This is a genomic window from Parageobacillus sp. VR-IP, assembly GCF_013357975.1.
In the GTDB taxonomy this organism is placed as follows: Bacteria; Bacillota; Bacilli; order Bacillales; family Anoxybacillaceae; genus Saccharococcus; species Saccharococcus caldoxylosilyticus.
Window position 1 is genome coordinate 54901 of record NZ_JABVYQ010000002.1, and the last position, 56751, is coordinate 111651.

At 44.2% G+C, this 56751-nt stretch carries 63 protein-coding genes, 4 pseudogenes and 1 riboswitch (2 of these 68 cut by a window edge); of the genes and pseudogenes, 12 read left to right on the forward strand and 55 right to left on the reverse strand.

Annotated features, from left to right (window positions below; translation table 11 throughout):
• The 11 genes from HT574_RS05775 to HT574_RS19805 form a co-directional block, all read right to left on the reverse strand.
• Positions 1–59 carry the 5' end (the start) of a YunC family protein gene (locus HT574_RS05775; RefSeq protein ID WP_017434780.1) on the reverse strand. It extends 244 nt beyond the left edge of the window, so the window shows 59 of its 303 coding nt (coding positions 1–59); it begins with the start codon at positions 57–59; the stop codon falls past the left edge of the window.
• A gap of 56 nt (positions 60–115) precedes the next feature.
• Entirely contained in the window at positions 116–1507 is a 1392-nt protein-coding gene (locus HT574_RS05780) for a bifunctional metallophosphatase/5'-nucleotidase (RefSeq protein WP_175243856.1), read from the reverse strand.
• 14 nt (positions 1508–1521) lie between these two features.
• Complete coding sequence (locus tag HT574_RS05785) at positions 1522–2340, reverse strand: sulfite exporter TauE/SafE family protein (RefSeq protein WP_175243857.1); 819 nt, start codon at positions 2338–2340, stop codon at positions 1522–1524.
• A gap of 17 nt (positions 2341–2357) precedes the next feature.
• Entirely contained in the window at positions 2358–3206 is an 849-nt protein-coding gene (locus tag HT574_RS05790; RefSeq protein WP_175243858.1) for a DUF72 domain-containing protein, read from the reverse strand.
• A gap of 181 nt (positions 3207–3387) precedes the next feature.
• On the reverse strand, positions 3388–4785 hold the full coding sequence (gene sufB / locus HT574_RS05795) for a Fe-S cluster assembly protein SufB (RefSeq protein ID WP_175243859.1): 1398 nt from the start codon (positions 4783–4785) through the stop codon (positions 3388–3390).
• 31 nt (positions 4786–4816) lie between these two features.
• The gene (gene sufU / locus HT574_RS05800; RefSeq protein WP_175243860.1) at positions 4817–5254 is read right to left on the reverse strand and encodes a Fe-S cluster assembly sulfur transfer protein SufU; all 438 of its coding nucleotides are present in this window, start codon (positions 5252–5254) and stop codon (positions 4817–4819) included.
• The gene (locus HT574_RS05805) at positions 5244–6464 is read right to left on the reverse strand and encodes a cysteine desulfurase (RefSeq protein WP_175243861.1); all 1221 of its coding nucleotides are present in this window, start codon (positions 6462–6464) and stop codon (positions 5244–5246) included. The genes sufU and HT574_RS05805 overlap by 11 nt, the downstream gene beginning before the upstream one ends.
• Positions 6461–7774, reverse strand: a complete 1314-nt coding sequence (sufD, locus tag HT574_RS05810) for a Fe-S cluster assembly protein SufD (RefSeq protein WP_175243862.1) — start codon at positions 7772–7774, stop codon at positions 6461–6463. Before sufD ends, HT574_RS05805 begins: the two co-directional genes overlap by 4 nt.
• 17 nt (positions 7775–7791) lie before the next feature.
• Positions 7792–8571: a Fe-S cluster assembly ATPase SufC gene (sufC, locus tag HT574_RS05815; protein ID WP_017434772.1), complete on the reverse strand. Its 780-nt coding sequence runs from the start codon at positions 8569–8571 to the stop codon at positions 7792–7794.
• Positions 8572–8856: 285 nt separating this feature from the next.
• Positions 8857–9219 (reverse strand): carboxymuconolactone decarboxylase family protein, encoded by a 363-nt coding sequence (locus HT574_RS05820; protein ID WP_175243863.1) that lies wholly within the window; start codon positions 9217–9219, stop codon positions 8857–8859.
• 83 nt (positions 9220–9302) lie between these two features.
• Positions 9303–9491, reverse strand: coding sequence for a zinc ribbon domain-containing protein (locus tag HT574_RS19805; RefSeq protein WP_309138284.1), 189 nt, complete (start codon positions 9489–9491; stop codon positions 9303–9305).
• A gap of 418 nt (positions 9492–9909) precedes the next feature.
• Here HT574_RS19805 and HT574_RS05830 point away from each other — a divergent pair, with 418 nt between their 5' ends.
• Positions 9910–10095 (forward strand): hypothetical protein, encoded by a 186-nt coding sequence (locus HT574_RS05830; protein ID WP_175243864.1) that lies wholly within the window; start codon positions 9910–9912, stop codon positions 10093–10095.
• A 25-nt stretch (positions 10096–10120) separates the two neighbouring features.
• On the opposite strand, the gene HT574_RS05835 is transcribed toward HT574_RS05830, so the two are convergent.
• From HT574_RS05835 to HT574_RS05890, 12 genes are all read right to left on the reverse strand, one after another.
• The gene (locus HT574_RS05835; RefSeq protein ID WP_175243865.1) at positions 10121–10960 is read right to left on the reverse strand and encodes a MetQ/NlpA family ABC transporter substrate-binding protein; all 840 of its coding nucleotides are present in this window, start codon (positions 10958–10960) and stop codon (positions 10121–10123) included.
• 16 nt (positions 10961–10976) lie between these two features.
• Complete coding sequence (locus tag HT574_RS05840; RefSeq protein ID WP_017434766.1) at positions 10977–11645, reverse strand: methionine ABC transporter permease; 669 nt, start codon at positions 11643–11645, stop codon at positions 10977–10979.
• On the reverse strand, positions 11635–12663 hold the full coding sequence (locus HT574_RS05845) for a methionine ABC transporter ATP-binding protein (protein ID WP_175243866.1): 1029 nt from the start codon (positions 12661–12663) through the stop codon (positions 11635–11637). Before HT574_RS05845 ends, HT574_RS05840 begins: the two co-directional genes overlap by 11 nt.
• A gap of 96 nt (positions 12664–12759) precedes the next feature.
• Positions 12760–12868, reverse strand: a riboswitch (SAM riboswitch).
• 479 nt (positions 12869–13347) lie between these two features.
• Positions 13348–13695: an SCP2 sterol-binding domain-containing protein gene (locus tag HT574_RS05850; RefSeq protein ID WP_017434764.1), complete on the reverse strand. Its 348-nt coding sequence runs from the start codon at positions 13693–13695 to the stop codon at positions 13348–13350.
• 231 nt (positions 13696–13926) lie between these two features.
• Complete coding sequence (locus tag HT574_RS05855) at positions 13927–14247, reverse strand: thioredoxin family protein (protein WP_175243867.1); 321 nt, start codon at positions 14245–14247, stop codon at positions 13927–13929.
• Between the two features lie 7 nt (positions 14248–14254).
• The gene (locus tag HT574_RS05860; RefSeq protein ID WP_017434762.1) at positions 14255–14605 is read right to left on the reverse strand and encodes a toprim domain-containing protein; all 351 of its coding nucleotides are present in this window, start codon (positions 14603–14605) and stop codon (positions 14255–14257) included.
• 152 nt (positions 14606–14757) lie between these two features.
• Entirely contained in the window at positions 14758–15003 is a 246-nt protein-coding gene (locus tag HT574_RS05865) for a YusG family protein (protein WP_061580102.1), read from the reverse strand.
• 72 nt (positions 15004–15075) lie between these two features.
• Positions 15076–15459 carry a glycine cleavage system protein GcvH gene (gene gcvH, locus HT574_RS05870; protein ID WP_017434760.1) on the reverse strand — a complete coding sequence of 128 codons (384 nt, stop codon included), beginning with the start codon at positions 15457–15459 and terminating at the stop codon, positions 15076–15078.
• A gap of 80 nt (positions 15460–15539) precedes the next feature.
• A complete protein-coding gene (locus tag HT574_RS05875) occupies positions 15540–15899 on the reverse strand; it encodes an arsenate reductase family protein (protein ID WP_017434759.1) in 360 nt (119 codons plus the stop codon).
• Between the two features lie 54 nt (positions 15900–15953).
• A complete protein-coding gene (locus HT574_RS05880; RefSeq protein WP_175243868.1) occupies positions 15954–17738 on the reverse strand; it encodes an acyl-CoA dehydrogenase family protein in 1785 nt (594 codons plus the stop codon).
• 64 nt (positions 17739–17802) lie between these two features.
• Positions 17803–18975 carry an acetyl-CoA C-acetyltransferase gene (locus tag HT574_RS05885; RefSeq protein WP_175243869.1) on the reverse strand — a complete coding sequence of 391 codons (1173 nt, stop codon included), beginning with the start codon at positions 18973–18975 and terminating at the stop codon, positions 17803–17805.
• A 114-nt stretch (positions 18976–19089) separates the two neighbouring features.
• Positions 19090–21474, reverse strand: coding sequence for a 3-hydroxyacyl-CoA dehydrogenase/enoyl-CoA hydratase family protein (locus tag HT574_RS05890; RefSeq protein ID WP_175243870.1), 2385 nt, complete (start codon positions 21472–21474; stop codon positions 19090–19092).
• Between the two features lie 186 nt (positions 21475–21660).
• Here HT574_RS05890 and HT574_RS05895 point away from each other — a divergent pair, with 186 nt between their 5' ends.
• Positions 21661–21810 carry a YuzL family protein gene (locus tag HT574_RS05895; RefSeq protein WP_017434755.1) on the forward strand — a complete coding sequence of 50 codons (150 nt, stop codon included), beginning with the start codon at positions 21661–21663 and terminating at the stop codon, positions 21808–21810.
• Positions 21811–21923: 113 nt separating this feature from the next.
• Here the strand turns inward: HT574_RS05895 and HT574_RS05900 are convergent, their stop codons facing one another.
• A complete protein-coding gene (locus HT574_RS05900) occupies positions 21924–22841 on the reverse strand; it encodes a proline dehydrogenase family protein (RefSeq protein WP_175244185.1) in 918 nt (305 codons plus the stop codon).
• A gap of 158 nt (positions 22842–22999) precedes the next feature.
• Here HT574_RS05900 and HT574_RS05905 point away from each other — a divergent pair, with 158 nt between their 5' ends.
• Both HT574_RS05905 and HT574_RS05910 read left to right on the forward strand, forming a co-directional pair.
• Positions 23000–23263: a hypothetical protein gene (locus HT574_RS05905; RefSeq protein ID WP_175243871.1), complete on the forward strand. Its 264-nt coding sequence runs from the start codon at positions 23000–23002 to the stop codon at positions 23261–23263.
• An 18-nt stretch (positions 23264–23281) separates the two neighbouring features.
• Positions 23282–23614, forward strand: a complete 333-nt coding sequence (locus tag HT574_RS05910) for a spore coat protein (protein WP_042409069.1) — start codon at positions 23282–23284, stop codon at positions 23612–23614.
• A 44-nt stretch (positions 23615–23658) separates the two neighbouring features.
• On the opposite strand, the gene HT574_RS05915 is transcribed toward HT574_RS05910, so the two are convergent.
• From HT574_RS05915 to HT574_RS05940, 6 genes are all read right to left on the reverse strand, one after another.
• On the reverse strand, positions 23659–23913 hold the full coding sequence (locus tag HT574_RS05915; RefSeq protein WP_175243872.1) for a DUF2573 family protein: 255 nt from the start codon (positions 23911–23913) through the stop codon (positions 23659–23661).
• Positions 23914–24329: 416 nt separating this feature from the next.
• On the reverse strand, positions 24330–24473 hold the full coding sequence (locus HT574_RS05920; RefSeq protein WP_175243873.1) for a hypothetical protein: 144 nt from the start codon (positions 24471–24473) through the stop codon (positions 24330–24332).
• Positions 24474–24651: 178 nt separating this feature from the next.
• Complete coding sequence (locus HT574_RS05925) at positions 24652–24936, reverse strand: hypothetical protein (protein ID WP_175243874.1); 285 nt, start codon at positions 24934–24936, stop codon at positions 24652–24654.
• 136 nt (positions 24937–25072) lie between these two features.
• Positions 25073–26440, reverse strand: coding sequence for an adenosylmethionine--8-amino-7-oxononanoate transaminase (gene bioA, locus HT574_RS05930; RefSeq protein WP_175243875.1), 1368 nt, complete (start codon positions 26438–26440; stop codon positions 25073–25075).
• On the reverse strand, positions 26430–27149 hold the full coding sequence (gene bioD, locus HT574_RS05935) for a dethiobiotin synthase (protein WP_175243876.1): 720 nt from the start codon (positions 27147–27149) through the stop codon (positions 26430–26432). The genes bioA and bioD overlap by 11 nt, the downstream gene beginning before the upstream one ends.
• Positions 27149–27712 (reverse strand): biotin transporter BioY, encoded by a 564-nt coding sequence (locus tag HT574_RS05940; protein ID WP_175243877.1) that lies wholly within the window; start codon positions 27710–27712, stop codon positions 27149–27151. The genes bioD and HT574_RS05940 overlap by 1 nt, the downstream gene beginning before the upstream one ends.
• 584 nt (positions 27713–28296) lie before the next feature.
• Between HT574_RS05940 and HT574_RS05945 the strand changes: the two genes are divergently transcribed.
• The gene (locus tag HT574_RS05945; protein ID WP_175243878.1) at positions 28297–28602 is read left to right on the forward strand and encodes a hypothetical protein; all 306 of its coding nucleotides are present in this window, start codon (positions 28297–28299) and stop codon (positions 28600–28602) included.
• The gene (locus HT574_RS05950) at positions 28515–29081 is read left to right on the forward strand and encodes an FAD-dependent oxidoreductase (RefSeq protein ID WP_017434744.1); all 567 of its coding nucleotides are present in this window, start codon (positions 28515–28517) and stop codon (positions 29079–29081) included. The genes HT574_RS05945 and HT574_RS05950 overlap by 88 nt, the downstream gene beginning before the upstream one ends.
• Positions 29082–29365: 284 nt before the next feature.
• Here HT574_RS05950 and HT574_RS05955 read toward each other — a convergent pair whose 3' ends face one another.
• The 15 genes from HT574_RS05955 to hpaB all read right to left on the reverse strand — a co-directional run bounded on the left by HT574_RS05955 (position 29366) and on the right by hpaB (position 44732).
• Positions 29366–31201 carry a pyruvate kinase gene (locus tag HT574_RS05955; protein ID WP_175243879.1) on the reverse strand — a complete coding sequence of 612 codons (1836 nt, stop codon included), beginning with the start codon at positions 31199–31201 and terminating at the stop codon, positions 29366–29368.
• 142 nt (positions 31202–31343) lie between these two features.
• Positions 31344–31814 (reverse strand): flavin reductase family protein, encoded by a 471-nt coding sequence (locus tag HT574_RS05960; RefSeq protein ID WP_042409083.1) that lies wholly within the window; start codon positions 31812–31814, stop codon positions 31344–31346.
• A 217-nt stretch (positions 31815–32031) separates the two neighbouring features.
• Positions 32032–32775 (reverse strand): ABC transporter ATP-binding protein, encoded by a 744-nt coding sequence (locus HT574_RS05965; RefSeq protein WP_175243880.1) that lies wholly within the window; start codon positions 32773–32775, stop codon positions 32032–32034.
• Entirely contained in the window at positions 32769–33551 is a 783-nt protein-coding gene (locus HT574_RS05970) for an ABC transporter ATP-binding protein (protein ID WP_175243881.1), read from the reverse strand. Before HT574_RS05970 ends, HT574_RS05965 begins: the two co-directional genes overlap by 7 nt.
• The gene (locus tag HT574_RS05975) at positions 33551–34612 is read right to left on the reverse strand and encodes a branched-chain amino acid ABC transporter permease (RefSeq protein WP_175243882.1); all 1062 of its coding nucleotides are present in this window, start codon (positions 34610–34612) and stop codon (positions 33551–33553) included. Before HT574_RS05975 ends, HT574_RS05970 begins: the two co-directional genes overlap by 1 nt.
• Positions 34613–34624: 12 nt before the next feature.
• The gene (locus HT574_RS05980) at positions 34625–35506 is read right to left on the reverse strand and encodes a branched-chain amino acid ABC transporter permease (protein WP_175243883.1); all 882 of its coding nucleotides are present in this window, start codon (positions 35504–35506) and stop codon (positions 34625–34627) included.
• A 76-nt stretch (positions 35507–35582) separates the two neighbouring features.
• A complete protein-coding gene (locus HT574_RS05985; protein ID WP_175243884.1) occupies positions 35583–36752 on the reverse strand; it encodes an ABC transporter substrate-binding protein in 1170 nt (389 codons plus the stop codon).
• Positions 36753–36972: 220 nt separating this feature from the next.
• Positions 36973–37617, reverse strand: a complete 645-nt coding sequence (locus HT574_RS05990; protein WP_017434736.1) for a GntR family transcriptional regulator — start codon at positions 37615–37617, stop codon at positions 36973–36975.
• A 46-nt stretch (positions 37618–37663) separates the two neighbouring features.
• Positions 37664–39178 carry a 5-carboxymethyl-2-hydroxymuconate semialdehyde dehydrogenase gene (hpaE, locus tag HT574_RS05995; protein WP_175243885.1) on the reverse strand — a complete coding sequence of 505 codons (1515 nt, stop codon included), beginning with the start codon at positions 39176–39178 and terminating at the stop codon, positions 37664–37666.
• Positions 39179–39196: 18 nt separating this feature from the next.
• Entirely contained in the window at positions 39197–39586 is a 390-nt protein-coding gene (locus tag HT574_RS06000) for a 5-carboxymethyl-2-hydroxymuconate Delta-isomerase (RefSeq protein ID WP_017434734.1), read from the reverse strand.
• A gap of 16 nt (positions 39587–39602) precedes the next feature.
• A complete protein-coding gene (locus HT574_RS06005; RefSeq protein WP_175244186.1) occupies positions 39603–40340 on the reverse strand; it encodes a fumarylacetoacetate hydrolase family protein in 738 nt (245 codons plus the stop codon).
• Positions 40315–41130 (reverse strand): fumarylacetoacetate hydrolase family protein, encoded by an 816-nt coding sequence (locus HT574_RS06010; protein ID WP_175243886.1) that lies wholly within the window; start codon positions 41128–41130, stop codon positions 40315–40317. Before HT574_RS06010 ends, HT574_RS06005 begins: the two co-directional genes overlap by 26 nt.
• A gap of 23 nt (positions 41131–41153) precedes the next feature.
• Entirely contained in the window at positions 41154–42071 is a 918-nt protein-coding gene (hpaI, locus tag HT574_RS06015) for a 2,4-dihydroxyhept-2-ene-1,7-dioic acid aldolase (RefSeq protein WP_175243887.1), read from the reverse strand.
• Positions 42072–42242: 171 nt separating this feature from the next.
• The gene (gene hpaD, locus HT574_RS06020; protein WP_175243888.1) at positions 42243–43226 is read right to left on the reverse strand and encodes a 3,4-dihydroxyphenylacetate 2,3-dioxygenase; all 984 of its coding nucleotides are present in this window, start codon (positions 43224–43226) and stop codon (positions 42243–42245) included.
• A gap of 21 nt (positions 43227–43247) precedes the next feature.
• Positions 43248–44732 (reverse strand): 4-hydroxyphenylacetate 3-monooxygenase, oxygenase component, encoded by a 1485-nt coding sequence (hpaB, locus tag HT574_RS06025; protein ID WP_017434729.1) that lies wholly within the window; start codon positions 44730–44732, stop codon positions 43248–43250.
• 205 nt (positions 44733–44937) lie between these two features.
• Between hpaB and HT574_RS06030 the strand changes: the two genes are divergently transcribed.
• Both HT574_RS06030 and katA read left to right on the forward strand, forming a co-directional pair.
• Positions 44938–45837, forward strand: coding sequence for a LysR family transcriptional regulator (locus HT574_RS06030; protein ID WP_175243889.1), 900 nt, complete (start codon positions 44938–44940; stop codon positions 45835–45837).
• A 131-nt stretch (positions 45838–45968) separates the two neighbouring features.
• On the forward strand, positions 45969–47435 hold the full coding sequence (gene katA, locus HT574_RS06035; protein ID WP_017434727.1) for a catalase KatA: 1467 nt from the start codon (positions 45969–45971) through the stop codon (positions 47433–47435).
• 236 nt (positions 47436–47671) lie between these two features.
• Here the strand turns inward: katA and HT574_RS06040 are convergent, their stop codons facing one another.
• The 8 genes and pseudogenes from HT574_RS06040 to HT574_RS06075 form a co-directional block, all read right to left on the reverse strand.
• A complete protein-coding gene (locus tag HT574_RS06040; protein ID WP_175243812.1) occupies positions 47672–48127 on the reverse strand; it encodes an RNase A-like domain-containing protein in 456 nt (151 codons plus the stop codon).
• A gap of 57 nt (positions 48128–48184) precedes the next feature.
• Positions 48185–48873, reverse strand: a pseudogene (locus tag HT574_RS06045) (pre-toxin TG domain-containing protein); the annotation flags it as partial.
• Positions 48874–49210: 337 nt separating this feature from the next.
• Positions 49211–49537, reverse strand: a pseudogene (locus HT574_RS06050) (T6SS immunity protein Tdi1 domain-containing protein); the annotation flags it as partial.
• Positions 49538–49891: 354 nt separating this feature from the next.
• Positions 49892–50290, reverse strand: coding sequence for a hypothetical protein (locus tag HT574_RS06055; RefSeq protein WP_061580119.1), 399 nt, complete (start codon positions 50288–50290; stop codon positions 49892–49894).
• Positions 50291–50314: 24 nt separating this feature from the next.
• Positions 50315–51373: a pre-toxin TG domain-containing protein gene (locus HT574_RS06060; RefSeq protein ID WP_175243890.1), complete on the reverse strand. Its 1059-nt coding sequence runs from the start codon at positions 51371–51373 to the stop codon at positions 50315–50317.
• A complete protein-coding gene (locus HT574_RS06065; RefSeq protein ID WP_175243891.1) occupies positions 51370–51684 on the reverse strand; it encodes a DUF5082 domain-containing protein in 315 nt (104 codons plus the stop codon). Before HT574_RS06065 ends, HT574_RS06060 begins: the two co-directional genes overlap by 4 nt.
• Positions 51685–51980: 296 nt before the next feature.
• Positions 51981–52223: a sortase gene (locus HT574_RS20450; protein WP_175244187.1), complete on the reverse strand. Its 243-nt coding sequence runs from the start codon at positions 52221–52223 to the stop codon at positions 51981–51983.
• Positions 52224–52328: 105 nt separating this feature from the next.
• Positions 52329–53480 (reverse strand): annotated as a pseudogene (locus HT574_RS06075) (IS256 family transposase).
• Positions 53481–53837: 357 nt separating this feature from the next.
• Between HT574_RS06075 and HT574_RS06080 the strand changes: the two are divergent.
• The 4 genes and pseudogenes from HT574_RS06080 to HT574_RS06095 form a co-directional block, all read left to right on the forward strand.
• Positions 53838–54066 (forward strand): annotated as a pseudogene (locus HT574_RS06080) (helix-turn-helix domain-containing protein); the annotation flags it as partial.
• A 129-nt stretch (positions 54067–54195) separates the two neighbouring features.
• Positions 54196–54465, forward strand: a complete 270-nt coding sequence (locus tag HT574_RS06085; RefSeq protein WP_175243892.1) for an IS3 family transposase — start codon at positions 54196–54198, stop codon at positions 54463–54465.
• Between the two features lie 77 nt (positions 54466–54542).
• Complete coding sequence (locus HT574_RS20455) at positions 54543–54935, forward strand: IS3 family transposase (protein WP_175243893.1); 393 nt, start codon at positions 54543–54545, stop codon at positions 54933–54935.
• Between the two features lie 82 nt (positions 54936–55017).
• A complete protein-coding gene (locus HT574_RS06095; RefSeq protein ID WP_175243894.1) occupies positions 55018–55410 on the forward strand; it encodes a helix-turn-helix domain-containing protein in 393 nt (130 codons plus the stop codon).
• A gap of 132 nt (positions 55411–55542) precedes the next feature.
• Here HT574_RS06095 and HT574_RS06100 read toward each other — a convergent pair whose 3' ends face one another.
• Positions 55543–56676, reverse strand: coding sequence for a Ger(x)C family spore germination protein (locus HT574_RS06100; RefSeq protein ID WP_175243895.1), 1134 nt, complete (start codon positions 56674–56676; stop codon positions 55543–55545).
• Positions 56673–56751 carry the 3' end of a spore germination protein gene (locus tag HT574_RS06105; protein WP_175243896.1) on the reverse strand. Its footprint extends 1358 nt past the window's final position, so 79 of the gene's 1437 nt are visible here — the last part of the coding sequence; the start codon falls outside the window, past its right edge — the gene reads right to left on this strand; its stop codon occupies positions 56673–56675. The genes HT574_RS06100 and HT574_RS06105 overlap by 4 nt, the downstream gene beginning before the upstream one ends.

Consider the following 56751-nt stretch of genomic DNA (forward strand, 5'->3'; position numbering starts at 1 on the left):
TGGACAGAAATAGCGATAAATGGATAACCGTCGATCATCATCGGTGTTACGTGAATCATGATAACATCACGCTCCTTTCCCTACTTCAATGTATGAAGCAGAGAAAGATGTGTGCCTATTTCTCTTTCGCCAATTTCCATGCCAACACGTCCCGTAAAAACTCGGGCATGTAATATTTCTTTTTCGGAGCGTGCCGGATTTGCGGATAAAAATGGCCGATCGTAAACATATCGATCGTGGCCACCTCATATAATTGTTCCGGATTTAACGGCTCGCCATTAATCGTAATGCGACGGATATGTTCCGCACCATCTTCTTTTCTTTCCGTCTCGAGCTCAACCCCGTCATAAACCATTTGCCCCATCACTTTGCCGCGAAAACCAAATCCTTTAAATTGTAAGTATTTCATTCTTTCGGTATTTGCTTGTAAAATAATCTCCTTTAATTCCGCGCCACGCAGCTGAACTTTGCAAGGGTTGATCGGATGTGGGCAAATGCGGTGCAAATCTTTTCTAGTGACTATTCCTTTCGGAAGCGGCTCTAACAGAACTCCCGCATTCACCATGCCAATTTCCGCATCGCACCATTCTTTTAATGCTGAAGCGAGCAATTTTGCAAACGGAGACGGCGAAAACCATTGCAACGGCAAGTCTTCCTTTAGCTCAGCAATTTGTTCTGCTTCCAGCTTTTCTAGACTTTGCTGCTCTAGTATGGATAAAGTGCGCTGCATTTGCTCCCAATCCGGCAAATCCCCCACATCTACTACGGTCGCTAACGTTTCATATGTATGGCCGTTTTCCTCGATTTCCAGCTTTACTATCCCAATATATTTCCCATATTTTCCAGCTGCACATAGCAACGTATTATTAATTCTTTTTCCTTCTGGAAACAAGTGATGCGTATGGCCACCCAGAATAATGTCAATGTCCGGCATGGTCTTTGCAATTTTTTCATCCTCATGGATGCCTAAATGCGATAATAAAATGACAAGATCGGCTTGTTTTTTGACTTCTGCCGCAATGTTCTCGAGCATTTCAAGCGGCGGTGCCACTTTCCAGCCAAGCAGCTCATAAGATTCGGCGAAACAAGCCGTGACACCAATAACGCCGATGCGAAATGCATCGGAAATCGGAATGATCGAATAGGGGCGCACCCATGAAGGGCGGGTGCCGTCTTTGTGAAATAAATTGGCGACAAGCACGGAGAAACGAGCGTTTTCATACAGCGTGTTTAAATCTTCGTAATCAAGGGTAATTCCTTCATTATTTCCGATTGTTACCGCATCATACTGAAGTGCATTAAGTAAATCGACATTCGCTTTTCCCCTTGTCGCCTCGGTAATCGGGTGGAAACGGTCGATAAAATCGCCGATGTCAAACAACAACATCGTCTCATTCCGTTGCTGATGTTTCCGTCTTTGCTCAGCCAAAAAATAGGAAATTTGCGGCCAATGCTCAAAATGGCTATGCACATCATTCGTATGATATACATATACTGTCCGTTTCAATGGGCGTCCTCCTCTTATGAAAAGCTTTCGTAAATAAGTCGAATTCCTAAAAGAACAAGCACAATCCGCAAAACGATAACGACAGTTTTGCTGCGCAGCCGCTTATTAATAAATGCACCCGTTTTCGCTCCAAACCAAACCCCCGGAATTAAGGCGAGCGCAAATAACCATTGTACGTTTCCCATAAACACATGTGTAAGCGAGCTAACCAATGAAGATAAAAAGATCATAAACATCGAAGTCGCAACGGCAACGTGAGGCGGGAAGAGAAACAATATCATCATTGCCGGCACCATTAGCGAACCGCCGCCAATACCAAACATGCCGCCGAAAAAGCCAACGACAAAGGAGATGGCAATAGCGACAAACGGATGATACCCATACGTCACCGTTTCTCCTTCATTCGTTACATACGTGCGGGTAATGGGAAACGCCTTCCGCTCTGAACTCCTCGCATTATTTTTGTTAAAAGATAAAAAGAACGATACAGCCACTAAAAAAAGGCCAAAATATAAAGAAAAGTGCTGCAAGCTTAATATATTATTTACCCATGCGCCAATGATCGCCCCCGGACCGCTTCCAATAAAAAATAAAAGCCCGCTTTGATAATCGACCATTTTTTCCTTCATATACGACAAGGTCGACGACAGCCCATTGAAAATAATAACAACGAGTGAAGTGCCGACCGCCAACTGCGGAGTCACGTGCGGCAGCCAATGTATCGCGCTTAAAAACAACAGAGATGGCACAATAATCACGCCGCCGCCTAAACCGACTAAGCTACCGATCGTTCCTGCTAAAAAACCGACAATGACTAACAGCGCATATTCCATATCGTTCATCCCCAATATTAAAATAAATCAAGCTGTCGTGGTGCTAAATCCGTATATTCAATGCCAAGCAAACGGATCAATTGTTTCGCATTATCCGCCGCATCTCCGCCAGAGTTGTTGTTAAACAGCACATAAATATTTTTCGTCTTCGTTTTTAACATTTCGATGTGGCTGACCCACTCGCGCAGCTCTTCTTCACGATATCGGTACAAATATCGAACCGCGCGCCAGTTTTCCCCGCCTGTCGCCTTATTCCACCCATGGATGTTGCGGCCATGGAAACGAATGAGCGTTTTTTCCGCATCCGTCGGATAGAGAACGGTCGGAATCGATCCTTCCCCCGCCTGCGGTTCGTCACAAATGCTATGAATCCATCCTTCCTCTTTCATAAATTGCAACGTCTTTGCATAATAACGGGGAGAAAACCAGGAACGGTGGCGAAACTCCAGTGCTGCCGGGATGTTTTTCATTTTCGCCTTGCACCAGCGTAAATACGCGACATGCTCGCGGCGGCAATCAAACCAAGGCGGGAATTGAAACAACACCATCGCTAGTTTTCCCGACTGAATAAACGGTTCAATCGAATCCAAAAACGCGGCAAACATCTCTTCTTTGTCGGCATATGGAATCGGGCCGCGTTCATGCCCTGTCATCCCCTGATACGCCTTTACAACAAATTGGAACGAAGAAGGTGTTTCGCGAATCCACTTTTCGACATTTTGCCGTGGCTGAATCGCATAAAAGTAAGAATCGACTTCTACCGTTGGGAAATGCGCCGCATATTCCTGCAGCTTATCTTTTGCGGCAAGTCCAGGAGGATATAGGCTGTCATGATCTCCCCAGCCTGTCAATCCTATATAAATCATATGTATCACCTTAGATCATACGCTACTGTCAAGACCGATTATTTTTTGGCTTTAACACTTATTTTTATTTTAACTATATCACAATGGCAAAAAATTTGAGAACAACGGAATATTATTACAGCAAGAAATAGAGAAAACCATCCATTCGCCATAGGCAAATGGATGGTTTCGCTAAACGGCATTAACCGATAGAACCTTCCATTTCGAACTTAATGAGTCGGTTCATTTCGACCGCATATTCCATCGGAAGCTCTCTTGTAAACGGCTCAATGAAGCCCATGACAATCATTTCTGTCGCTTCCTGTTCAGAAATGCCGCGGCTCATGAGATAGAACAGTTGCTCCTCCGATACTTTCGATACTTTCGCTTCATGCTCGAGCGAAATATTGTCATTTAAAATTTCATTATACGGAATCGTATCCGATGTCGATTGGTTATCAAGAATCAGCGTATCGCACTCAATGTTCGAGCGCGCCCCCGACGCTTTGCGGCCAAAGTGCACCATTCCGCGATATGTTACTTTTCCGCCTTGTTTCGAAATCGATTTTGATACGATTGTCGACGAGGTGTTTGGAGCAAGGTGAATCATTTTCGCCCCTGCGTCTTGGTGCTGTCCTTTTCCGGCAATTGCGATCGATAGCGTTAAACCACGGGCGCCTTCTCCTTTTAGGATGACAGCTGGATATTTCATTGTTAATTTCGAGCCGATATTGCCGTCAATCCATTCCATCGTCGCGTTTTCCTCACAGACAGCCCGTTTGGTAACCAGATTAAATACGTTGTTTGCCCAGTTTTGAATCGTCGTATAACGACAATATGCGCCTTTTTTAACAATAATTTCAACGACCGCGCTATGAAGCGAGTTTGTGGTATAAATTGGCGCCGTACATCCTTCGACGTAGTGAACGTGCGCCCCTTCATCGACGATAATCAGCGTGCGTTCAAATTGCCCCATATTTTCCGAATTAATGCGGAAGTACGCTTGCAGCGGCGTTTCCACTTTGACTCCTTTCGGGACGTAAATGAACGAGCCACCCGACCATACGGCTGAGTTTAACGCAGCAAATTTATTATCGGTAGGAGGCACAACTTTGGCAAAATATTCACGGAATAAATCTTCATTTTCTTTCAATGCCGAGTCCGTATCTTTAAAGATGACTCCCAGTTTTTCCAAATCTTCTTTCATATTGTGGTATACCACTTCTGATTCGTATTGCGCCGATACGCCGGCTAAATATTTTTGTTCAGCTTCAGGAATCCCCAGCTTATCGAACGTTGCTTTAATTTCCGCCGGCACTTCATCCCAAGAACGGCCCGATTTTTCTGTTGGTTTTACGTAATACGTAATTTCGTCAAAATCTAAGCTCGATAAATCGCCACCCCATTGCGGCATCGGTTTGCTATAGAAAATATCTAACGCTTTTAAGCGGAATTCCAGCATCCATTGCGGTTCATTTTTCATGCGGGAGATTTCTTCGACCACTTCCCGTGTCAATCCGCGCTCCGCGCGGAATACCGATACGTCTTTATCGACGAACCCATACTTATATTCGCCGATTTCTGGCGCTTTCTTTGCCATGCGCTTTCACTCTCCTTTTTTCTCCTTGCCATTAATGATGCTGATGCAACCCTTTCTCCATTGCCTTCCACGCCAACGTAGCGCATTTAATGCGGGCAGGAAACTTGGAAACGCCTTGCAACGCTTCGATATCGCCCAAATCGACCGAGCTATCATATTTTTTCCCCTGTATCATCTCGGAAAAGATATTGGCTAGCTTTAATGCTTCTTCCACTGTTTTTCCTTTAATCGCCTGTGTCATCATCGACGCTGATGACATCGAAATCGAACAGCCTTCTCCCTCAAATTTCACATCGGCAATTTTCCCGTCTTCTACTTTCATCGTTAAATGAATACGGTCACCGCAGGTCGGGTTATTCATATTGATATCGACACTGTTTCCTTCTAGAACACCGCGATTTCTCGGATTTTTATAATGATCCATAATAACTTGTCGATAAAGCTGATCTAAAGGATTATTAAAAGACATGGCCAAAATACTCCTTCGTTTTCTGTAATGCAACGACAAGCTGATCAATTTCTTCTTTTGTATTGTAGAGATAAAAACTTGCCCGCGCTGTCGCGGTTACATTCAGCCATTTCATCAACGGCTGCGCGCAATGGTGGCCGGCGCGGATAGCGATGCCTTCCGCATCAAGAACGGTTGCTACATCGTGCGGATGAACGCCGTCTATATTAAACGTAACCAATCCGCCCCGTTGTTTCGGACCATAAATGGTCAGCCCGTCTATAGCAGACATTCGTTCTAACGCATATTGCGCCAGTTCATGCTCATGGGCGGCAATATGATCTAATCCGACATCTTCAAGGAAATCAATCGCCGCGCCTAAGCCGATTGCTCCGGCAATAATCGGCGTGCCTCCTTCGAATTTCCAAGGAAGCTCTTTCCATGTCGAATCATACAATTCAACAAAATCAATCATTTCCCCGCCAAATTCTACCGGCTCCATCCGCTCTAATAAATCTCTTTTACCATATAATACGCCAATTCCGGTCGGACCGCACATTTTATGCCCAGAAAGCGCTAGAAAATCACAATCAAGATCTTGAACGTCAATTTTCATATGCGGGGCGCTTTGCGCGGCGTCCACCACAACAACCGCCCCATGTTGATGGGCGATTCGTGCAATATCTTTGATTGGGTTAATCGTTCCTAACACGTTGGACACGTGGGCAACAGCAACGATTTTCGTGTTTGCCGTCACCGTTGCTTCTACATCTTTTATATCGATGGTTCCATCCGCTTGAAGCGGAATATATTTTAATGTGGCCCCTGTCTGTTTGGCTGCCTGCTGCCACGGAATCAAATTGCTATGATGCTCCATATACGTAATGACAATTTCATCGCCTTCCTGCAAATTGGCGCGGCCATAGCTGGCGGCAACGATATTTAACGCTGCTGTCGTCCCTCTTGTAAAGATCACTTCCTGAGCAGACTTAGCGTTAATAAATCGCCGCACTTTTTCCCGGGCCCCTTCGTACGCATCTGTCGCCTTTGTGCCAAGCGTATGCACGCCGCGATGGACATTGGAATTGTATTGACGGTAATATTGATCGAGCGCCTCAATGACAGGAAGCGGTTTTTGCGACGTCGCTGCATTATCAAGGTATACGAGCGGCTTGCCGTTCACTTCTTGGTCTAAAATAGGAAACAGTTTCCGTATCTCTTTTACATTCATGATTGAACTTTCCTTTCAATAACTTCAATCAATTGTTTTTTCACGCTTTCAATTGGAATCGCCTCAACAACCGGAGCTAAAAATCCGTGAATAATGAGGTGCTCCGCTTCACGTCTTGGAATACCGCGGCTCATTAAATAGTATAACTGTATTGGGTCCACTCGTCCGACTGATGCCGCGTGACCTGCCATCACATCATTTTCATCGATCAATAAAATCGGGTTGGCATCGCCGCGCGCTTTTTCACTTAGCATCAAGACGCGCGATTCTTGCTGGGCGTTCGATTTCGAAGCTCCGTGTTCAATTTTGCCGATCCCGTTAAAAATCGATGTCGCGCTGTCTCTCACCACGCCGTGTTTTAAAATGTAGCCTTCCGTATGTTTTCCGTAGTGTACGACGCTCGTCGTAAAGTTTTGCACTTGCTCCCCGCGGCTGACAACAACCGTTTTCGTATCGCCAAACGAACCATCGCCAATTAAGCGGGTGACGTTTTCGGAAACTGTATTGCCGTCGTTCATTAAGCCGAGCGCCCATTCGATGCGGCCATCGCGTGCCGCAATGCCACGGCGATTGACGTACGTTGTAACCCCTTTTGCCAAGTTATCGACAGCGGCGAAAAATACGCGGGCGTTTGTATTGGCAAACACTTCGGCGACAATATTGACAACTGCTTTGCTCGTTTCTTTCGTGGAAATATAGTTTTCCACATAAATAACACGGCTATTATCTTCCACAACGACAATGACATGATTAAATAACGCGATATCATCGTTTTCTTGAATATATACCGCTTGCAGTGGAACATCGACTTCGACGTTTTTCGGCACGTAGACAAACACGCCACCATTTAACAACGCGGCATGCAATGCTGTTAAACGATGCTCGTCTACCTTGACGCCGTCTTTCATCAAATATTTTTGCAGCAGCTCTCCATGTTCGCGCGCCGCGGTGAAAATATCGGTGAAAATGACGCCTTTTGCTCTCAAGTCATCCGATAAAGATAGATACGCAGGAGTATGGTCGCGCTGCACATATAAGTTTTTCGTTTCCTCTCCTGCTTCAATCAGCGCTTTTACCGGCTCAGGCAATTCGTCTAACGAAGCATATGGCGCGCTTTCAACAACATGATTGGCAAATTGGGTGAAGTTCCATTTGTCGATTTTCGTTTTATCCGGATTCGGCAGCGGCAGCTCTTCTGCTTTGGTAAGAGCTTGTAAGCGAAGCTGTAACAGCCAGTCCGGTTCACCGCGCCCGCTAGAGAACGCGCGCACATATTGTTGGTCGAATGGTATTTTTGTTTCCGTCGTCATAATATTCCTCCTAACGCTTACGCTTCTTGCTCAACCGTTTCGTCTTCGATGCCAAGTTCCTTTTTAATCCAGTCGTATCCTTCCGCCTCTAGACGTTGCGCCAATTCCGGGCCGCCGGATTTCACAATGCGCCCTTGCATCATGACATGCACATAATCCGGTGTAATGTAGTTTAATAAGCGCTGATAGTGCGTAATGATCAGACAGCCAAATTCGCTGCTGCGCATTTCATTAATGCCTTTGGCAACAATTTTTAACGCGTCAATGTCAAGACCGGAGTCAATCTCGTCCAAAATCGCGATTTTTGGCTCGAGCATCATTAACTGTAAAATTTCGTTGCGTTTTTTCTCCCCGCCCGAGAATCCTTCGTTCAAATAACGATGCGCCATATCTGGATTCATTTCCAGGAACGCCATTTTTTCATCCAACTTGCGGATAAATTTCATTAACGAAATTTCATTGCCTTCGCCAAGACGGGCATTAATGGCGGCACGCAGGAAATCAGCGTTTGTTACCCCGCTAATTTCGCTTGGATATTGCATCGCCAAAAACAAACCAGCGCGCGCTCTTTCGTCCACTTCCATTTCTAGCACGTTTTGCCCGTCTAATGTAATGCTGCCTTGTGTCACTTCATATTTTGGATGCCCCATAATCGCGGACGATAACGTCGATTTTCCTGTCCCGTTCGGACCCATGATTGCGTGAATTTCTCCGCCTTTTACTTCCAGATTCACGCCTTTTAAAATTTCTTTTCCTTCTACCGATACGTGAAGATCTTTAATTGTCAACACTGCCATGCAGAATACCTCCAATTTTCGCTGAAAATGTATGTAATCAGTATACCACTGATTTTCTTGCCTTCCATTCTCATTTTATTCTCATTACAATCTTATAACAAATGAAAAGTATTAGCAACCTTTTGAACACAATCTCACTATGTTCATAGTGAAAATTATTATAATTGCTGATTACGTTTTACGCGAACGGCATATTGTTTGCGTTCAATCAACTTAGATTAAAAAAATTGGCATCGCTAACGAATTTTTCAGACGCTATAAAAAAGACTCCTATGTCGGAGTCTTTTAATGGGTTTGGGATAATTCGCGAATGCATTCTTGCACTAGCGTTACCGCTTGGCTCATCGCCGCGCCGCCGGCAAATGCCGCCGCTACCCCACACGCTTCTAAAATTTCTTGTTCCGAAGCCCCTTCGTCTAAACAGCCTTTCGTATGGTAAATCGTGCAATATTCATCTTGCGTAGCAAGGCTGATTCCCAAAGCAATAAGCTGTTTTTCTTTTTTTGATAACGCGCCGGCTTCAAAACAAGCTTCGGTGAAAGCATTGAAGCTGCTAGCAATTTCGGGGAGCTTTTGCGTAAACACGCCAATTCCCTCTTTATAATGGCGAAGAGCCGTTTCAACCGACGTATGTTGTTGCTGGTTCACTCCTTAACACCTCTCTCAATAAATTATATCGGTGTTAGTATGTGTCAATTGCCCAACGGCTAAACCGTGGGCGTGCAACTAGCCTAATTGGCTGCCGCGTTCGGCTGGTTGACCGCAGCCCTGTGGATATTTTCCACAGCCACGTTGTCGACAGGGGCAGCGTGCCCACAAGCGCGACAATAAAATTGTCCTCTTGACGGCCTGTTTTCTTTGGCAACATGTCCGCAAATCGGACAGGTGCGGGAAGTATTCTTCGGATGAACCAATACCACCCGAACGCCAGCGATCGCTGCTTTAACTCCATAAACTTTCTCAACTGATAAAAAGACCGAGAAGAGTGTTGACGATGCTGTTGCTAGTAGCAAAGCCGATGGATTTTCGTTTTGGAAAAGGTTCTAAAGCGAAAAGCAATCTCGCTAATATAGTTGCAAGCTTGGTTAAACCGTTTCATCGTTTCCAGCAACGCATGGAATTGTTCAGGGGTTGACGCTAATTTTATCTTGAGAGTGCAGTGCATTCTTCATTCACCTGTTTTTCTAAATTCATTATACTTATATTGAATAAATAATTCAGTATATATTGAAAATAGGAAAAATCCACCTTCCTCCCACAGCTAAAGCCGTGGGCTTCCGGCGGGTGTTCTCGTGAAGGAAAAAGGAATTAAAATATAGACGAATGGAAGGGAAACAAATGGGAAAATGGATTTCCATATTCCTCATGATGATTATTATCTCTACCTTGTTATTTTTCTTGGTAGGGGCATTGTTGGAAGACGCGCAACCAACCGATATTGTTACCATCGTTATTTCGCTTCAATGCTCTTTGATCATTACGCTGCTGATCGCCATTCTCGAAAAGCTGCCAAAAAAGAAATAACGGAAGCGAATCGCTTCCGTTATTTTTATTGTGCCGCTGGAATGACAGCACCTTTATATTCTTTTTTAATAAAGTCTTGAATTTCTTTCGACTGCAGCACTTCGACAAGCGTTTTAATTTCTTTGCGGTTTTCATCGCCTTTACGTACAGCGATAATATTGACATATGGGTTGTTTTTCGGCGACTCGATAGCAATCGGGTCTTTTGCAGGGTCCAAGCCAGCATCTAGCGCGTAGTTCGCGTTAATCACGACTGCATCGCCTTCGCCGTTTTTATAAATTTGCGGCAGCATTCCCGCATCAACATCTGTTTTAAATTTTAAATGTTTCGGATTCTCGACAATGTCTTTCACCGTAGCTTTTGTTTTGTCCACGCCGTCTTTTAACTTAATCAATCCTTTTTCTTGCAGCATCGATAAAATGCGGCCATGGTCGGCAACCGAGTTGCTCATGATGATCGTCGCGCCGTCTGGTAATTCTTCAAGGCTTTTATATTTTTTTGAATAAATACCGATTGGCTCAATATGAATGCCGCCAGCGTTGACGAAGTCATATCCGTGTTCTTTTTTCTGCGATTCCAAATATGGAATGTGTTGGAAATAGTTCGCGTCAATTTCTTTATCCGCCAACGCTTTGTTTGGCAATACATAATCTTGGAATGTAACAATTTTTAAGTCAATGCCTTTTTTTCTTAAAATCGGTTTTGCTTGTTCTAAAATTTCGGCATGCGGAACATTGGAAGCTCCAACGACTAATTTCGTTAATTTTCCTTCTTTTTTGCCGTCAGCAGCGTTGTTATTGCCTCCGCATGCTGCCAATGCCAATACAAGAACGGCGGCAAATAATGCACTAATCCATTTTTTCATATCGATTTCCCCCTTTTTATCGCTTATCTATTTTGGAAGTGACAAAGTCACCGATAAACTGAATGACAAAAACAATCACTAAAACAAGAACAGTGGCGACAAACGTGACATCGTTATGATTGCGCTGGAACCCCTCCAAATAGGCCAAATTTCCAAGGCCGCCGGCGCCGACAACTCCTGCCATCGCCGTATACCCAACTAAAGCGATAGCCGTTACGGTAATTCCGGACACAAGTGCAGGCAGTGACTCTGGAAGCAGCACTTTCCAAATAATTGTTGCCGTTGATGCCCCCATTGCTTTCGCCGCTTCAATAACACCTTTGTCAATTTCGCGGAGCGCAATTTCCACCATTCTCGCGTAAAATGGCGCCGCTCCGATAATGAGCGCCGGCAGCGCGGCGTTGGCACCAAGAATCGTTCCAACCAACAATTTCGTAAATGGGATTAACAAAATAATTAATATAATAAATGGAATGGAACGGAAAATATTGACGATAGCAGCAATGATCATATTCGCCAGACGGTTCTCCCAGAGGTTTCCTTTTGACGTTAAAAACAAAAGCAGGCCAAGAATCGTTCCTAATATAAATGTCGCCACAACGGCGATTCCCGTCATGTAAAGCGTCTCGACCGTAGCCGCCCAAATCATATCCCACTCTACGTTCGGTAAGAGGTTAGCGAGCATCCGTAATCACCTCCACCGCCACTTGCTGCTGGCGAATATAATCGATCGCGCGGGCCACTTCCTCTTTTTCCCCATCTATATGAACAAACAGCACACCGTAGGCGCCTTGATGAGTTTGTGAAATTTTCCCTTGTAAAATATTTGCATCCACTTGAAACTGGCGCACAACATTGGCAATCAGCGGCTGTTCCGCAGCCTCCCCGACGAACGTCAATTGGATAACCGTTCCGTTCGGATATTTATCAAGCAGATGGGTAATCGTTTCTTTTGTTTCCTCCGGTTCAACAACTTGCCGCACAAATCGTTTCGTAATCTCTTGTTTTGGCTGCCGGAACACTTGCAGCACTTCGCCTTGCTCGACAATTTTTCCGTTCTCCATCACTGCGACGCGATCGCAAATTTTGCGAATCACGTGCATTTCATGGGTAATTAATACGATCGTCAATCCTAAACGTTTATTAATATCCACCAAAAGTTCCAAAATGGAATCAGTTGTCTGCGGGTCTAGCGCGGATGTAGCCTCATCGCACAATAACACTTTTGGATTGTTTGCTAACGCACGCGCGATGCCAACGCGCTGCTTTTGCCCGCCGCTCAGCTGTGACGGGTAAGCATGTTCTCTTCCTTGCAGCCCGACAAGCTGAATTAGCTCATCGACCCGCTTTTTCCGCTTTTCCTTCGGGATACCAGCAATTTCTAACGGAAAGGCAATATTTTCATGAACAGTTCTTGACCATAGCAAATTAAAATGCTGGAAAATCATCCCGATTTCCTGGCGAGCCTTTCGCAATTCTTTTCCTTTAATATTAGCCATATCCCGTCCGGCAACAATGACTTTGCCGCTTGTCGGTTTTTCCAATCCGTTAAGAAGACGGATGAGCGAGCTTTTCCCCGCGCCGCTATATCCGATAATTCCAAAAATTTCCCCTTCTTTAATTTGTAAAGAAACATGATCGACTGCAGTGACCGATCCGTTTGCCGCTTCATATATTTTCGTCACATTTTCCAATGTAATCATGCACATTTTCACCTTCCTTCATCTAGCAGAGCAGCCGTTCCAAAAAGAAAACCTTTCTGCTCGAAGAGAACAGAAAGGTAATCATTACCATTCCGTCTCTTATCTCCCAAAGCAGACGCTTTGTGTGAATTGGCACCATTTCAGCACATGTGCTGACGGTTGCCGGGCTTCATTGGGCACATCCCTCCACCTCTCTTGATAAGAGCGCAACAATCATATTATTCAATTACAAATCTTCAATTAATTACAAATTAATTTACGAATGTGATTGTATCATCTTATGTCGAATCATGTCAACAAAAAAATTTTTCTCCCATATTTTTCAGCAATCTTACTTTTATGATGAAACGGAAATATTCAAAGTAATCCACGTCGCAGCGGCAATGGTCTGCTCTAAATCCTCAATTCATTCATTGATGTTTTCCAATCCCAACAGACGACCAAATCCTCTGTTCCCCCCTTGATTTGTAATAAAAACTCTCTCTTGTCAGGGAGAGAAGGGGGACATGTTTTTGATCTTTTCGAGCTGTCTAGGTTCCTGGAATTAGCACCGTGTTAGGAAAATCGATTGCAGGATTGCACCGGGCACCCTCTCCGCCTTTTGTAATCAAAGTTTTTTCTGAATGGCAGCACTATTTTCTGCGCCTACGAATTTTTTGCATAGGAAATTATGTGAAACATTATTTAACAAACATATCGATATGGCTTGGCTAAGTGAAGCAATGACTCCAACAATAACATATGCCGGAAACTTCCGGAAATACACACTTCTTTCAGACGAATTTGCTGCTGCAATTTCATCCTTCCGCTTAATAGCGATTCCAATGCTTCTTTTGACCCGCGCACCGTTAATACCCGCCGCTCGTCTACTTCCGCTTTTGGGCTGATTTGATGTTTTGAAATGGCCACGACTGCTGTTTCCGTTTCGCACTCAAAGCGAACGTACAGCTCTTCTTCCGGTAAAATCGGCAATAGATGATTTAATGTTTGCATTCGTTCGGCAAGTTGGCTGACTAGTTCACGCATATTCATTTTATCCGCCTCCCCTTTGTTTCATTTATTTCCATATGAGCGAAAAGAATCCTTTAGAAAAAGCTCGACAAATCATTTAGAAAAAGAACAAAATTCCCGTCATTTCCCAAGAAATATGTCAAATGGAGGCAAAACAACTGCTGTTTTCAACGCGAGCGCCAAACACATCATAGGGGAGGGGAATCGTTCAAAAATCGTCGATGAACTAGTCTATCTTTGGCTTCAAAAAATCTAATGGCTGTTCGGCAACATCTCTTTTATTGTTTTATGCAAATAAGGAACAGAATGAAACGCATACCATTTTTTGACGATATTACCATGTTGAAATAAAAGAAGGCATGGAACGCTTTCAATTTTCCATGCAACCGCCCGCTTCGGTATATAATTAATATCCGTCTGGTAAAACGGAAGAAACGGAAACAATTCCTCGACTACTTCCAGCATCCGTTTGGCAAGCTGACAAGTGCCACACATCGGCGTATATAAATAAAGGCAAACCACCTCTTCATTGCGAATGACTTCATCAATCTCAAACGGCTCTATTTTTTTCATTGCTTATTCACCTTTTCAATAAATAATTCATATGCACATCAAAATTCGCACGCAATAATACTTGCGCAATATGCCAATTTGGCGCGGCTGCCACTTCGCGGTAGGCACGGTCAATATAAATATGCTCCGCTTCTGGAAACTCGCGGCGAAACTGCTTGCGTAATTTTTCGCCTGCTTCATCGGCATCGACTAATATATAAACGTCTTTATAATAAAGCTCGTCAATCAGCTCCTCCAGCCTGGCATCGCTGATTGTCCCGTTGGTGCAAATAATTTCCACCGGCTCATTTAGAATATTGGCGATTTTTTGTTTGTCAGAGCGTCCTTCGACAATAATCACTTTTTCGATTTCCGTCATAAACAATCACCTAAAGTAAATGTCGTTGTACTATTATTTTATATGACAACGGCGGCCATGGTTTCCGTCGCAGAAACGGGCGGGGCAAGCGCCGCTTCATGAACCGCATCTTATAAAAACAAGAAGAAAGCAACGGCAGCACACCGTTGCTTTTAGCACCAACCAGCCTCACCGTCGCAATCGACATACTTTTGATCTGGCTCAACGGTGACGGTCATTTCCTTATAAATTTGTCCATTTTTCTGTTCATATCCACTTTTTAACTGCAGCAAATGGCTTGCTTGTGAAAAAGGAAGATGGCCAATTTGCTCATTCCCCACATATAGTTCAACCGAATCACCGTTTATTTTGCCTATCACGCGATCGGTGATGTTGACTTGTCTTGTTTCTAATGCCATAGGAGCACCCCTTTTTGTCCATTCAGTTATGTATAGGGTGTCCATCTTTTTTATGATTCATGGCAGGAAGGTTTAACCTTCTTTTACCATTGCTTCATATTGCTCTGCTGTTAATAAATTATCGATCTCGCTCATATCTTTCGGCTCGACGACAATCATCCATGCTTTTTCATATGGGGATTCATTGACATACTCTGGATTGTCATTTAATTCTTCATTGACTTCAACGACTTTGCCGCTGATCGGCGCATAAAGCTCGGACACCGTTTTGACCGATTCCACGCTGCCAAATGGCTCATTGGCGGTAATTTCCGTTCCTACTTCCGGAAGTTCGACAAACACGATATCTCCTAATTCGGATTGCGCAAAATCCGTAATGCCGATGCGCACTTTGTCTCCTTCTACACGCACCCACTCATGTTCTTCTGAATAGCGTAATTCTTTCGGTGTATTCATGCTCGCATCCCTCCATATTGACAAAAAATATGTTCTTTTTCATCATAACCGATTTTACCAAAAAACTCACTGAATTCGTCTCATTCGTTGAAAAATTTTTCATATTGTTCCTCTTGGAACCCGACAAGGACATGATTCCCATCGGTTAAAATCGGCCGTTTGATCAACATGCCATCTGAGGCAAGTATTTCAAGAAGCTCTTCCTCGGAAGCGGTATTCACTTTTTCTTTTAACCCTAACTGCCTGTATTTCATACCACTTGTATTGAAAAATTTTTTCAACGGCAGCCCGCTTTTGCGATAAAGCTCTGTCAATTCCGCTTTTGTCGGGGGATTTTCGACGATATGCACTGCTTGTACGTCGATTCCATGTTCGTCAAGCCATTTTTTTGCTTTCCGGCACGTGCCGCATTTTGGATACCAATAAAACGTGAACGCCATCTTCACCCATCCTTTATATGCAAAGTACCAGGACAAGCCTGGTACTTTCCATTATTACACAATATAACGTTCGGCTGCAATGAGCGCGGCTGCGGCTTCGCGTTTTTTCGCAATGATGTTGATTGGCATGTAACGTGTCAACTTTCGCAAAGCGGACAGCATCATACGCAATGTGTCTCCTTCTTCCACGGCAATGAGCGTTTCTTTTGCATGTGCTTCGATTTCATTGAACGCTTCTTGGCAAAAGATTTGCGTATAAAGGATTTTTTGTTTGTTTTTCTCTTCTCCAGAGTTTTTGATCGCTTTTTCCGTGCGAAGCACCGCCGATTCCATCGCGTAAATATTCGCAACAATATCCGCAATATTGACTAAAATTTCTTGCTCTTCTTCGAGTTTCGGGCCGAATTTTTGTGCTGCCAATCCTGCCGCCATGAGCGCAATCTTTTTCGCGTTGCGCACTAAATATTTTTCTTGTTCAAGCACGCCGTCGCCGACTTCTTCTGGCACTAGCATCATTAATTCTTCCTGCAGCTGCTGCGCTTTTTGCAAAAGCGGCAACTCGCCTTTCATCGCTTTTTTCAAATACATTCCTGGAACGAGCAGACGGTTGATTTCATTTGTCCCTTCGAAAATGCGGTTAATGCGGGAATCGCGATAGGCGCGTTCAATTTCATATTCTTGCATAAATCCGTAGCCGCCGTGGATTTGTACGCCTTCGTCCACGATATAATCCAATGTTTCCGTTGCAAAGAATTTATTCAGCGAACATTCAATCGCATATTCGGCAATCGATTTGGCGATTTCTTTTCCTTCTTTTGCTTTTTCTTTATCCAAAAGACCCATCCGCTCATCAAATAAACCGACTGTACGATAAACAGAGCTTTCGGTTGCATACAAACGGGAAGCCATCGTCGCGAATTTTTCTTGCGTTAACTTAAATTGCGAAATTGGCCGTTTAAATTGCTGGCGCTGATTTGCATATTGAAGCGTAATTTCAAGCGCCCGTTTCGCGCCCCCAACCGCGCCGACGCCAAGTTTATAACGCCCGATATTAAGAATGTTAAACGCAATCACATGTCCCTTGCCGACTTCGCCAAGCAAGTTTTCTTTCGGAACAGGAACATCCTGTAAAATCAATGTCCGCGTCGACGAGCTTTTAATTCCCATTTTCTTTTCTTCCGCACCGGTCGATACGCCCGGGAAGTCCCGTTCCACGATGAATGCGGAGAAATGTTCGCCGTCTACTTTCGCATATACGACAAAGATATCCGCAAATCCAGCGTTCGTAATCCATTGTTTTTCTCCGTTTAAAATATAATGAGTCCCTTCGGCGTTTAATTTCGCCGTCGTTTTTGCTCCTAATGCATCGGAACCAGAACCAGGCTCTGTCAGCGCATAGGCGGCGATTCTTTCGCCGGTCGCAAGCGACGGCAAGTATTTTTTCTTTTGTTCTTCCGTTCCGAACAGAACGATTGGAAGCGACCCGATTCCGACATGGGCGCCGTGGGAAATCGAGAAACCGCCAGCGCGTGCCATTTTTTCCCCAATCAACGCGGAGCTGATTTTATCCAGCCCTAACCCGCCGTACTCTTCCGGAATGTCGGCGCTAAGCAATCCGAGCTCGCCCGCTTTTCTTAATAATTTTACAGAGCGGTCAAATTCATGATTTTCTAAATGCTCTAATTGCGGAAGCACCTCATTGACGACATAATCTTCCGTCGTTTTCGCAATCATTTTATGCTCATCGGTAAAATCCTCCGGCGTAAATACGCGTTCGCAAGGAATATCTTCGATAAGGAAGCTCCCACCTTTAATCGCGTTTTCCAATGTTTTTGCCATTTTTGTACTCCTCCCCTAAATTTTATATCGTCGAGCGGCGAACTACGCCGCCCGCTAGATCCAATTAGATTAATTCAAATACTCCCGCTGCTCCCATACCGCCGCCAATGCACATCGTCACGATGCCAAATTGCACGTTGCGGCGGCGCATTTCATAAAGTAGCGACAGCGTCAGTTTGGCTCCCGTGCAGCCAAGCGGATGGCCTAGCGCAATCGCTCCGCCGTTGACGTTGACTTTGTCTTCATCCAATCCAAGCTCACGAATGACTTGGATTGATTGCGAAGCAAATGCTTCGTTCAACTCGATTAATCCGATGTCGGAAAGCTCCAAGCCAGCTAGTTTCAACGCTTTCGGAATCGCCGCCACCGGGCCGATTCCCATTACTTCCGGCGGCACTCCGGCAACGGCAAACGAACGGAATTTTCCAAGCGGTTTTAAGCCGAGCGATTCTGCTTTTTCGCGGTCCATCACCATCACCGCCGCCGCGCCATCGCTCATTTGCGACGCATTTCCGGCCGTTACCGTTCCATTGATGGAAAATGCCGGACGAAGCTTGGCTAGTGCTTCCATATTCGTATCCGGACGGACTCCTTCGTCCTCTTCAAAAAGAATCGTTTTCTCGACTAGTTTGTTGTTTTCAATTTTGCTTACTGTCACTTCGACGGGTACAATTTCCTCTTTAAACTTGCCTTCGCGAATCGCTTTGGCCGCGCGCTGATGGCTGCGCACCGCAAACGCATCCTGGTCTTCGCGGCTGACGCCATATTTCATCGCGACTTGCTCTGCCGTATGCCCCATCGACATGTAATATTCTGGCGCTTCTTCGGCCAGCCTGGCGTTTGGGCGAATGACATGCCCCATCATCGGTACTAAGCTCATCGATTCGACTCCGCCGGCAATCACCGTGTCGGAATGGCCAAGCATGACGCGCTCTGCCGCATACGCGATTGCTTGCAGTCCAGAAGAACAATAACGATTAATCGTAATCGCCGGAACCGTATATGGGAGCCCGGCAAGCGCTCCGATGTTCCGCGCAATGTTCAAACCTTGCTCCGCTTCCGGCATCGCGCAGCCAATAATTAAGTCATCGATATTTCCTTCATAATTTCCTGCGCGTTTCAACGTTTCTTTCACAACAAGCGCTCCTAAGTCATCCGGTCGTACATGGGCGAGCGTACCTTTTTTCGCTTTTCCGACCGGTGTGCGCGCTCCAGCTACAATCACCGCTTCTCTCACAATCTTCCCCCCTATTTTTCTCAAGCGTTTATTTCCAAGCGCAGTTCGCCAGCGATGACGTTTTCATCGACAACACTATTTTTCTCAGCGGTTATTTCCAAGCCTCCCCCAGCATTAATTGCGGAGTGGTTTGCCTTTCACAAGCATATGCTGCATTCTCGCTTGTGTTTTCGGCTCGCCGATCAAGCTTAAAAACGCTTCCCGCTCTAAATCGAGCAGGTATTGTTCGTCTACTTCCGTTCCGTACGGAACTTTTCCGCCGGCAATGACATAGGCGAGTTTTTTCGCGATTTTCAAATCATGCTCGCTAATATAGCCGGAGTGGAACATCGATTGCGCTCCTAAAAGCAATGCCGCATATCCTGTTTCCCCGACGACCGGCACTTTTTTGCGCACCGGCGGGCGATATCCTTGGTCATACAAGGAAATGACCGCTTGTTTCGCTTCATAAATCAAATGGTCGCTGTTCATCGTAATGCCATCGCGCTGGTTTAAAAAGTTCAGTTCACGCGCTTCTGCTGCCGAACCGGATACTTTTGCCATCGCAATCGTTTCAAATACTTTATTGGCGATTTTTTGCAAATCGAAATCAATGCCGTTTGGCAGGCTGTTTAAATGTTTAATATACAGCTCTTTATTTCCTCCGCCGCCAGGAATGAGGCCGACACCGACTTCCACCAGCCCCATATACGTTTCTGCCGCTGCTTGAATGTGCGCAGTGGCAAGACATACTTCCGTGCCGCCGCCGAGTGTCATCGCGAACGGTGCTGCTACAACTGGCTTCGGGCTGTATTTAATGTTCATCATCGCTTGCTGGAACTGGCGGACAGCAAGCTCAAGTTCAAAGTAGTTCTCATCTTGCGCTTCCATCAGCATCATCGCGAGATTAGCGCCGACGCAGAAGTTTTTGCCTTGGTTGCCAATGACAAGCCCTTTATAATTACGGTCCACTTCTTCCAACGCATAGTTAATCATTTGTACGATATCCGTGCCGATTGCGTTGTTTGGCGAATGGAACTCTAATAAGGCGACGTCATCGCCAAGATCAATCAAGCTGGCGCCGCTGTTTTTCTTAATGACGCCTTTTTGCTCTTTTATGCGCTTAATGTGAACGGTTTTTAGATTCTCTTCAATAGGTTTATACTCTCCCCGGTCATAATAGAACACTTGCCCTTTTTCCGATTGATAAAAAGATGTAAATCCGTTGGCAAGCATATCGGTTACCCATGAAGGAATTTCCATGCCTTCCGCTTGCATTTTGCGAACGGATGGCTCAACGCCAATCGCATCCCACATTTCAAATGGCCCAAGCTCCCAGCCAAACCCCCATTTCATCGCTCGGTCGATGGCTACGATGTCATCGGCAATTTCACCGAGCAATTTCGCTGAATAAAGCAGAGCAGGGGCGGTGATGTTCCAAAGGAACGTTCCAGCGCGGTCATCGGCATATACAAGCGCTTTCAACTTATTGGCTAATCCTTTTGCTTGCTTGCTCATTTCCACCGCCGGAGTCGTTAATTTTTTGCGCGGCTCATATTCCAACGTTTCATAATTCAGCTCGAAAATCTCTTTTCCTTGTTTGACAAAAAAACCTTGCCCGGATTTGCTGCCAAGCCAGCCTTTTTCCAGCATTGCTTTCATAAAGTCCGGAACGCGGAACGCTTCTTTTTCTTCCCCCTCGACTTTTTCGAAAACGTTGTTGGCAACATGAATAAACGTATCCAAGCCAACGACATCAAGCGTGCGGAATGTCGCGCTTTTTGGCCGGCCGATCAGCGGTCCAGTAATCGAATCCACTTCCCCGACGCTATATCCGCCTTTCATCATTTCTCTGACCGTAACTAATAAGCCGTAGGTGCCGATACGGTTGGCAATGAAGTTTGGCGTATCTTTCGCCATGACCACGCCTTTGCCCAGCACTTCTTCGCCAAACATCTTCATGTAAGAAACGACTTCCGGATCGGTATCTTTTGTCGGAATAATTTCTAACAGTTTCAAATAGCGCGGCGGGTTAAAGAAATGCGTTCCTAAAAAGTGCTTTTTAAAGTCTTCCGAGCGTCCTTCCGCCATCGCCTCAATGGAAATGCCTGAAGTGTTCGAACTGACGATCGTTCCCGGTTTTCTTACTTCATCCACTCTCGCGAACACGCCTTTTTTGATGTCTAAATTTTCGACAACGACTTCGATAATCCAGTCTGCTTCGGCGAGGCGGTGGAAATCGTCTTCGAAATTGCCGACTTCAATCAGCGACAAATTCGCCTTGGACATAAGCGGAGCCGGCTTTTGTTTCAACAGCTTTTGCAGCGCCTGATTTACAAGGCGGTTGCGCACTTCTTTATGTTCGAGCGTTAACCCTTTCACTTCCTCTTCTTTCGTTAACTCACGCGGCACGATATCAAGAAGCAATGTCGGTATGCCTACGTTCGCCAAATGGGCCGCGATTCCTGATCCCATTACGCCGGATCCCAGCACCGCAGCACGTCGAATGCGTTTCACCATTCCTTTTCCCCCTTACCCATATTGAATGAATCATCATTCATTTTATTGCGAAAAAAATGCGCCATGAAAATGATTTCTATACTAAATATAAAATATGTTAATAATTTTCGCAATATATAAACTTAACAATTTTTTCATTTATGACACCTTCTTTTTTTGGTGACGCTATAAACAGGGGGTGATACGATGGCAAGACTGAAAAAAAATCCTTCGCAGCGCGGAATTAGTGCGGCAAGCGTCAAAGGCAACGCTGGTCCGACGGTGGAAATGGACGGCGGCGGCAAACGCACGAGCCAAAATCAGCAATATAAGCGGCATAATATGCAAGGAGAATAACCTTCTCGATACAATGAAAAAACGCATCACGTACCTAGACACACCGTGATGCGTTTTGCTTTTCCTTCAGGCAAGTTGGAGAGGGGAACTTTCACACAACTCTTTTGGACAGCTTATTTGCGGAAAATCCCTTTTAACACAAAGGCGACGTTGGCCGGCCGCTCGGCGAGACGGCGCATAAAGTAGCCGTACCAGTCCGTGCCGTATGGAACATAGACGCGCATCGTATACCCTTCGCGTGCAAGCTGTTCTTGCCGCTCTGGACGAATTCCGTATAACATTTGGAATTCAAACTGGTTATTAGGGATGTTATATTCTTTGACAAGCTGCTTCGTGTATTCAATGATGGCATCGTCATGGGTCGCCACTGCCGTATAGTTACCATTTAATAAATGCATTTTAATGATTTTTTTAAAGTTTTCATCGACGTCTTTTTTGTCCGGAAACGCCACTTCCGGCGATTCCTTATATGCCCCTTTGACAAGGCGCAAATTCGGATGGTAATCTTTTAAATCTTCAATATCGTCTGCCGTACGGTATAGGTATGCCTGCAATACCGTTCCGACATTATCATATTCTGTTTTCAACTGTTTAAAAATATCGAGCGTTTTCTGGCATCTTGAGTAATCTTCCATATCAATCGTAACAAACACGCCGTATTGTTTCGCCGTATCCAAAATGCGCCGCATATTGCGCATCACAAGCTCGTCCGAGATATCCAAACCCATCGATGTCATTTTTAGCGACAGCTGTGAATTCAGCTTTTCTCTCCCGATCGCCTTAATCGCCTCAAGGCAGTGGTTCGCCATTTCGTTTGCTTCTTGCTCATTGTCGACAAATTCTCCTAAGTAGTCGACCGTCACAGCCAACCCTTTTTTATTTAATTGTTTAATCACTTCGACAGCCTGTTCGATTGTTTCTCCTGCAACAAACCGGGAGGCACCAAAGCGAAGACCATATTTTTTCGCTAATTTGGTTAATGTCTTATTTTTCGATAAAAACAAAAAAAAGTCGCGCATCAACTGCTCCATCATTGTACCCCCTTATTTCGTAAACGCATTCATATTTTTATTGTAACATGTTTTCTTATTGTTGAATATCTTTTTCGACAAAATTCTCGCTGTGTATAGTTTTCCACAAAATGAACAATCTACAACTGAAACATTCATTTTGGAAGGGAGCATGATGTATGCAACAACAGATGAACATGCAACAGCAAAACGTGATGCCGCAACCGCCGCAAATGATCTCAGCAAAGGACGCGATGTATTTTAACGACATGATGTCTTGGAATTTACTCGCCATGAAAAAAGCACATTTTTTTGCAGCGCAATGCCAAGACAAAGAAGTGGCGCAAGCGCTTGAAAAAGCAGGACAAATGCACCAACGTCACTATCAAAAAATTTTAAGCCACCTACAAAGTCCAAGCCAGCCTAAAATGACAATGCAATAACAATCGGGAGGAATGATCATGAACCAAAACCAAATTCAAAATCCAGAAACGCAAATACCAAAAACACCGCAAATGAACGACCGTGATTTTCTAAATGATATGTTAACGACGGAAAAATATATGGCTTCTTCATATGGCATATTTTTAAATGAAGCAAGCAACCAACAATTATATCAAGACATGATGAACATTTTTACCGAAACGCAAAATTGTCAACGTGAGCTGTTTAACTTAATGTTCAAAAAAGGCTGGTACAAACTTGAAGCTGCCGATCCACAAAAACTACAGCAATCATATCAGCAATTCCAAGGATACACCAATCAATTCCCATATCAAAATACCGTTCAGTAATACTCGCTCGTCCTTTTGCAACAAAAAAGCCATGATTGCACACATCATGGCTTTTTCGCGTTCGCACGTGCTTCATCATTCAATCGTTTGATTTCAGCGATAAGCTGCTTCATTTGTTCCTTTGCCTCCGGGTAAAGCTCATTCCAATGTTTCACAAGAGCCGGCATCGATTTTGCCACATGAGAATATAACGCCCATGCTTTTACTTTTTCTTTTAACTCTTCATTCGTTTGACCAAGCAACAGCTCTGTATATTTGTCCATGAGCGCCTCAAACTGCCGGAAAAACGTTTCATCCATGCCCTTTTCCTCCATACTTTTTTCAAACTTCTTACATTATAATAAAACGGTGCATTCCTCCAAACAACAGGTGAAACAATTGCCCTGACAGAAAATGATATTCGTCACCGTAAATTCGCGATTATGTATGAAATTTCTCAGAGCTCCGACCTCCCAACTATAAAAATGATTTGCCCCATTCAGCATGGAAAACCAAATAAATCGGCATGATACTCCCAACAACATTTGTAAAAAATCGAAAAGTTAAGTTGTAATTGAAAGGATAAGTCAATATGCTCGTAAACAAAAACCCCTCCACATCAAATAGAAATGCTTCATGAAACCATGCCTGTGATAGAACGATTCGATGACATAAAAAGCTCATATTGCCATTTTTTATTACAAAGCGTCCCGCATGGTGCGGGGGACGCTGTTTGTTAATACCAAAATACAACATACGGAGGGTATAGATAATACGGTCTTGGACGGAAGAAAAGCGGAAATGCTAGCGCACTACCGAGCAATCCGCCTAAAAAGCCGCCTAACAACGGACCGCCGAAAAATGCTGGTGGATATATCATCACGATTCCCCCTTTACAAAATAGAACTGGACACCATTATGCTATGTTAATGAAGGACAAATGGAGCAAGGAATCAGCCTACTTTTTCATAAGTTTTTCATATGAATAATACGGATAGCCATCACTTTTGTAAAAAATTAAAGCCTGCCATGTAACCGGCAGGCTTAAGCAATGTTTATTACCACCATATTCCGCCATAAGGGAATCCGTAGCCATAGTAAGGATAGCCAAAACCGCCATAGAACGGGGCTGTTAGCGCGCCACCCAACAGTCCGCCTAAAAGGCCGCCAAAGAACGGGCTGCCAAAACCAAATCCCCATCCCCATGGGCGACCAAAACCACCAAAGAACGGACCACCAAAGAATGGGCGGCCAAAACCACCAAAGAATGGGCGGCCAAAACCAAATCCCCACGGACGGCCAAATCCCCAGATTCTTGTATCTTGTAAGCTTATATCGTTCATGTTCGTCTCTCCTTTGCCGATTATTTTGCTTCTTCCCTTCCAACATATGTAGGACAAACGCCAAGGGCATGGGCGATTGACCTTTTGGGCAAAAAAAAAATAGGCGCCTAGACTCGCTAGGCAGCAGTGAAAACAATTACCGAACGACTTTGGCCATTTCCGCGATCGAATCGAAGAGGATATGGACTGCTGTTTCCATCTGATCCTCTGCCATCGCTAACACGGGAATGAACGTGATCACCGGTCCGAGCGGGCGAATGATCAATCCGCGCTTTCGAGCTTCCAGAATAATGCGATGTTCGATCATTTCGGAGCGTGGAAAAATTTGTTTCGTGTTTCGATCTTGAACAATTTCAATTCCTACCATTAATCCTTTTTGGCGAATATCCCCAACAATTGGAATTTCATAAAGCTTCTCTAACTTCTTTGCCAATATTTCTGCTTTTTTCCTTACATTTTCGACAAGATGCCGTTTTTCGATGAGCTCAATATTTTTTAAAGCGACAGAACAAGATAGCTGGTTCCCCGTATATGTATGCCCGTGATAGAACGTCTTATCTTCATCAACGTCTCCTAAAAACGCAGCATAAACATCTTCTGTTGTCAATGTGGCGGCTAAAGGGAGGTATCCTCCGGTAATGCCTTTTCCTAAGCAAACAATATCCGGATGGACATCTTCTTGCTCGCACGCAAACAGCGTTCCTGTCCTTCCGAACCCGACGGCGACCTCATCGCAAATAAGCAGCACACCATATTGCCGGCAAAGTGTTTCAACACCTTTTAAAAATCCTTGTGGATGCGTAATGATACCCGCAGCCCCTTGAACGAGCGGCTCCACGATCATGCCGGCAATTTCCTCATGATGGCGAGCCAACACATCTTCCAGTTGTTGTAAGCAATAGCTGACAATCTCCTCTTCATCGCCGTATTCGTCCATGCGATATACATACGGAGAAGGAACTTCGATTCGTTCAAACAACAGCGGCTTAAAAATGCGATGGTATAAGTCCATTCCGCCGACACTCACAGCCCCGACCGTATCCCCATGGTACGCTTCCTTTAAAGAAACAAATTTATTTTTTTTCGCATATTTAACTGGATTGATGTTTTTCCAATATTGATAGGCCATTTTTAACGCAATTTCCACCGCGGCAGCGCCCGTGTCGGAATAAAACACTTTTGAAAGCCCCGGCCAAAGCTCAATCAGTTTTTTCGCCAATAAAATCGAAGGCACATTCGCCGACCCAAGCAAGGTCGAATGAGCGATCGTTTCGATTTGCATGTGCAAGGCTTCATTTAGTTCAGGATCATTATGGCCATGGACGTTTACCCACAATGAGGCATATCCGTCCAAATATTTGTTTCCATTGACATCAAATAAGTAGCTTCCATTCCCTCGCTCAATAATCAGCGGATGTTCTTGCACATATGTTTTCATTTGGGTAAACGGGTGCCACACATACTCTTTATCCCATTGTTCTAACCGTTCATAACTATACCTCAACGGAAAGCACCTCCTGTAACAACTGCTTTTGCTCGTTATTCTTTAGCCAACGTTCCGCCATCGCCATCATCGTATACTTCGTCACCTTCGCAAGGGATGGCAATGTGGCGATGACCGGCAAACCTAACATTCTTTTTATTGTTTCAATATTATTCACATGAATGATGCTTTCGGCATTAAATTGATTAAAAATTAATCCAAGAATACGAATGTCCTGCTTCTGTGCGTAAGATACAGTTGTCACCGTATGATGAATCGCGCCAAGTCCTGCTAAGGAAACAATGATAATTGGAATATTGTATTCTCTAATCAAATCGTTTGTCATATAAAATCCTTGTTCTTTCTCTATTAACGGGACCGCTAAGCCTCCCGCCCCCTCGACAAGAACGATATCATATTGACGTTTCCATTGTTCGATTTTTTCCGCTATCAATGCCGGGTCAATAGTGGTATTCGTTAATGTTGCTGCTAAATGCGGCGAAACGGCAGGTTCCATATAATATAGCCCTTCTGATTGCGGCAGTCCCACAACCTTCTCGTACCAATATTGATCGGCAAACGAAACTCCATCTTCCGCTAAGCCAGTTTGAATGGGCTTAAATATTTTTACATTCAACCCTAATTTTTGGAAAACAAAGGCAAGAAAAGAGGTTGCCACCGTCTTGCCAATCTCCGTTCCTGTTCCGGTTATAAATATTGCTTTTCCCATCAGGAAACCACCTCCTGATTGCGTATGACAATGTGAATACGCGGTAATATACGTGCAACAAGCACGGAACAAGCAGCACATAACAGTAGATCACCAGGTACAGGAAGCACAAAGCCAAACCATAACGTTTGTCCAATGGTAAGCGGCTTTTCCATGATCCATTTCATCGCCATGTATAACCAGGCGCATCCAAAGAAATAAACAACAAGAAGAGTAGATAAATTTGCTAAAAATATCGTTACTGACCGGCGAAATTGAAAGACTTGCATCATCCATCCGTTGACATAGGCCCCCACAACAAAACCAATCAAATAACCAAACGTCGGCTGAAACACATAGCTAGGCCCTCCTCCTTCCGCGAACACAGGCGCTCCTGCAAGGCCGATAAGCACATAGACAAGCTGGCTCAGCATTCCAAGCTTCGGCCCTAATAAACATCCCGCCAAATAAACGGAAGCGATTTGCAATGTAAACGGCACATATGGAACCGGAACTTTGATAAACCCGCCAATGGCCGTAAGCGCGGCAAACAGCGCTGCTAACAAAAGCGATTTCGTTTTCATCTCTCTCCCTCCAATCCCATATTTTTTCTCTTATTTTGCCTGACAATCTATTTAATGTCAACCATATTTTATATACAGGTTAACATATAGATAGATTTTCCTACAAATGGGGCGAAATCACCGTGATAGGAATGGTTATAAAAAATAAAACGGCTAATCCTAGCCGTCGAGTCGAAGTCATATTATAAATTCCTTTTTCTACTCCGTTTATCCTTTCTGTCAAAGAAATGAAACCACGCCAGAAACTTTACTGGTCGCGTTTATGACTCGAATGCCATTGATCCCTATTTCCCTACTTATGTTGAATAATCTTCATCCCACATTGACAAAGAATCGAATGTTTTAACCGGCGGATCGGCTGATGACATTGTTCGCAAATGATTTGTTTACGCATGTTTATACTCTCCTTTTCACTGCTATGAAATGATTATTGCTATCATTTATTATATATATTATTTGTAAATAATCAATATTAAATAATAATAATTTTAATTTTTATAAAACACATTAATTGGATGGAAACGGTGATAATGTTATAATAAAAATGAACAAATATTCTAACAAAAGAGGAGGTGTAGACCTGGTTGCTAAAATCATTGTCGTGTACGGACCGATGGAAGGAATGGTGCACGACAGGCGCCGTCGCTGACAGCGAGCCACAGAGGTGTCTTTCACAGCAGGTGAATGACAAGGGAAATTCCCTTCCTGATGGAACTCAGGTGTTTCTTGGGCGGCAAGCGGTGTTTCCTGGTTCCATCGCGGATGAGTCGATTTTTATAGATTTTAGTAACCAGGTGAAACGATGTACGATATTGCCATTATCGGTGCTGGACCTGCAGGGGCAAGTGCAGCCATTTTTACCGCAAAAGCGGGAAAGAAGACGGTACTGATTGACAACGACAAAAGCATTACAAAACGAGCTTGGATTGAAAACCACTATGGGGTCATGGAAGCCACAGGTCCAGATTTAGTGGAAACAGGAAAAAAACAAGCGGTCAAATTTGGGGCGGAACTTGTGAATGATCAAGTCGTCAACATCCAAAAATCAGAAACGGGCTTTCGTGTAGAAACCGAAAATCAAACATTTGAAGCTAAACATGTTATTTTAGCAACTGGCGTGGCAACCGACCTCGCTGAAAAAATTGGCGTGAAAACAAAACCAGGAACAGAGCCGCGTATTAAAACGGTTATCGACGTGGATGCCGCTGGACGCACCAACATTGAAGGAATTTGGGCAGCCGGAACAGTAGCTGGTGTCAGCGTACATACGATCATCACCGCCGGCGATGGAGCGAAAGTGGCCATTAACGTCATTAGCGAATTAAACGGCGAACGTTATGTCGATCATGATGTGTTAAAATCAAAATAAAAAGCTGCCCACAAATGTGGGCAGTTCTTTGTTATTTCTCTGCGATGCTCCCCTTCGGCAATAACGAATCCCCTTGCCCCTTCACTTCCCCAATGTTATAGACCACCCGCTACATACAAGCTATATTAAAAACATTCGCTAATTATCAGGTAAAATCAGATCCATCAAAAAGACTTCCGATGAATTCATCGAGCAGAAGGAGCCATCCTCCTTCTACGCAGAAGCTTCTTTGATGGAGGCAGTAAGAAACTCCCACCTTTTCATGGAATGAAGGTGGGAGGGGTTCATCGAAAAACTCCCTGTTGATCCATATAACGGGCAATCATTTTTGCACGTTTTTGTGGATGAGATTCTTCCTTTTCTAAGACGTTAGCTAGCATTTTTACCGCTTCTACAATATACGGTCCTTTGTTCAGCATGACACACTGCGCTTTTTGTCCTAGCGATACGTCTGATATTTCGGCGCGGGCAGGCACTCCTTTCTTCGCTAGATTTTCAAGCACTTGTGTTGCCCAAATCACCGGAACATGGGCGGCTTGACATAATGCGAGAATATCATGCTGTACGATGGACATGTTTTCAAATCCAACCTCAATCGCTAAATCTCCGCGGGCAATCATCACTCCAAACGATGGAAGCGTTAACCCTTCCATCAAAATACGAGTAAGGTTGTGGAGTGCTGCTCTTGTTTCAATTTTAGCAATGATGGTCAGATGAGGCGCACCTTGTTCTGTCAAAATGCGATACAGCTTTGCTACATCATGGGGAGTATGAACGAATGATAAGCCAATCATATCTGCATATTTACAAATAAAAGGAATATACTGCAAATCTCGGTCTGTCAGTGACGAAACAGTTAAATGCATCAATGAATCCGGAAGATTGATCCCCATCCCTTTTTTTATCATTTTGTTTTTTCTTCCAGTTGAAATAACTTTGGCTTCTATATATTTATTTGTTACGTTTTGGATCATAGCGAAAATTTTTCCGTCATTGAAGTAAAGCCGATGCCCTACTCGCACATTACGTAATGCTTTGGGAAGCGTTGTCGTCAGCTTTACCGCATCATCCATTTTCGCAGCCCCGAAATGTGTGCGATCGAAGTAAATTTGAAGGCGGGTTCCTTTTTTGACAATCGCTTTCATGGGAATCGGTGTGACCGACTGCAGCAACAAAGAAAAACGTTTATGTTTGAACCAAATCCCTTTTTGAATATATGCCGTGTTTGAAAGCTCGACTTTAAAACAAGAAGGTGCAATGACCTCAATTACCTTCAGCCTTCTCTTTCGCCCGCGAACATCGATAAACACTAGTTCATCTCCGCTTACCATCGTAATACTCTCATTCGTTGCTACTTCTAAAACAAACGACATATCACTCTGCTCTGACGGAAAAGATAACGGGGTGTGAAGATATAGGAACCCCGTAACGGGCTGGATTGGCTGGCCGTATTCATCTTTTCGAACTGACAGTTTTACCGGATAGGTATTCGATACAATGCTATCTACCCGAACTTTTGGACCCGGCAAATCCATATAAATGCGGCATCTCTTTTCCCATTGTTGTTTTTTTTGAAGCCGTTCTTCTGCTTGACGAACACCCTCAATGATTTTTTTCCATATTTCCGGTGAACCATGAGCACAGTTGATTCTGGCAACATCCATGCCATGCAGCAACAACTGTTCCATCACTTCGGGCTCATCGATTAGTTGCTCATCCAGTGTCACCATGATGCGCGTTTGTCGAGAGCTCCGGCCTTCTCCCAACACCGTTCGTGCTCGCTCAGCGATCAGCTGTTTTGCCTGCTGTCGAGTAATTTTTCTTATATCTGTATCCTGAAATGCAGGCGCCTGCAAACGTCTCAATAAAAGTTCAATACTTGAAATGATATGGGACTCGCGTCCATAGATGGACGATAATCCTTCCTCTTCAATGGCTTGAATGAGATCATGGGACATCATTTCTTTTACGTATAAATATGCCAGCAAATTATCCCTACTTTCTTCATGAGACGAAAGCGGAAACTGTGTTCTTTTTTGTTTGATCCATTCGGTCATTGACTGATATATGCTTAATAACATGTTCCCTAGTATATGTTCGTTACTGGTGAATTCACCCACGAATCCTCACCTCAGTTGGTCAATAGAAAAATATGGTTATATATATATATTCCCAGCTGAATCATAAAATGAACCTAAAGCATGATCATGAAATTGCTTGATAAAAAATAAAAACTGCCCCTTTCCGGACAGTTTTTGCTTCTTATTCTTTGGCAACGCTTCGGTATTTACCTTCAAAGAATAATAGCGGATCTCCCGCTTCATCCTTCATCAAGATGTCTGTCACTTCGCCAAAGTACAATGTATGATCCCCCGCTACATAGGAGCTATGCACATTACATAAAATATTAGCTAAGGCATCAGGCAAAATCGGATGCCCGTTTACCCATTGGAAATCTACTTTTCTATCTTCTTTTAATTGGCCGGCAAACAGGCGGGAAAGATCTTCTTGCTCTCTCGCCAAAATGTTGACGGCAAATTTGCCCGTTTGCTTGACAATCGGATTCATCCGTGCCTTTTCCCCGATAGAAACCACCACTAACTTTGGGTTTAAGGAAACGGACATAAAGGCGTTGGCTGTCATCCCTTTGACTTCCCCTTGAAATTCCGTAGTCACCACCGTCACGCCCGTCGCGAATTTCCCCATCGCGTTGCGAAATGTACGATCGTCCATTTTTTCCTTCCTTTCTCTTTAATTATTAAACTTAAAACAGAATAAATGATAAACGGCACGATACGGCAAGCATCAATAGAATGGTTCTTTATAATTATAATTATTACTATATTAACACTGATTTGATCTGTTTTGTAAAGATCATTCCTGATATGTTTGAAAGGAAACGCCCTTTTCTCCACAGAAGCGGGTTGAAAAAACGGATGATTCATCTACGCTATTTAGCAATGTTATATTCCTTTTTGTTTTGCATGCCTAAATAAGCTTTTTTCACTCGTTCATCGTCGAGAAGTTCAACTGCTTTTCCTTGCATCATAATTTCGCCGCGGTCTAGCACACAAGCATAGTCGGCAATTTGCAACGCCGCGCGTACGTTTTGTTCCACCAACAAAATGGTAGTGCTAAATTGATCGCGCAATTGTCTTAATAGTTTCATTATCTCTTTTACAATCAGAGGAGCGAGACCTAAAGACGGCTCATCCAACATCAGTAATTTTGGTTTCGCCATTAATCCCCGGCCGATGGCAAGCATCTGCTGTTCCCCGCCGCTTAGCAATCCGCCCGGCCGGTCCAGCATCGTTTTTAGCTTTGGAAAAACTTCAAGCACATGTTCATAATCTCTCATCACTTGTTGAAAATCATTCCGATATCGATGATACGCACCAAGCAGTAAATTATCTTTGACAGATAAATCACCAAAAATTTGCCGGCGTTCCGGGACCAGACAAATCCCTTTTTTCACCATTTGTTCGACTTTTCCATAAGGGAGTGGTTCATTTTCAAAAATAATTTCTCCTGCTTTTGGCGAATATACTCCTGCAATCGTTCCCAGCAACGTGCTCTTTCCCGCTCCGTTGGCTCCTACAATCGCTACTATTTCACCTTTGCCGATTTGCAAGCAAATCCCCTTTAGCACATGCAAATGGCCATGGTATACATGTAAATGATTCAACGTCAGCATGAAGCCCCCTCCTCTTCCCCCAAATACGCTTTAATGACATCCGGATGTTGGGCAATTTCCTCCGGGCACCCTTCCGCAATTTTCTTTCCATAGTCTAATACAATGACGCGGTCGGCAATCGCCATCACTGTTTCCATATCGTGTTCAACGAAAAGAAAGGTTATGCCGCTGTTTCTCATCGCTAATAAAACATCCACTAGCTTTTTGGACTCTTGCGGGTTTAATCCGGCCATCGGTTCATCTAGCAAAATAAGAGAGGGGTGGGAAGCGGCTGCTCTGGCAATTTCCACTAACCGCTGTGTCCCGTATGGCAATATGTCCGCTTTTTCAAAAGCAAGATGAGCGATGCCAACTTGTTCAAGGTAAGCCATCGCCTGTTTCAATGCTTGTTTTTCTTCTTTGAACACCTGTGGCAAACGAAATCCAGCGCTGAATATTCCTGTTTTCAGACGCGTATGCATTCCGACCATCACATTTTCAATAACGGTCATGTTCGTAAACACCTGAAGATTTTGAAACGTTCGCGTTATGCCTAATGCCGCAAGCTGATATGGCTTTTTACCGGTGACGGGCATCCCTTTGAAAAGAACAGAACCGCTTGTTGGCGGAAGAATACCAGTAACAATGTTAAACAATGTCGTTTTTCCCGCTCCGTTCGGTCCAATGATTGCAACGATTTCTTGATCATGGACGCAAAAGGACACATTTTGTACCGCATGAACTCCACCAAACGATTTCGACAGTTGTTCGATTTCCAACAGTACACTTTTTTTCATCAGTGCTCGCCTCCCACCGAGCCAGCATTCTCATTTTCCGCCACCAACATCAGCTTCTTTTTGTGCCTCGATGTCGACGATACTCGTTTCAGCACCCTGGATATAGAATGAGACAGCCCATTTGGCATGTAAATAAGAATAATAACAAGCAAAAGGCCGAAAAAGACAATCTCAAATTCGCCGCCCGCATTTGGAATAAACATTGGAACCATTTCCTTTAGCAGCTCCCCTAAACATACATACACCGTTGCTCCGATCAAACCGCCCCAGACGTTCCCGGTCCCTCCGATGACAACCATAATTAAAAAATAAATAGAGGGGACAATTCCAAATAGATCCGGATTAATAAATGTAACATAATGCGCATATAAACTGCCGGCAACAGACGCGTAAACAGCGCTGATCATAAAGATTTGCAGCTTATATTTTGTAATGTTCACCCCCAGAGAATTGGCCGCTATCTCGCTTCCATGAATCGATAGCAGCGCTCTTCCTACCCTTGAGCGAACGATATTACGGGCAAAAAGAATGCCAATTAAAGCGAAAATCCATACAAGGTAATAAAACTGAAAATCTGTTTGCAACGGGAAGCCAAATAGCTGAATGGGCGGAATGCCAAAAAATCCGTTTAATCCCCCTGTAACACCTTTCCACTCTTTAAAAAAAGTAAATACAATGATACCAAATCCTAACGTAGCTAACGCTAAATAATGTTCGCGCAGCCGAAAAGCAGGGATGCCGACAATAAGCGCCACCATCGCCGCGACGGCTGCTCCTGCCGCCATGGCAAGCCACGGCGAAACACCCGCATGTGCTGTTAAATAAGCGGACGTATAAGCACCAATTCCATAAAAAGCCGCCTGTCCTAGCGAGATTTGTCCGGCATATCCCATGAGCAATGTCAGGCCAGTGCTTACAATCGTATAAAACCCGACCATAATAAGCGTGCTTAACAAATAGTTATTCGTTGAAAAGATAAGGGGAAGACCAAGCAATAAGACTGTAAACAGCAGCGACCATTTTGCATTTCCGGTGTGAGTTCTCTTTACATCTAGTTTCATGCCGCTTTCCCCCTATACCCGTTTTCCCGACATCTTGGCGAAAATGCCGTTTGGCATGAAGAACAGCACAAGCAAAAGCAATCCGAAGCTGATGGCATCTTTATATCCCGAGGACAAATATCCTTCTGTAAACGCCTCTAAAATGCCGATGATAAAAGCGCCGGCAATAGCGGCAGGTGCATTGGTCAGCCCGCCAATCACCGCGGCGATAAATGCCTTTAGCCCGATCATTACTCCCATGTCATACGAAGCACCGGAAACAGGCGCAATTACAATTCCCGCCAACGCCCCGAGGCCCGCGCTGACCGCCACGGCCCCCAATGACATTTTGCGCGGCTCGATCCCCATCAGGCGAGCGGCGAATGGATTCACCACACAGGCGGTCACCGCTTTTCCTATATAGGTTTTATTAAAGAAAATATATAAAGCGATGAAACTGACTAAAGAAAGGGCAATCGCCCATAGATTTTGCGTTTGAATAACGGCGCCAACGACGTTTAAGGAGTGATTTCCCGTAAACGGACGCAAGGCATATGGCTGCGTGCCCCAGATAAAAATGGCAATTCCCCGAAAAACAAAGGCCGCTCCAATGGTAATGATGATTAACGTTGCAATCGATGAGTTTCTCGCTGGATGAATCGCTAATCGTTCAAATAATCCCCCTACCGCCATTACGACAACAATGCTAAGCAATATAGCGATGACAAAAGGAATACCGCTGTTGATAAACGTGATGCAAAGAAGCGCACCAAGCATCGCAAAATCGCCCTGAGCGAGGTTTAAAATGCCGGTAACGCTGTAGGTAATGACAAACCCAAGCGCCACTAAAGCGTAGATGCTGCCTACTGTCAAGCCGGAAAAAAACAGCTGTATAAACTGGCTCCATCCATCCATGTCCCGCTCCCTCCCTTTCATCAAAAATGTAAAAGAAAAGGAATTAGCTGTCTAATTCCCCTATTGCGCACATTGACTACTCCGCAAGCACAAACTTTCCGTCTTCGATCTGCACCATTACTAAACTATCCGCAGTTAATCCCGTATGATCGTCTTTCTCCATATTAAAGACTCCCGATATCCCGACAAATTTTTTCGTATTTTCCAATGCTTTTCTTATTTTTTCTTTATCTGTTCCTCCTTCTTTAATGGCATTCACTAATAGATGGAACGCATCCCACGCATGTCCGCCAAATGTAGTTGGTTCATAGTTATACGTTTTCTCAAAATCTTTCTTATACTTCAGCAACGTTTCTTTTTGCGGGTCACTATCCGGAAGCTGTTCTGCAACTAAAATACGTCCGACTGGAAAGATTACTCCGTTCGCTGCTTCCCCTGCTAAATCGATAAAACTCTTCGTGCCAATGCCGTGGCTTTCAATAATCGGTGTAGTAATGCCTAATTGATGAATATTTTTTGTAACAACTGCCGATTCTTGTGCGGTTCCCCATACGATAATCGCTTGCGGGTTGGCTTTTTTCACTCTCGTCAGCATCGCTTTGGCATCGTCTACGGTCGCCTCAAATTCTTCTTCGATGACCGCTTCGACGCCATAATCCGGAGCAAACCGTTTAAACTCATCATGTCCGCTTGTTCCATAGGCATTAGCAACATTCAGCCATGCCACTTTGGTCAAGCCCTGTTCTTTCAAATAGCTTAACAATTTATTAATGACGATATCATCACCTTGGGCGGTTTTAAACGTCCAGTTTCGCGGAGAATGATCATTCGGATTGACAATTTGCTTGCTAGCAGCGAGGGAAATGTACGGAATGCCTGCTTTTTCAATTTGAGGAATCATCGCCAGTGAATTGCCGCTAATCGTGCCACCAATAATCGCCGTGACTTTCTCTTGTTCAATCAATTTCTTCGTCGATAATACCGCCTCATTTTGATCGGACTTATCATCGTATGCAATGAGCTCTATTTTTTTGCCGTCAATGCCGCCCTTTTCATTCCATTCTTTGACGAGCATCTTGATCGTTTCCATCTCCGGCTTGCCTAATGGCGCAGCGCCCCCGGAAGCAGAGAAGATGCCGCCAATTTTAATCACTTTCGCTTCAGAACCGCTCGAAGGTTCCTTCCCACACGCAACAAGAATAACAGCGAATAAAAGAAATACCGCAACGGAGAAAAATTTTCTCATCTTTTCTCCAATCCCCCTTGAAATAATTTTTGACAACGCTTTCAAAAAAACTTATGCACAGCCGGTTGACACCAATTCTGCATGAACAGAGAGGTAAAAACGAACATGGCAGAAAGATTCAACTTTTTATATAGGAAATGATATATGAATGAATGCAAACAAAACTTTTCACTCCTCATTCCACTAAAGCATGATCTGCTTTAGTGGAATGAAGAAGAGGCTAGCGTTGTTTAAAGGCTTCAGCCGTATTTAACTTATGTTGGCGGACAAAATGTTCGATCTCATTCGGCGGCGCTTTTTCTTTTAATAAACGAACAATTTCCGTATGCTCTTTAATCGATTCTTTCGCCCGTTGCGGCACAAAGGTGAAACCATAGGCGCGGATTCGTCTCATCCGCTGCCAAATTTGTTTAATTTGCTCCTCTAAATACGCATTGCCACAATGTTCGTAAATAAGGGAATGAAACTCGTAATTCAGTTCGCTAAATAGCTCAAACTCAAATTCGTGCAGCGCCTGCTCCATTTTTTCGTTTAATTTGGTTAGCTGCTGAATCGTCCCCTCCTTCATATTGCTTGAGCTCAGCGCTGTGGCGTATCCTTCCAATACCGCGAGAACCGATAACGTTTCTACATATTCTTTCTCGTTAATATTGCTGACGACGGCGCCAGTGTAAGGTTTATACTGGATCCATCCCTCTGCTTCAAGCTGGCGGATCGCTTCGCGAACCGGAATGCTGCTTAAATTCAGCTCTCTGGCAATTTGATCAATGACAATCCGGTATCCCGGTCCGTAGACGCCGCTTTCGATACGAGAAAGAATATATTCATAGGCAATCTTCGTTTTGTTTTTTACTTTTGCTTCCATACTATCATCATAATACTATATGTGATATGCTTACAAGCACACCTTTTCATCGCCGTTCGACAGAAGCGGTGGAAGGCTGCTTCGCTTTCCCGAATTTCGGAATTGGATGGTCGCCGATCGCCACATGAACGACTTGCACTTCCGTGTAAAAATCAAAGCTGTAATGCCCTCCTTCTCGGCCAAGCCCGCTGTACTTCGTGCCGCCAAACGGGATGCGTAAATCTCTGACGTTTTGTGAATTAATCCATGCCATGCCGCTTTCGAGCGCCTGGGCGATACGATGGCCGCGTTTCATATCGTTCGTCCACACGTATGCCGCCAGTCCGTATTTCACATCATTCGCCATGCGGATGACTTCTTCTTCTGTTTCAAAAGACATAACTGCCATTACCGGACCGAAAATTTCTTCCTGCGCCGCTTTCATGTCATTGCGGCAGTTTAGCAGCAGCGTAGGCGGAACAAAGTTTCCTTTTTTCAGCTCCTCTGGCACGCTTGCCGCATACACTTCCGCACCTTCCTGCTTGGCGATCTCGATGTAGTTGACAACCCGTTCCCAATGATCGCGGTGAATCAGCGGTCCGAGTTCGGTCGCTGGATCCATCGGGTCGCCGATCACAATATTGTTTACCCTTTCTTTTAGCTTCTCGACAAACGAATCGTAAATTGATTGTTCGACAAACAGGCGGGAGTTGGCGGTACATCGTTCGCCGTTGAGGGAGAAAATGCCCCAAACTGCCGCATCAAGCGCCCGTTCCAAATCGGCATCCGCAAACACAATTAGCGGCGATTTTCCGCCAAGCTCCATCGATGTCTTTTTCAATGTATCGGCACTGTTTTTAATAATTTCCGCCCCTGTTTTCGTTTCGCCGGTGAAGGAAATGAGGCGGACATCAGGATGGGCGACAAGCGCGGCACCTGCCGTTTCGCCAAAGCCGTGGACAACGTTAAACACTCCCTTTGGCAGCCCCGCTTCGTGGATGATTTCCGCCAGCTTGTTGGCCGTAAGCGGTGACCATTCCGCCGGCTTCAGCACCACCGTATTGCCGGTCGCAAGCGCCGGCGCCACCTTCCACGTCTCGAGCATAAACGGCGTGTTCCATGGCGTAATCAGCCCGGCGACACCAACTGGTTTATAAATCGTATAGTTAAGAAATTGCCCATCGACATGATATGCCTCCCCGACCATGCGGGTTTTTACCATTTCGGCGTAAAAGCGAAAGTTTTCCGCCGCGCGGGCTGCCTGTTTTTGCGCCTGGCTGATCGGAATCCCCGTATCTAGCGATTCCAAGTAAGAAATGTCATCCGCGTATTTCTCGATAAGATCAGCGATGCGTAAAACGTATTTCATTCTTTCATGAACGGACATCGTCCGCCACGGCCCATGTTCAAACGCTGCTTTCGCCGCACGGACCGCCGCGTCAATATCCTCTTTGAATCCTTCTGCGACTTGGTTAATCGGCTCATTCGTAAAAGGATTGATATTTTCGAAGTATTTTCCTGCGGTTCCTTCGACAAACTCACCGTTAATATAATGAAGCACATTGCTTATTTTGCTTGCCATATATTCCCCTCCTGGCCATTATCGCTTTCGGTAGCGCTGATGAATATTATTATGCTTGTAAGTCCCTGCTTCACTAAATTCATATAATTCTAGAGACAAAGCCAAATAACGCTTTTCGAACAATGGAGCGAAATGTTCTTTCATCACGCGGAATATTTCTTCGCATACCGCCCGTTTATCTTCCTCCGAGCGGCCGGCGCCGATTTTCAGCGTACCATGCACAAACGCGTCATCCTCCGTGCCGTCGGCAACGTAATATTCTTTTAATGGTATCGCCCGTGAGCGAATGCCGCCGATCGGAAACAAATCGCTACGTGAAATCAATACTTCATGAATTTTCCGCAATAGCTCGCGAATATTTGCTTCTTCGCTAAGATTATCGGTATACTCTAAAATGAAATGAGGCATCGATCCGCCCCCTTTGCTAGACAACGTAATTGATCAAACGGCCGATTCGCTCAATTTCCGTTACCACCTCATCGCCACTCTCTACGTTCACCGCTCCTTTCGGAGTGCCCGTCAGAATGATATCTCCTGCTTGCAATGTCATAAAGCTGCTAATATATTCAATCAAAAACGGAATCGTAAAAATCATGTCGCGCGTATTTCCTTCCTGCACGATGTTTCCGTTCACATATGTCCGCAACGTCAAGTTCATGGGATCGTCCACATCGGCTTTATCCACGATCCATGGTCCAAGCGGCGTCGAAGCATCGCGGTTTTTCACGCGGAAATTGGGTCGATAATAATTTTCTAAATAATCGCGAACCGCATAATCATTGGCAACGGTATAGCCGAGCACATAATCGTACGCCTCTTCGGCCTTTACATTGCGCGCCGTTTTGCCAATCACAACGGCGAGCTCGCATTCGTAATGCATAAACGTCGCATCGGCTGGTCTTGGCGTCTTGCTGCGATGGCCGATTAACGTATTTCTTCCTTTGAAGAAAAGAAGCGGCTCTTTTGGAGCAGAAAACGACAATTCGCTCGCATGATCGGCATAATTTAGCCCGAGCGCAAAAATGGTGCGCGGTTCTACAGGAGGAAGCCACACTACTTCCTCCTCTTTTACAACCCAGCCGTTAGGCAAACGAAGCTGCCCGTTTTCTTCAACGACCGCTTCACAGACCGCTCCGTTAAACGCTATGCGTGCACGTCTCATCATATCCTGTCTCCTTTACCCAGTCTCCTTCCGGAACAATGATATTTTCTAAACTTCCAACTTCTTCGATTTCAATGCGCACATGGTCGCCCGCCTGCACAAGCGGCGCATCATCCGGCACGCCGACAAGCAGCACATCGCCTTTGTACAACGTCATAAATTCTGTAATCTCTTCTAAAAGGGTAGCGATCGGGCGCAACAAGTTTTTCGTATTATCCCGCTGGACTAATTGTCCATTGACAAAAACACGGATATCCAGTTCATCTGGATGATCTATCTCATTTTTTTCGATAATCCATGGTCCGATCGGGGCAAAACCGTCCCTTGCTCGCTCTTTGACAGCTGGACGGTAAATCGCTTCATGCGGGATCGCGACATCGTTGACGATCGTATATCCGGCAATATAATCGAAAGCCTCTCCTTTACGGACTTTTGTGGCGGTTCGGCCGATGACCACTCCGAGCGCTCCTCCGACTTGCAACTGATACACCCCTTTTGGGAGCGGCACGCATCCGCCATGCACGTTGATCGTATTGGCCGGTTTCATATACAAAATGGGAGCTTTAGGCGGTTGATGATATGGCGGTTTGGTCATTTGTTCGCGGAATTTTTTCCATTCGTCTTTATAGTTTAAAAGCACACCGTAAATCGCGCCGATTTCCGGTGCTTCCCATTTTAGCCGGCACGCATCGTATTCTTTTCCATGAATCATAACCGTATTCTTTTGGACATTTACTTCGGATTCCATCGTATGAGGAATGCCAGTTAGGCGAAAAAACGCCTTAGCCATCTTGTTTCACCACGCTTTCGCCGTTACGACGTTACTTCGGTTAACAGCCCGTATTTCACCAATGTTTTCCGGATTTTTTCTTGATTTTCTTCACTCGGCAAATCCAGCGGCAAGCGCAGTTTCGGTGTAATTTTCCCCATCATTCCAAGCGCCGCTTTCACCGGACCCGGATTTGTTTCAATAAATAGCACATCATTTAGTTCCATCAGTTCAAAATGAAGGTCTTGTGCTCGCTTTACATCACCTTCGAACCAGGCGTTATGCATTTGCGCCACTTTTTCCGGAACGACGTTGGCCGTGGCGCTGATCGATCCCGCACCGCCAATCGCCAGCATCGGATAGCATAATAGCTCAATGCCCGAGAATAAGAGAAAATCTCTGCCGCAATACAAAAGAACGCGGTTGACATGTTCAAAATCTTTATTCGACTCTTTCGCGCCGATGATATTTGGGCAATCCTCAACCAAGCGCGCCATCGTGCGCACTTCTAAATTAACGGCTGTTCTGCCGGGAATGTTATAAATAATAATCGGGATATCGACCGCATCGGCAATCGCTTTAAAATGTTTATAAAGCGCGTGCTGGGACGGGCGGTTGTAGTAAGGAACAATGACCATCGCTGCATCCGCCCCGATTTCCTGCGCGAATTTCGTCAGTTCCAGCGTTTCGTCATGATTGGTCGAGCCGGTTGCCGGCACAAACGGCACCCTCCCATTAATTGCCTTTTTGGCCGTTTCTATCACTTTTTTTCTCTCTTCCAGCGTCAGTGAGCTCGGCTCTCCGGATGTACCCGTGACGGAAATGCCGTGGCTTCCGCTTTCAATCTGCCAGTTAATCAATTTTTTCATCGTTTCAAAATCGATATTCCCTTCGCTGTCAAAAGGCGTAATAACGGGGGTGATCGATCCCCGCAGTCTTTGTTTTACTTCTTCATAGGTCATAAGCGATAACCTCCTAGCGATTCACGCTCACTGCTTCATTGTCAGAATTTTGTTTATATTATATATAAAATTATATATGTTTTAAACTATTAATCATATATGATATTCGTTACATACTTTTCACTGTAGACAGGCTATCCATATAGCAACAATGGTAACCATCGTTCTCTCTTAGATGATAAAAGTTGGTTTCATTTGCTCGAGCGCAGGCTCCCCTACTTCAACCGGCTTGCCGCTATGCACATCCAGCACGATCGATGCTTCCTCGAACCAGCTGTCCGGCGCCTGATGACCCCAGAACGTTTGTCGGCGCGGGTCATTAATATCCCAGCGAATCGGCTTAAAATCCGGGTCGCTCGTTAAATAATCGCCATTGTATAATTCAATCCGATGACCGTCTGGATCGCGCAAATAAAGGAAAAAGGCGTTCGAAAGCCCGTGGCGCCCCGGCCCGCGCTCAATGCTTGACGCATATCCCATCGCCGCAAGCACATCGCATGCGTAAATCAGACTAAGCTGGTCGGAAAGCCAAAAGCCGATATGATGCAAACGCGGTCCTTTTCCATTCATAAATGCCACATCGTGCACATTTTGCTTGCGGTGCAGCCAAGCAGCCCATAATTTTTTGTCTTCCGTTTCCGTATATTCCGAGCAGGCAAAGCCAAGCTCGTTTACATAAAAATCGTACGCTTTTTGCACATCCGTCACTGCGCAGTTAAAATGGTCAATGCGCTGCACCCGAGCCCCTCGATATACATCATAGCGCTGCAACAAGCGCTCCACTGTCTCCATGTTCGCAAAAAACTCCAGCGGCAGCCCTGATACGTCCTGAACGCGGAAAGCCCTTCCGACGGCGCGTTGCTCACCGGCTTCCACCCATTTCGGGTTCATTTGTTTTCCGGCAAAAAATTGATATAACTCTTCCAAGTCCGCTTCGGAATAAACTTTATAGCTGATCGCTTCCACCCCGGGCTGCTTGGCTTTTTTGAGCACCAAACTATGATGATGATACTCTTCTAATCCCCGCAAATATAGATGCATATCGTCCGCTTCCGTCACGACAAATCCCAATGCACGTTCATAAAAATCGCGGGAAGCGTTTAAATCGGTCACATGCAATACTGCTCTTGCACAGCGGATAATGGAAAACGCCATGTCATCTCTCCCCCTTACTCTTTACGGATTTAAATGGGCATTGGCTGGAATATGGACGCTTTTTGGTGTTCCTAAAAATTCATAAATTAAATTTTTATAGTAATCTTTCTCGTAACCATCGAAATAAGCCATCCCCATGCGGATCGGATCGCCGAAAAAGTAATATTCATAATGTGTCTGGCGGCTGCCAAACGCGCTCATCGTCATGTCCCAGGCAAGGCGGAACAATTGCACGCGCTCATATCCATCGATATTCGCTCCCTGCATAGCGCGCCGCACGATATCGCCAATCTCTTCATGTTGGAAATCCGCCTCCGTCGGAATCGCCATCATTCCGGAAGCGCCTAGAATGCGGACAATTTCAGCAAGACGCGGATAAATGCGCGGATACCAGTTTCTCGCCGCATCAAGAGCGGCAAAATCCGGCGTCATGGTTCCCCAGCGGTCCGGTTTTGCATTATGTTCGGCGCGATACAAATGGCTGCGCATGGTCTCGAGCACGAGCATAATTTCCGTTCCTTTGTCTTTGACATGCTGGAACTGGTCGATGCCGATCGCATCCATGATGCAAAGCGTTACACCAAGAATAAATTCGGTTTTGACGATATTTTTCGCCACCACTTGGTGGGACATATGAACGACCGCGTTCGTTTCGCGGAATGTCCGGTTGCAAATAGATGAATTTCCACAGATAAACACGCGCTCCCACGGCACGAATACGTTTTCAAAGGAAACGATCGCATCCCCCTCTTCAAAGCGTGAAGCTAAAGGGTGATCCCAATGGTTTCTGCCGTAATCAAACGCTTCGCGGCAAATAAATTTAACCCCTGGCGTATTATTTGGGATTGCAAAGGCCAGCGAATATGGGTCTTCCCCTGAGCCCGATTTTTTGACCGTGGACGGGAAGACCAAAATTTCATCGGTAATGCCTCCTTGCGTTGCCAGCAAGCGAATGCCGCTGACGATAATGCCGTCTTTTCTTTTTTCTACTAAGTGCAATGGAACGTTGGCGTCTTTTTGTTCGTGAAGGGCTTTCGAGCGGTTCATTTGCGGGTGAATTAACGTATGTGTCAGGCTGATGTCGTTTTCGCGCGCGTATTCGTAATAGTTTTTCGCATTCTCGGCAAACAGCGGATCATCTTCGGCGAAAAGATCATTGGCGATGCCCATCGCCATCACTTCCGCGTTTAAGTAGTCTGGCGAACGGCCCATCATGCCCGCCGAAGTGCGCGCCCATTCCTGCGTCGCTTCCCGTCTGGCGATCAACTCCTCTTTTGTCTTCGGCTGGATATACGTCATGCCGACTGGATTCCCTGTCGTTGGCGATGTATAAAGCATTTTGTCCGGCTTTTCATATTGGAGGTCATATAGACGGGCCATTGACTGGATGACGTTTTTAAACGCGGGATGTTCAGTTACGTCTTCTACTTTTTCGCCGTGAATATAAACGCTGCTTTTCGCCTTTTTTAGCCGTTCGATATATTCCTTCCCTGTTTTTGCAGGCATTGTTGACTCCCTCCTACATTCTTTTTCCAAGTTCATGTATAATTGCAATAGTAAGCGCTTTCTAAACTGATCGGCTCGCCCACCTCTCTTTCTAATCGATATTTTCTGAATCTTTGAAATTAATATAACATATGATTTCATATATGAAAAATATAAAAAATATTGCTTTGCCATATAAAAAATATATGTTAATGGAGGGAGAAAGATGGTCGATATCAGGCATTTAAAATATTTTACGACGATCGTCGAGGAAGGCCAAATTACAAAAGCGGCAAAAAAGCTGCATATGGCACAGCCTCCATTAAGCCAGCAGCTCAAACAGCTTGAGGAAACGTTAGGGGTTACATTATTGGACCGAAACGCAAAAAAGCTGGAGTTAACGCAGCCAGGAAAAATTTTATATGAAAAAGCAAAACAGCTGCTTCAGCAGTTAGAGGATGCCATTTTAGAAGTCCGCGAAATCGAAGCAGGAACAAATGGAGTGTTATCCATCGGCTGTGTCAAATCGTGCTTTTTCTATTTATCGGAAATCATTCAGCCTTTTCATCAGTCGTTTCCAAATGTGAAATTTCATCTGCGTGAAGGAGATAGTTTTTTTATCTGTGAGTTATTGAAGAAGCGGGAAATTGACATTGGGATCGTCCGTCTTCCTATTGATTCGTATCATTATGAAATGATTCGCTTGCCAAGCGACCCTTATGTCGCCGTCCTCCCGAAGCAATGGAACGTTTCTAGACGTTATATGCATATGAAAGAGTTTGTCGACGTTCCTCTCCTTCTTCTTCACCGCATCCAAGGAAAAGGACAATACGAACTCGTCATTCATGAATGCCGGCGCCACGGTTTCGAACCAAAAGTCATTTGCGAGTGCCCTGACGCGACGATTTTGCTTTCTCTCGTTTCCAAAGGGGTCGGCGCAACCATCGTCCCCAAATCGACCGTTTCTTTTTTCCGCCTTCCAAACATTTGCGTGCTTGATATTATTGATTCTTCCATTGAAGCAGAAGCAGCGGCAATCATTGAAAAAGATCGCTATGTTGCCAAAAGCGTTCATCGCTTTTTAGCGATTTTGCAAGAAAAATTTAGTGACAAAATGGAAAATTAATATTTTATACTACTTATTCTCTCTTTAGTATATATATCTATTTAAAATAATTATAAAAAAATATTGACTTTTGTTTGAGAAATGTTATCATTTATTAGTGAAAGGAAAATCGAACGGAGGGAGAATGAAGAATGGCAGAGCAAAAAAAACTGACGACCAGCTGGGGAGCTCCTGTCGGCGATAACCAAAACTCGATTACGGCCGGTTCTCCTGGCCCGACATTAATCCAAGACGTGCATCTTCTTGAAAAACTAGCACACTTCAATAGAGAGAGAATTCCAGAACGTGTCGTTCACGCGAAAGGCGCAGGCGCACACGGCTATTTTGAAGTAACAAACGATATGTCCAAATACACAAAAGCGAAAGTGTTTAACGGCGTCGGCAAACGCACGCCTGTGTTCGTCCGCTTCTCTACCGTCGCTGGCGAGCTTGGTTCCGCTGATACTGTCCGCGACCCGCGCGGCTTTGCTGTGAAATTTTATACCGAAGAAGGGAACTATGACATCGTCGGCAACAACACACCGATTTTCTTCATTCGCGACGCGATTAAATTTCCTGATTTTATCCATACGCAAAAACGCGATCCGCGCACCCATTTGAAAAACCCAACAGCGATGTGGGATTTCTGGTCCTTGTCACCAGAATCGCTGCACCAAGTAACGTATTTGTTCGGCGACCGCGGCATTCCGCTGACATACCGCCATATGAACGGCTACGGCAGCCATACGTTCAAATGGGTGAATAAAGACGGTGAAGCGGTTTGGGTGAAATATCATTTTAAAACCAATCAAGGCGTCAAAAACATGGACCCGGAACTAGCGGCAAAAATCGCCGGCGAAAATCCAGATTACCATACAGAAGATCTATTTAATGCGATTGAAAACGGCGATTATCCATCCTGGACATTATATGTGCAAATCATGCCCCTAGAAGACGCAAAAACATACCGTTTCAATCCATTTGATGTCACAAAAGTTTGGTCGCATAAAGATTATCCGTTAATCGAAGTCGGCCGCATGGTATTAAACCGCAATCCGGAAAACTACTTTGCCGAAGTCGAACAAGCAACATTCTCACCTGGAAACCTAGTCCCTGGCGTAGAACCATCGCCGGATAAAATGCTGCAAGCGCGCTTGTTCGCCTATGCGGACGCACACCGCTACCGCGTCGGCGTCAACCATAACTTGCTGCCGATCAACCGTCCGCGTGTCGAAGTCAACAACTACCAACGCGATGGCTTTATGCGCTTTGACAATAACGGCGGCGGTTCCGTCTACTATGAACCGAACAGCTTTGGCGGGCCGACAGAAGTGCCGGAGCATAAAACAACACCGTTCCCGGTATCCGGTTTGGCGGAAAGCGTGCCGTATGATGACGATGACCATTATACACAAGCCGGCGACTTGTACCGTCTCATGAGCGAAGAAGAAAAAGCCCGCTTAGTGAAAAACATCGTCGAATCGATGAAACAAGTCACGAAAGAAGAAATTAAATTGCGGCAAATCCGCCACTTCTATAAAGCCGATCCTGACTATGGCCGCCGCGTTGCCGAAGGGCTTGGCTTGCAAGTTCCAGATGACGTGACGACAAAGGCGTAAGGCCGAGCAAAACGAAAGGATAGGCGCCAATGCTTTGGGCTCCTATCCTTTTTATTATCTTTATCCAGTTCCTTGACCATCTTTAGATGTTCCAATACGGTCTTTCACATCGTTCAACGCATGCGATAAATAAGAAAATCTTGAAGGCATATACACTTTGGTTAAAATAACATTCAAGAAAATATTTAAAAAGTATCGTACTTCAGATCCTCGTTCAATGATATCACCCTCTATTTTTATTTAACAATAGAAAATGCAGTTAATATTCTGAATCCTAGCTCCTGTGTTGAATCCCTAATCAATACTACTCTAGAATTGGTTAGGTTATAAACGACATGTTTTTTATCTCTAAGAACCCCTTTTCCTATTGGATGATTGTGTGATACATCGAATATTTTTCTTCCCGTATCAGATTCATTTAGCCATTTCGCAATATCATCAGCATTCTTGCGCAAGTTTTCCTGAATAGCTTTAATGGCTGTCTGCTTATTGGTAAACGTAGTAGCTGCTTCTACATCTTCTTGAATGGCTTTTTTAATAAGTTCTTCGTTTGTTTTTGACACACGTCTATCTATAGTATGTCCGCCAGCAGCTTCCATCCTATCAAGAAAATCAACATCGATCTTCCGTATTAAATCTGGATCTGCTTTGCCTATACCCTTACTGGCTCCCGTTCTGCCGACGATATTCATCGTCGTTCCTTTTGTTCCCCTCTTGGCCCCGCTCATCCACATGCGGGATGTCGGACCGCCGACTCCTGCCAAGGCCGGCTGTAGTCCCATTAGGACAGAACCAACATTTTTAAGAAAGTTATCCAATTGCTGTTTGAACGAGCGGATCGTTGCAGTGATGGATCCTTTGATGACTTGGTGATAGATCGTTTGTAAGACCCCTTTGATTTTATTAACATTCAGGACGTTTCTCGTTTTCGAAATCCATTTCGAAACTCCGCTATAGTTCCGGCTGCTTTCGCTTCTTTGATCGCGGCTTTACTGGCGACACCTGCTCTTTTGGCTGGAGGAATGACGGACAACAATAACATTCCCCCCGCTAGCAAGCGGTCTCCAAATGAAAGCCGTTCCCCTGTCAGCGGATCATATTCCCCAAACACCCGCTGCACATCATACCAACCAAGAAGCTCCAAACCGAATTCTTTCATGTTGTCCGCAAGCGTTTGGTCTGCCTGTCTTATTGCCGCGGCTGTTCGATACAGCAGTTCCTCCGCTTCATTCAGCTTTTCTTCATAGCGGTCGAGCCAATGAATCGGCTCATCTCTGAGACTATCGATCGCATCAGTGCTAATGCCGGGAATCTTCATCACCAACGATGGAAATTCCCACGAAAGCGAGGTTCGCGCACGACAGCAGGCGTCTTCCGCATCAGGGACATGCTCGGCTACAGCTTCCAGCTCTTCCGGACTGACTCGAATCGTCGTCATTGCAGCTCCTCTATCTTTCGCTAAATTTAGGTAATTTCCTTTCTCATTTCATAAAAAAGAGTATCGGCACAGGATAAATATGAAGATTGGCGCAATTTCAGAAAACAGCCCCAAAATAATCTGAAAAAAAGATAACGAAATTAATATGCTAATTTACAATTAGGGTTATATTTTGTTAGTAACGAAGAAAGTGGCTTATTCGGCACTGGGTATCTTCCGCCAAAAAAGAAACCTTGAAAGGCATAAAACCCATCAAGGCTGAAAATAGAAGTAATCTAATAACTAATGATAATGTTTTGCTGAATATTGATTGACCAAGTTAAGAGATTCTAATAACTTATTCTATAGGTCCCATAAATTGGGTAATTAAATAAATATGCTCAATCAGTTTAACCTTTTTCAAGTTCTCTACTTTTTCTGGCCCACCTAATCCAAGAAGAGTTACATAGCCAAAACATTCATCAAACTCTGGTTCCCCATATCTCCTAACCGCCTCTGGATAAGGAAACCAATTTAATTCCTCATCTAAAAAGGCCTCATCGTTTAAATCCTCAAAGAAAAAATCAAATCCAGCTGAAATAACATGTACCTCATTTTTTCTAAAGTTCAACAGGTTTAAATATCTGCCCTTTTCCCAAACGATTATATCTCCCATTGAATTTGTCTCTCTCAATGAATTTCCGAATTTGCTTCGGGGATAAAATGGACGCATTTTCCATTTTTCCTGATCAAATCGCTTTTCTCCAAGCAGAACTATCTAATTCATCGTTAGAAAAGTATGTGACGAGCTTCAAATTCATCAATGTGGCCGAATCCTCAAGTCAACGGTATATAATCCAGAAATTCTATCATAAAATGCCTCAAAAGAGAGTTCATATCTCCTTTGAGGCTTCATATTACTCATATTGCCAGTTTCTTTTATCCTTGACATAATACTAGAAATCCCCTTGAATCAAATTCAAGGGGATTGTTAATTGATCGATGTATCAAAGGTCTTGCTTTACTCACTATAACAAAATTACTTTACCGTAATACTAGGAGGGGATATCGATAGGATTTCAATTACATCATTAGGTGTTAAAAATACATAGTGTTCTACCTCTCCTGACTCGTATATACCACAACTTTCTTTATGAAACCAATTCAAGTATTCTGAGTTTTTTACTTTAAATAAAGACCAATTACTATAAAAATCTGTACCATAATGCTGGTCTAAATAATTTAGCGTTTCTAATAATGAACCTTCATCAGTATTTCTATACGATAATACTCCCTCTTCAAAATTCACTACCACTTTTCTTTCACAATTTTCATCGCTAAATTCTAAAATCACACCATCTTTGCCATCTAAAAACATATCATTATAAATTGTTGAAGGTATATCATCTAGCGGTACCCATCTTTCCCATTGTTCCATAAAACTTTCCTCCATGTTTGTTTTCTAGTAACGAAACTTTATTTTCTTCTTGCCGTCTTGAATTTCAAGTGTAGGACGGCCATCACTACTTTTGGTTCTAACAATAACCGTTCTCCCATCCTGTAAAATACCGACTTTGAGGTCAGGAGTATTCTTCGTAATTTTAGGGTTGAGTGAATAAAAGTCGTTTACTGCCTGATTAAATCCACCTGATAACTCATACTGAGTAGTTCTTCCTTTTGTTGCCCTTCCAGGCTTAGCATCTTTAATTAAATCATCAACTGTTTTACCTGCACCCTTACCTACCTCATCTCCCGTTCTGCCGACGATATTCATCGTCGTTCCTTTTGTTCCCCTCTTGGCCCCGCTCATCCACATGCGGGATGTCGGGCCGCCGACTCCTGCCAAGGCCGGCTGTGGTCCCATTAGGACAGAGCCAATATTTTCGAGAAGTTGCTCCCATTGCTGTTTGAACGATCGGATGGTTGCAGTGATAGGCCCTTTGATGACCTGGTGATAGATCGTTTGTAAAGCCCCTTTGATTTTATCAACATTCAGGACGTTTTTTGTTTTCGAAATCCATTCCGAAACATCCGCTGCGGTTCCGGCCGCTTTCACTCCTTTAATCCCCACTTTGCCGGCGATGCCTGCTCCTTTGGCTGGAGGAATGACGGACAACAATAACATTCCCCCCGCTAGCAGGCGATCTCCAAATGAAAGCCGTTCCCCTGTCAGCGGATCATATTCCCCAAACATCCGCTGCACATCATACCAGCCAAGAAGCTCCAAACCGAATTCTTTCATGTTGTCCGCAAGCGTTTGGTCTGCCTGTCTTATTGCCGCGGCCGTCCGGTACAGCAGTTCTTCCGCTTCATTCAGCTTTTCTTCATAGCGGTCGAGCCAATGAACCAGCTCATCTTTAAGCTCATGGATGGCATCAGAACCGAGGCCGGTAATCTCTATCACTAAAGAGGGTAGTTCCCAGGAAAGCGAGGTTCGCGCACGACAGCAGGCGTCTTCCGCGTCAGGGACATGCTCGGCTACGGCTTCCAGCTCTTCTGGCTTGATTCGTATCGTCGTCATTGCAACTCCTCTATTTTTCGCCGAAGGCGGGCGATTTCCCTGCTAATTTCATGCAAAAGATCATCAGCGGTCGCATAAATATGTGCTTCGATTTGCCGCAAGTCCCCGTATACCAATTCATACGCTTCCCTCGACTCTCCCTGCCAATACGGAACATACTCCTCATTTGCGCGATAAAAGGCATGAGTGCCTTGATGAAACTCCTCTATCGCTTCTTTGACTTGCCCCTGATAGGACTCGAGGCAATCGATCATCGTCTCGTAGGCCCAACGTTTCAATTCTTTTTCAGTGGATTCCCATAAAGACGACACGTTGATTTCCTCCCCCCCATTTACACACTATTTAAATGGTAACATAAGTAAAATAAGGATAAATCATGATATATTCCTGTTTTGCCAGATGGCAATCAGGACTTTTTCCTTATCTTTGTAGAATTTAGGGAGCATATTGCATCTTAATATCGAAATTGTGATTGCCTATTTTTTGAAGATTGACCACAGGTACCGAACACAATGTGAAACCATCTTTCGCAAATGTAGAACAGTCACATGCATGTGTGAAGCAAATAGTAATAATTAATTCGGACGGTGACAGGCATACATCCCCATTAAAATTTATTCCGTCCATCCTTTATTTGTTCTGTCTCCAGTTCAGTAAAAACAATCAGCCTTTGTTTATCTGAGTATTTGGGATAACACGTAACTAACGTAACCATGGACTTATTCTTAATTGGATAAATTACATCAATTTCGGTAGGCTTTACAATTTTCTTATTAAAGACCTTATAGGTGAGGGTACCGTCAAGAATTTTGTGTAATATAATGGGGGTTAGGATTTCTCTGAAATAGATTTAGAATGAATAGGGAACTAGTTTCCTCCACACAGAAAACTGAATATTCAAGTCTCCTGTGTGGAAAGAGTGAATTCCCTTATTTTGTTTATTTACAATATTTGGTTAACAATAACGTTCTTCAAACATTCGCTCGAGGGCTTCATACGCTTCGACAAATCCTCGTAACTTTCGTCCTGCCCATTTCTCATTAAAGTCTTGGATGGTCAATACACGACTTTTTCCGCGGCTTCTAAACTGCTCAAACTGTTCATCGTCTTTAGACGTTTCCGAATCTCCTTGATTGTTCGTTCGATGGCATTCGTCGTATAAATCACACTTCGAATACTGTTTGGATAATCCATAAATGTAAGGAGGACATCCAACTCATTGGCCCAAGATTGGACTTCTCTTGGGCACTTGCTGGACCATTTTGGCTCAAACTGCCGAAACATCTCCAGTGCAATTTTTTATTCGGAGATCGATAAATGAGTTTCAGATCCTCCGCCATTTCGAACTGATCTTTTTTCCGAACACGACGGAGGGTGTTGCGGACTTTGTGAACGACACAACGCTGCACATCGGCTTTCGGATAAACCGCCTTAAAGGCTTCCTCCAACCCCGGTAGCCCATCGAATACGCCCAGAAGCACTTCCTGGACGCCTCTTTGGTAGAGATTTTGAGGAATTTCCTGCCATACATAGGCGCTTTCTTGTCCTCCCACAAAGAAATCAAGAATTTCGCGATATCCTTCTTCATTCACCCCTAACACCATATAAATGACTTCTTTCTCCACGGTTTCGCGACGAAGTTTTACGTATAAACCATCCAAATATAAGACGGAATAACGCTTGTGTAGAGGACGAGTGTACCATTTCTCGATGTCTTCCTTCACGACATCGGTAATACGACCGATCGTCGTTGGAGAATAAGCATTCCTAAAATTCGTTCGATAAACTTGCCAATTTCACGCGTACTCATGCCACTTTGATACATTTTGATGATGGCTTCCTCGATCCAGCCGGTGTGGCGTTGATAAGGGGCAAACAGTTGCGTTTGAAATTCTCCGTTTCGGTCTCTTGGGACCAAAAGGCCTTCAATCCGGCCATATTGCGTATCTAGATTCCGTTGATAGTAGCCGTTTCTCATATTCGACGTTCCGACCTGTTCTATTTCGAGGAAATTCTTGATTTCTTCCCGTATGATCAGTTCTAATTTTTCCTTTACAAACTGACGAATAACACTTTCCAGTTGATGAGCCCAGTCGACATTCGATATACTTTTAGACTAGGTAGGGTTCTCCTTTCTCTGGAATGTTTTGGTCCAAATCAGAGAATACCCTACCTTTTTTCTTTTGATCTAGCAAAATGCTTTACACAAAATTTTATACATCATCAATCCTCCATAAAAATAGGATTATTTTTATAACTGTTTCTTAAACTATCCTGCTTCTAGTCTAACAAGAAAATCAACAATATTCTTTAATAGAACCTAAAAAATAAAAGACCGGATACATCCTGATATGATCCCCCTATAGTAGACAGAAAAAAGAAAGCCAATTAATCTGTCTACTATAAGGGGATTTTCTATGGAAAAATACGAAAAACATATGATGCAAAGTTTAAAAAGAAAGCGGTGGATTTATATTGGAAAGAGGGCATGGGATACAAAACGGTGGCGAAAGAATTAGGGATTACGTCGATGGGTGAAACGCTATGAACAGGAAGGAATACAAGGTCTGGAGGAAAAACAGGGTAAAGCGAAAGGACTAAATAAAGGAAGGCCGAGAACTCGTCCGGAAGATCCTGAAATGAAAATCAAGTGTCTTGAGGCGGAAGTAGAGATGCTAAAAAAGCTCTTAAAGAGGGAAAAGGGGAATGGAAGCAGTACCGGCTCACAAGAAGTTCGCGATCATTCAAGAAATGGCCAGGTATTATGGTTCGATTCAACCATTATGTGAGATAGTAGGCGTGTCTCGAAGCGGATATTACAAGTGGGTAAAACGACAGGAATGCCTTTCTCCGAAGCAATTGGAAGACGAGCAGCTAAAGAAAAAATCAAGGAGTGCTATGAAGAACGGAAAGAAATCTATGGATATCGGAGAGTCAAAGTCTGGCTGAAACGGAAATACCAACTGAATATCAATCATAAACGAGTACAAAGGCTGATGAGGGAGATGGGAATCCGGGCGGTGATTCGGAAGAAACGGCCTTATTACGGAAAGAGAGAGCCTTATGTGATTTCGGACAACCATCTAAACTGAGATTTCCACGCGTCAAAGCCAAATGAGAAATGGGTTACAGATATTACCTATTTAATTTTTAATAGGAAAAAGCTCTATTGTCCGCCATTAAAGATCTATACAACAATGAAATCGTGGCCTGCCATATCAGCCAAAGAAATGATATCAAATTGGTCATCGACACGCTAAAAAAGGCCATAAAAAAACGGAATGTGAATGGACTCCTCCTTCATAGTGATCAGGGGTTCCAGTATACATCCCGTCAATACAATAATCTACTAAAAAGATACAATATAAAGGCCAGTATGTCCAGGAAAGGAAACTGTTTGGACAATGCCTGCATAGAAAACTTCTTCAGCCATTTCAAGGCAGAGTGTTTTAATCTGTACTCTTTCCGCACGGCCGAAGAGGTGAAAGATGCCGTACACAAATATATTCGTTTTTATAACCATCAACGTTTCCAAAAGAAATTAAATAACCTGAGTCCTTAGAATATAGGACTCAGGCTGCTTAAATGTGCTTTTTTATTCCTGTCTACTTGACAGGGGTCACTTCAATATAGAAGGGATTTTTTTGAATAAATCAGATGCAAAATACACAAGCTATAATTTTGAATTTAAATTACGTGCAGTGACGATGTATTTGAATGAACAATTAGGGTATCGAAAAGTGGCCAAGAGAATGGGGATAAAAGATCCTAAAAGGGTACGTATTTGGGTAAAGAACTATCAACAGTATGGAGAAGAAGGACTAAAAGAACTTAGAGGAAAAACCATTTCCACTAAACGGGGTCGTCCAAGAAAGAAGCCACTAACAGTAGAGGAAGAAAAGCGAAAACTAAAAGCAGAAAATGAATTCTTAAAAAAGTTTATTGCTTTGAAAAAGGGGAAGCAATATGGCTCTTTTTTATGCTTTTATCGTTCATTTTTTTGCTATCACGAAGAAAATTTTAACTGCTTGACCTAAAAAGAGATCATTCCCAATCAGTATGCCAAATTTTAGGTATTCCTATCCAATCAATCATAAGAAAAGAAAAGTGAAGCCTCGGAATGAACCGATTCGAAGCTTCACTTGGTGGTTATGTAGTTCCCCTCCCCCTCATTGCGACAAATTCGCCTCTTTATTCTTTAGTTTTCCGGTGCTGATGATGTTAATGTCTACATCCAACTTCGCTATTTCATATGGAAAAACGATCGTTTTTTTTCCGATCCATTTTCTTCTCTCGAGCCAATTGTTGACTCCTAACACATCCGCATGAATCTTTAATCCTTGTCGATACGTACGCAAAATTTCCGAAGCGATCGCTTTTTCTGTTTTTCGTTCGATCGTTTTCAAGGAAGCGGAAGATAGCTTTTCATTCATAATCCCTTTTCCGTGCACACGAAGCGATATTTTTTCACCTTCCTTTTTCTTGGCGGAAATACGTAAATTTTCAACCATAATCGACGCAATCGGCTCATCTTTTTCCAACAACGTCACTTGTGATCTTTGCACCTCCTTCTCCAGCCATCTCATCCCCGTTAACTTTGACTCTGGAAGCCACCCCATTAATCGATTGTTAATCAAAAAATGAGCCCCCGATATTTTTAACAGCTCTTTTGGCTTATGATCGGCCTTCCAATGTTCATCCGAAAGGCTTATGGAAGGAATATATACTGTTTGGTTAGGCGTCGATGCCTCCGCCAAATATTCAAAAAAATGAATAGGAAGGATGTAGGAACGCTGGCGATATAGTTCATTCGGTTCGTGCAGTATATTGGACAGCGCCGAAAGCTTGAAAAACGACTTAGTGCGAAAAATGTTATCGATTTTGTCCCTTGTGCTAAACAGCCAAATATTATAACGAATCTCCCGATATCGATTCACAAAATCAATCGATTGTTTCAGACAATTTTTCAGCACCTGCTCGGATAAGACAATCACCGAAATATGACCCCAAAACAAGCGTTGTTGCGCATCGGTTGTTAACGAATCAATTGCGTCTTGAATCGTTTTTCCTTCGCTTTTTCCAATCCAGATAGGGGGGGACTTGTCCGGAAAGCCTGTTTCCAATTTGGCGACATTGGAAAAATCCAAAATTTGTGCAAAAACAGTAAATGTTTTTCGCTCCTGGTTAAAATCAATCCCGATCGCCGTTACATAATTAATATCCTGTATTTCCTTTATATTCCAACAACCACTAAGCAGTCCCATCGCCCCGATAATCGCCAATAAAACAAACTTTCGCTTCATGTTGTGCCCCCTTTTTTCTTCGTTTGCAAAAACTTCGGCATGCGGTCGGAAAAGTGTGAGGTCGGCTTTAAGAAG

What these genes read in the sequence shown, in the direction of transcription:
- hpaI (WP_175243887.1), bottom strand. Translation starts at nt 42,071, where the DNA reads ATGACCTATGAAGAAGTAAAACAAAGACTGCGGGGATCGATCACCCCC.
- HT574_RS06100 (WP_175243895.1), bottom strand. Translation starts at nt 56,676, where the DNA reads ATGAAGCGAAAGTTTGTTTTATTGGCGATTATCGGGGCGATGGGACTG.
- HT574_RS05940 (WP_175243877.1), bottom strand. Translation starts at nt 27,712, where the DNA reads ATGAAAACGAAATCGCTTTTGTTAGCAGCGCTGTTTGCCGCGCTTACG.
- HT574_RS06005 (WP_175244186.1), bottom strand. Translation starts at nt 40,340, where the DNA reads ATGAGACGTGCACGCATAGCGTTTAACGGAGCGGTCTGTGAAGCGGTC.
- hpaB (WP_017434729.1), bottom strand. Translation starts at nt 44,732, where the DNA reads ATGCCTGCAAAAACAGGGAAGGAATATATCGAACGGCTAAAAAAGGCG.
- HT574_RS06060 (WP_175243890.1), bottom strand. Translation starts at nt 51,373, where the DNA reads ATGACGACGATACGAATCAAGCCAGAAGAGCTGGAAGCCGTAGCCGAG.
- hpaD (WP_175243888.1), bottom strand. Translation starts at nt 43,226, where the DNA reads ATGGCGTTTTCCATTATCCGCTGTGCAAGAGCAGTATTGCATGTGACC.
- HT574_RS05910 (WP_042409069.1), top strand. Translation starts at nt 23,282, where the DNA reads ATGAACCAAAACCAAATTCAAAATCCAGAAACGCAAATACCAAAAACA.
- HT574_RS05960 (WP_042409083.1), bottom strand. Translation starts at nt 31,814, where the DNA reads ATGGACGATCGTACATTTCGCAACGCGATGGGGAAATTCGCGACGGGC.
- HT574_RS05985 (WP_175243884.1), bottom strand. Translation starts at nt 36,752, where the DNA reads ATGAGAAAATTTTTCTCCGTTGCGGTATTTCTTTTATTCGCTGTTATT.
- bioD (WP_175243876.1), bottom strand. Translation starts at nt 27,149, where the DNA reads ATGGGAAAAGCAATATTTATAACCGGAACAGGAACGGAGATTGGCAAG.
- HT574_RS05880 (WP_175243868.1), bottom strand. Translation starts at nt 17,738, where the DNA reads ATGGCAAAAACATTGGAAAACGCGATTAAAGGTGGGAGCTTCCTTATC.
- sufU (WP_175243860.1), bottom strand. Translation starts at nt 5,254, where the DNA reads ATGTCTTTTAATAATCCTTTAGATCAGCTTTATCGACAAGTTATTATG.
- katA (WP_017434727.1), top strand. Translation starts at nt 45,969, where the DNA reads ATGGCAGAGCAAAAAAAACTGACGACCAGCTGGGGAGCTCCTGTCGGC.
- HT574_RS05855 (WP_175243867.1), bottom strand. Translation starts at nt 14,247, where the DNA reads ATGAAAAAAATAGAGCCGTTTGAGATTGATGAAGTCATTCGCAATGAA.
- HT574_RS05840 (WP_017434766.1), bottom strand. Translation starts at nt 11,645, where the DNA reads ATGCTCGCTAACCTCTTACCGAACGTAGAGTGGGATATGATTTGGGCG.
- HT574_RS06040 (WP_175243812.1), bottom strand. Translation starts at nt 48,127, where the DNA reads ATGAATATCGTCGGCAGAACGGGAGCCAGTAAGGGTATAGGCAAAGCA.
- HT574_RS06055 (WP_061580119.1), bottom strand. Translation starts at nt 50,290, where the DNA reads ATGGAACAATGGGAAAGATGGGTACCGCTAGATGATATACCTTCAACA.
- HT574_RS05865 (WP_061580102.1), bottom strand. Translation starts at nt 15,003, where the DNA reads ATGGCATTAGAAACAAGACAAGTCAACATCACCGATCGCGTGATAGGC.
- HT574_RS05785 (WP_175243857.1), bottom strand. Translation starts at nt 2,340, where the DNA reads ATGGAATATGCGCTGTTAGTCATTGTCGGTTTTTTAGCAGGAACGATC.
- sufB (WP_175243859.1), bottom strand. Translation starts at nt 4,785, where the DNA reads ATGGCAAAGAAAGCGCCAGAAATCGGCGAATATAAGTATGGGTTCGTC.
- HT574_RS05980 (WP_175243883.1), bottom strand. Translation starts at nt 35,506, where the DNA reads ATGGATGGATGGAGCCAGTTTATACAGCTGTTTTTTTCCGGCTTGACA.
- HT574_RS05790 (WP_175243858.1), bottom strand. Translation starts at nt 3,206, where the DNA reads ATGATTTATATAGGATTGACAGGCTGGGGAGATCATGACAGCCTATAT.
- HT574_RS05850 (WP_017434764.1), bottom strand. Translation starts at nt 13,695, where the DNA reads ATGAATATGCGTGAACTAGTCAGCCAACTTGCCGAACGAATGCAAACA.
- HT574_RS05975 (WP_175243882.1), bottom strand. Translation starts at nt 34,612, where the DNA reads ATGAAACTAGATGTAAAGAGAACTCACACCGGAAATGCAAAATGGTCG.
- HT574_RS05895 (WP_017434755.1), top strand. Translation starts at nt 21,661, where the DNA reads ATGGCAAGACTGAAAAAAAATCCTTCGCAGCGCGGAATTAGTGCGGCA.
- HT574_RS05890 (WP_175243870.1), bottom strand. Translation starts at nt 21,474, where the DNA reads ATGGTGAAACGCATTCGACGTGCTGCGGTGCTGGGATCCGGCGTAATG.
- HT574_RS05830 (WP_175243864.1), top strand. Translation starts at nt 9,910, where the DNA reads ATGGGAAAATGGATTTCCATATTCCTCATGATGATTATTATCTCTACC.
- HT574_RS06010 (WP_175243886.1), bottom strand. Translation starts at nt 41,130, where the DNA reads ATGGCTAAGGCGTTTTTTCGCCTAACTGGCATTCCTCATACGATGGAA.
- HT574_RS05900 (WP_175244185.1), bottom strand. Translation starts at nt 22,841, where the DNA reads ATGGAGCAGTTGATGCGCGACTTTTTTTTGTTTTTATCGAAAAATAAG.
- hpaE (WP_175243885.1), bottom strand. Translation starts at nt 39,178, where the DNA reads ATGGCAAGCAAAATAAGCAATGTGCTTCATTATATTAACGGTGAGTTT.
- HT574_RS06000 (WP_017434734.1), bottom strand. Translation starts at nt 39,586, where the DNA reads ATGCCTCATTTCATTTTAGAGTATACCGATAATCTTAGCGAAGAAGCA.
- HT574_RS05875 (WP_017434759.1), bottom strand. Translation starts at nt 15,899, where the DNA reads ATGGCGTTCACGTTTTATTGGTATCCAAAATGCGGCACGTGCCGGAAA.
- HT574_RS05920 (WP_175243873.1), bottom strand. Translation starts at nt 24,473, where the DNA reads ATGATATATCCACCAGCATTTTTCGGCGGTCCGTTGTTAGGCGGCTTT.
- sufD (WP_175243862.1), bottom strand. Translation starts at nt 7,774, where the DNA reads ATGACGACGGAAACAAAAATACCATTCGACCAACAATATGTGCGCGCG.
- HT574_RS05990 (WP_017434736.1), bottom strand. Translation starts at nt 37,617, where the DNA reads ATGGAAGCAAAAGTAAAAAACAAAACGAAGATTGCCTATGAATATATT.
- HT574_RS05835 (WP_175243865.1), bottom strand. Translation starts at nt 10,960, where the DNA reads ATGAAAAAATGGATTAGTGCATTATTTGCCGCCGTTCTTGTATTGGCA.
- HT574_RS05915 (WP_175243872.1), bottom strand. Translation starts at nt 23,913, where the DNA reads ATGGATGAAACGTTTTTCCGGCAGTTTGAGGCGCTCATGGACAAATAT.
- gcvH (WP_017434760.1), bottom strand. Translation starts at nt 15,459, where the DNA reads ATGAATACACCGAAAGAATTACGCTATTCAGAAGAACATGAGTGGGTG.
- HT574_RS05905 (WP_175243871.1), top strand. Translation starts at nt 23,000, where the DNA reads ATGCAACAACAGATGAACATGCAACAGCAAAACGTGATGCCGCAACCG.
- HT574_RS05925 (WP_175243874.1), bottom strand. Translation starts at nt 24,936, where the DNA reads ATGAACGATATAAGCTTACAAGATACAAGAATCTGGGGATTTGGCCGT.
- HT574_RS05970 (WP_175243881.1), bottom strand. Translation starts at nt 33,551, where the DNA reads ATGAAAAAAAGTGTACTGTTGGAAATCGAACAACTGTCGAAATCGTTT.
- HT574_RS05845 (WP_175243866.1), bottom strand. Translation starts at nt 12,663, where the DNA reads ATGATTACATTGGAAAATGTGACGAAAATATATGAAGCGGCAAACGGA.
- sufC (WP_017434772.1), bottom strand. Translation starts at nt 8,571, where the DNA reads ATGGCAGTGTTGACAATTAAAGATCTTCACGTATCGGTAGAAGGAAAA.
- HT574_RS05965 (WP_175243880.1), bottom strand. Translation starts at nt 32,775, where the DNA reads ATGCTGACGTTGAATCATTTACATGTATACCATGGCCATTTGCATGTG.
- HT574_RS05860 (WP_017434762.1), bottom strand. Translation starts at nt 14,605, where the DNA reads ATGACGGAAATCGAAAAAGTGATTATTGTCGAAGGACGCTCTGACAAA.
- HT574_RS05950 (WP_017434744.1), top strand. Translation starts at nt 28,515, where the DNA reads ATGTACGATATTGCCATTATCGGTGCTGGACCTGCAGGGGCAAGTGCA.
- HT574_RS06030 (WP_175243889.1), top strand. Translation starts at nt 44,938, where the DNA reads ATGGTCGATATCAGGCATTTAAAATATTTTACGACGATCGTCGAGGAA.
- HT574_RS05805 (WP_175243861.1), bottom strand. Translation starts at nt 6,464, where the DNA reads ATGAATGTAAAAGAGATACGGAAACTGTTTCCTATTTTAGACCAAGAA.